The following is a 54,909-nucleotide window of genomic DNA, read 5'->3' as shown; positions in this document are numbered from 1 at the left end:
GATCGCAGCGTGGTGCCTGGAGACGGAGGCATGGCGAGCGGTCACCACCGGCGACTACCGCCGTGCTTTGACGCTGTCCCAGGGTGCGCAGACCGTCGCACCGCGCGGAAGCTCCGCCTACATCCAGGCGACCGCGCAGGAGGGCCGGGTATGGGCGCGTCTGGGCGCCGGACCGGAGACGAGGGACGCGCTTGCCCGAGTCGACCGGCTCGTCTCCCCCCTGCCGATGCCCGACAGCCCCGAGCACCACTACCGCTACGACCCCACCAAGCGGGACGCCTACGTCGCGACCACCCTGTCATGGCTCGGAGACCCGGCCGCCGAGTCATACGCCCGGCAGGTGCTCGGACACCTGGAGACGGTCGCCGGTGGGCCGCCCCGCCCGCGACGGGCGGTATCCGCGCGTCTGGATCTGGCGCTGGCCCTCATCGCAGCCGATAAGCCCGACGAAGCCGGACAGGTCACTCTCGCCGCCATGACGAGCGGCTCTCTCGTGCCATCCAACTATTGGAGGGCACGAGAGGTGATCAGCGCCGTCGAAGCTCACCGTGTGCCCGAGGCCGTAGAGCTACGCGAGGCGTATCGAGAACTCATCGGTCCTCAGTAGGGCTCTCCGGCTCGCGTTCACGGGCGATCCGGCGAGCGGTGGCGATGCGTTGCCGGGCGAGTTCGGCCCATAGGTGTTCCCCGTGTCTGTAGCCGCTTCCGGCGTAGCGCCACTCCCCGACCGTGACCGTCTGTTTCTCGCCGGGATCGGGCAGGCCCCTCCGTCGCCGGGACTCCCGCGCTTGATGGTCGGCCCGAGCCTGCCGCAGCGTGCCGAGCGTGGTCGAGTAGCGACGGCTCTTGGTCGAGAAGTGGCCCCGATAACCGAGCATGTGAGCCCACTGCCGGAGGCGAAGCTCTTGGCATTGGGGCAGATCGGCCAGCGCGAAACAGGTACAGATCATCTGCCGGGCGTGCTCGGTGACATCCAGCCGCCACACATCCCGTTCGTTGCGGATCGGACGGTCTACCGTTCCAGCCGACTCCGCCCCCTTGGTGGCGTACTTGGCCACGTAGGACGCCACCCGCTGATCACTGACCCCCACGTCCGCCGAGACGTACACCGGCCGTACATCTACTTGCGTCCCCCAGCCGAGCACCACGGGAGTCCCGCCGTCGAGGGACGGCACCGCAACGGCGACGTCGTGCGCCGCTTGCCGGATGGCTTCATCAAGGAGTGTCACGGTGGCCCAGTCCGGCGGAGGAGTATCCGGCCCGTCCGGACCATCCAGCCGGATCACCGCGTGGAAGTGGACCAGGCCGCGCGCCTGGTACTCGGCGACCTTGGCGAACGACACCCGTACCCGCCGCCGTAGTTCGGCGCGCGAGATGCCCCGCAGGCGAGCCAGCACCGCCGGGAGAGCCTGACTCAAGCGCCGCCACAGCTCACCCGCGTGAGCGTTCCACAGCACCGCGCCGGGATAGTCGTAACAGTCCACGCACAGCGGTTGACCCACCTGTGGATCATCGGACTCGTGTCGTCTGCCGCACCCTTCGGGATTGCCGTGCGGGCATTCGGGACGGCCACGCCGAGGACGACAGGGCAAGGTCTTGTCGCCGTTGCGGCGGTGAGCGTGCACCGCCCCGAACGAAGGGGCGGTGAAGGTGGCGAACACACGCGGACGTGTGCTCACCTCATCAGGCACGCCCTTACCGCCCCGCAGGCCGGACAGGATCAGATGGTAGGTGTCGTCTCGGTAGACCTCCGAGCAGGCCGGGCACCGGGAGGCACGGCGGTTGCCGCACGCGGTGAGCAGGTACCCGGTCGGCTCGTCAGCGGTCCGGTAGACGTCGAGGACCTCTAGAGATGAGTCGAAGGTGATCCGGCGGCCTTGCAACCGGATCGGCTGAGCGCATCCGCCCGTGGCGCGCACCATCTGTTGCCAGCGGGCGAAGTCGGGCATGGCCGCGCGGTGAGCAGCCGCGACCATGTCAGGGGGCAGGGACGGAAACTCGGTCATGCCGCTTCCGTCCCGCTGTCGTCTACGCCGGATCTCCCGCGGGAGGTATCTGCCTCCACGCCGAGCAGTACGGCGATCTCTCTCCATGTCTCGTCTGACCACTTGGGCGCTTGGGCGGCTTGGCGCTTACCCCACTCCTGGGCATGCGCTGTCGGTGGGCGCAGCGTGACTCCCTTCCTCGCACGAAGGCCGCCACCATGACCGGGAGATGACAAAGCACCGCCGCCCGGCAGGCCAAGAGGAAGCCTGAAGGGCGATGGCGCTTTCAGCGAGAGATGTTTTGGAGTGTATTTGCGACGAGAGCTTAGAATGCGGGCGGAGAGAGTTTATTAGCCGGAAGCCGTCCGGAGGTCATTTTTTTGCCGCCCAAGACTGGAATGCGTCGCGTTGTTTGTTTTTTGTTTTGCGCCTTTATGAGGGCGAGTTCCCGCTGTTCTTCTGCCGTCATGTTCGGTGGCCGGGACATCATCCGTTCTACCACCGACACAACGAATGAAGCGAGCTGAAAGTTCCTGGCCGCCGCCTGTTCATGGACGTCCGCTGGCGTCCGGTGACGTTCGCTGGCGTTCAATGGCGTCCGACCGCATACGGCTGCACACAGGTGAAAGAAAGGGAGCCGTCACCTCAAGGTAAGGGCACCAGCTCCCACCGGCCCGCAGGGTGCCTCAAACGTCCTCGCGCCAGACGAGATTGAGCAGGTCCGGATCGAACGGCGCACGCCCCGTCCTTCCGGATGGAAGAACGACGACTGCGTGCAGTACCCGCCGGATATATGCACGCTTCTGCGAGATGTCCAAGCGGTCCCGGTCAGTCTCGGAGTACCACCGTCGCCTGATGTCCGTCACGTCCGCCTGAGAACGCTCTACGGCCGCCGCGTGCAACTGGCGTTCCTTGACGAGCCGATCTATGTCCGCGTCCACACGCTTCATCTCTGCGAAGAAGTCACCGGGCTTGATATCGCGCGCCGCAAACGCCTGACGAAGTGCAATCTTTTGCTCCTGGAACTCTTTAAGCTCCTCTTCCTTTTCCCACGCCTTCGCTTTCGGGGCTTTCAGCGATCCTTCTTCGAGCTTGGAGATAACCGCTTCCGAAACGTACATGTCCACCACGTCACCCTTTCGAGCGAGGCCGCCGCACCCTCCCTCGCTTCTGGCCGGACATGAGTAGGCATAATCCCCGAGCTTCTTACGCACGCCTACGCGGAGTTTCGCCATGCACATGGCACCGTCCGCCAGAGACTTACCACAGCGCAGAATACCGGTCAGAAGGTAACGATGTTCCCGGTAGTCATCGGGCAGATCACCTACTATCCCGTTCCTGTTCACCCGCTTGCCCCGACGCTGCTCGAAAATGGCGCGGACGGCCCACCACTGCTCAGGGGTCACGATTGCTTCCCACTCCCCCACCACAGGGTCACCCTTGGCGTCCGCGACAAGCTCACCATGCAACATGCGCCATCCACATATACGAGGATTAAGAAGCAGTTGCTTAAGGGCAGCCGTTGACCACTTATTCCCGCGCGTCGTCAAGAAACCCCGATCCTGCCATTCCAGGACGATGGAGTTCAGAGAACGGCCTGCGATGACCTGTTCTACAGCCTTACGGACGGCCTCAGACGTGACAGGGTTGAGCGTCTTCCTGTCTTTGTTCCAGCCGAACGCCTGGTAGGTGAGTGCGATCTTTCCTGTCTCCGCGATGCCCCGATGCTTGTCGATTGCCCGTCTACGGATCTTCTTCGCTTCCGCTCGCGACAGCAACGCGCCCAGGAGGCCCATCGACTCGGCTTCTTCGCTGTACAGGTGTTTGGTGGCGCGAAGGTCGGCGAACACCCGGTTGGGGACGGAGGTGAAAGCGTCGATGAAACGTTCGTAGTCGCTCGTCTTCCGGGCAAGGCGGTCATCCGCCGTCACCACGACGCCCATCACAGCGGTTCCGTCCGGCAGCGAGCCCGCCCGAAGAGCCTTGAGCATCGCCTCGAAATCCTCGCGGACTACTCCCTCTTTGACCGCCGAGCGATCGTTGTCCGTGTAAGAATGCACGATCCGCCACCCATGCCGAGCGGCGGTTTGCTGGTTCATCCGGTGTTGTTCCTTGACGGTGTGCGCGTCCTTCGCCAGGTCAAGGCTCGCACGAGCGTAGGCGACTACGGGCACCAGCTCATCAGACACTCTTTGCCTCCTGCGGGAAAGAATAACCCCGGCAGAAGTTCTACACCCGGAAGTTCTTGATGTACATCGTGCCGGGGCCGTTGTGCTGGAAGACCTTGTCGGTGGCGGACCTGGCGCCGCCGCCGTCGATGGTCATCGTCTGGGAGGCGGAGGTGCCCTTGAAGGTGGCGGCGTCCTCGCCGACGTCCTCCCACCAGACGTTCCTGAGCGTGCAGGTGCCCGTGCAGTGGATGCCGTCGGCCGCGGGCGCGCCGAGGATCACGTTCTGCAGGGTGGCGCCGTCGGCCAGCTTGAAGATCGGGTCCTGGCTCTCACTCTGCCCGTCGGTGCCGAGGGCGCCGGTGCCGTAGTAGCGCTTCATGCCGCCGTCCATCGAACCGCTGACGTTGATGGTGGAGCCGACGGCCTGCTGGCCGTTCGGCGACGGCCAGGAGCCGGACGGCGGCGGGGTCGTCGGGCCGGTGGTGGGGGTCGCCGTGGGGGTGGGGCCGGGGCCGGAGCCGGCGGCCTTGAGGGTCCACTGCTTGCTCGCCGCCGAGTCGCAGGAGTTCTGCTTGACCGTGCTCCCCTCGGCGTTGAGGCACTTGGCGCTGCCGATGTTGACGACCCGGTAGTTCGAGCCGCCGGCGGTCAGGTCCCAGCTTTGGAAAGCGCTTCCCGAGCATCCCTGCTGAAGAACGAGTTTGCCCGCCGAGGTGCTGGCGTCCTGGATGCCGGCGCACCTGCCGCTGTGCGAGGCGACCAGCTTCTGGCCGCCGGAGGCGGAGGAGAGCTGCCAGGTCTGACTGGCGGCCCCGTTGCACGAGGACTGGGTCAGCGCCGCGCCGTCGGACGTCGAGGCGCCCGTCACGTCGAGGCAGAGGCCGCTTGCGGAGTTCACCAGCGTGTAGGACCCGGAGGCCGGCGCGGCGGAGGCGGGGAGTTGCAACCCCACCACCGCGCCGGCCGCGAGCAGCGCCGCGGCACCCGCCGTGACGCAGGCCCGCAGCCTGCTTTTCGTCGACACGATCGTCTCCCTTGTGAGCCTGGCTCTCGCGAGCCTGTCAGGTGGGCTGAAGGTAGTTTCACAAGATAGGACGACTTCCCGTGAAATGGAACAGTCGGAACCGGCCGATCTTTGGGACCAAAGGAAAGCGCATTCCGTCCTATGTATTGACATGATGTTTCATGTAGCAGAACATCCTCACCAACGAGGCGTTGGGAGGAGACTTCATGTCCGCACTCGACTGGTCCGTTCTGGGCGCGTACTTCCTGGTCATGGTGGGCATCGGCGTGTGGTCGAGGAGCCGGATCAGAAACGTGATCGACTTCTTCACCGCCGGAGGCCGGATCCCCTGGTGGCTGTCCGGCATCTCCCACCACATGTCGGGCTACAGCGCGGTCATGTTCGTGGCGTTCGCCGCGGTGGCCTACGCCTACGGCCTGGCCATGTACGTCTGGTGGGCGCTGACGATCGGCATCGGCGTCGGCATCGGCGCGTTCCTGTGGGCGGCCAGATGGAACCGGCTGCGCTCCAGACACGGCGTCGTCTCGCCGCTGGAGTACCTCGCCCGTCGTTACGACCTGCCCACCCAGCAGGTCCTCGCCTACAGCGGCGCGCTGCTGAAGGTCGTCGACATCGCGGCCAAGTGGGTGGCGATCGCCATCCTGCTCCGGGGCTTCACCGGGATGCCGATCTTCTGGGGCATCACGATCACCGGCGTCGTCACCCTCGTCTACATCACCGCCGGCGGCCTGTGGGCCGACGTGCTGACCGACTTCGGGCAGTTCGTCATCCAGGGCTTCGCGGGTGTCGCCATGTTCGTCGCGATCATGAGCCACCTGGACGGCGTGTCGACCCTGTGGACGATGTGGGACAAACTGCCCCCGGGACACGGCGACCCGTTCGCCGGGCCGTACACCACGACGTTCTTCCTCGCCCTGCTGTTCATCAAGACCTTCGAGTACAACGGCGGCATGTGGAACCTGGCCCAGCGCTACATGGCCTCGCCCTCGGGCTCGGCGGCCAGGCGGTCGGCGCTGCTGTCCAGCGCGCTGTGGCTCGTCTGGCCGCTGGTGCTGTTCGTCCCGATGTTCGCGGCGCCCCTCATCGTGCCGGGCCTGGCCAACCCCGAGGAGGCCTACGTACGGCTGGCCCAGACCCTGCTGCCGCAGGGCGTGATCGGCCTGGTGCTCGCCGGCTTCTTCTCCCACACCATGGCCATGGTCGCCTCCGACGCCAACGTGATCTCCTCCGTGATCACCAGGGACATCGCCCCGGCGATCGTCCGCAGGGTGCGCGACCTGTCGGCGCGGGCCGAGCTGACCTTCGCCCGGGTGACCACGTTCACCTTCGTGCTGATCAGCATGACGATCGCGATCGCGACCCAGGGCGAGGGCGTGGTGCTGAAGATCGTCGTGGACCTGGTCGCGGCCACGATGGGGCCGATCTCCATCCCGCTGATGCTGGGCATGCTCCCCTGGTTCAGGCGGAGCGGCCCCACCGCGGCGATCGTCTCCTGGGCGGCGGGCCTGGGCGTCTGGGCGTACGTCAAGTGGGTGGTCGAGTCCAAGGACACCGCGATGGTGGTCGGGGTGCCGCTGGTCACCTCGCTGGTCCTCTACGTGGCGGTCGGACTGCTGAAGCCGGAGAACCGGGCCGACCGCGACGCCCTGGTCGACTCCCTGGGCGACGACACCGAACCGGAGCGGACGGCCGCCGCGGGCGTCTGACCGCGACCCGGGAGGGGCCCTCCCCCGCCCCGGGAACCGGCCGGACCGGTCCGGCGCCGGAGGCCGGACGGGCCGCCACGCGGAAGGGAGGGGCCCGCCGCCGTCCGGCGCGTCCGGGCGGCGGCGGGCCCCCGTCCGTGCCTACCTGTCGGACTCCAGGACACCGCCGTTGGCGACGTCGGACTTCTCGATCTCCGTGAAGACGATGCGCACCGCCTCCGGGCGGACCTTGAGGATGTCCACGGCGGACCGGGTCACCGCACTGACGAATTCCCTGCGCTGGTCGAGGGTACGGCCGGAGAGCAGTTCGACGGTGATGTTCGGCATGCTGAACCTCCACTCCACAGTTATTTCGTTACATGAGAACATATCCCGCTACATGAAACAAGATGGAGTCGTGGGAGCACACCGCACCGCCGTACCGGCGGGACGGAGACCGGTGAGACGCACCCGCCGGGACGGGGTCCGGCCGCGCGGAGCAGGAAGCGGGGAAGCGGTCAGCCGGCCCGGAGAGGGTCGGGGGCGCCGAGCGCCTGCGAGACCTCCCGGGCGGCGCTCATCACCTCGGGGGCGAGCCGCTCGACCTCCTCGCGGCCGAGGTCCATCGCGAGGGCGGAGATGGAGATGCCGCCGAGCACCCGGCCCGTGTGGTCGAAGACCGGGGCGCCGACGCACAGCACGCCGGGGAGGTTCTCCTCGTCGTCCAGGGCGTACCCGCGGGCGCGAACCACCGCGAGGTGGGCCAGCAGGTCGTCCGCGGTCACCAGGGTGCGGGGCGTCCGCCCCGGCAGCCCCGCGCGGGCGCAGATCTCCCGGACCTCCTCCTCGGGGAGCTGCGCCAGGACGGCCTTGCCGATGGCGGTGCAGTGCAGGAACAGGCTCATGCCGATCCGCGAGGGCATCTGGTACGGCCGGCGGCCCTCCAGCTTGTCGACGTAGACCGCCTCGTCCCCGTTGCGGACGGCGAAGTGCGTGGTGTAGCCGGTGCGCTCGTGCAGCGCCCGCAGCGCCCCGGACGCCTGGCGGGCCGGGTCGAAGCGGTTCATGACCCGGCCGGCCAGGGTGAGGATCCGGGGGCCCGGCTCGTAGCCCCCGGAACCGTCGGACCGCGCGAAGCCCCATTCGACGAGCGACTGGAGGATCCGGTGGACCGTCGACTTCGACACACCCGTCACCGCGGCGATGTCGGTCACGCGGTGGTGCTCGGCGATCGCCTCCAGCACCGCCAGCGCCTTGTCAATAGAACTGCCTTCCCTGACCACGCTGCGAGCCTACTGGTCAGCGTGCCAACCAGCCCCCGTCCACCGCCAGCAGATGGCCGTTGACGTAGTCGGACGCGGAGGAGGCGAGGAAGACCGCGGCGCCCACGAGATCCTCCGGCGTACCCCAGCGGCCCGCCGGGATGCGCCCGGCGATCTCGGCCTCCCGCACCGGGTCCTCGCGCAGCCGCCGGGTGTTCTCCGTCGCGATGTAGCCGGGGGCGATCGCGTTGACCTGCACGCCGGAGGCGGCCCACTCGCAGGCCAGCGCCCGGGTCAGCCCGGCGACGGCGTGCTTGGACGCCGTGTAGCCGGGGACGTTGACGCCGCCCTGGAACGACAGCATCGAGGCGATCATGATGATCTTCCCCGAGCGCCGGGCCAGCATCCCCGCGCCGACCGCCCGGCTGAGCAGGAAGACCGCGTCGAGGTTGACGTCGAGCACGTCACGGAAGTCGGCGTAGGAGTGCCGGTCCGCCGGAGCCCGGCGGATGATCCCGGCGTTGTTGACCAGCACGTCGACCGGACCGAGACGTTCGGCCGCCGCCGGGATCCGCCCGGGGTCGGACAGGTCGAGGATCCAGCGCGTCGCCCGGCGACCGGTTTCGCGGACCTCGGCCTCGACCTCGTCCAGGTCGTCGTCGCGCCCGTGCAGCACCAGGTCGGCGCCGGCGGCGGCCAGGCCCACCGCGACCGCCCGGCCGATCCCGGTCCGGGCGCCGGTGACGAGCGCGGTCCTGCCCTCCAGCGAGAACATCAGCGCATCTCGCCGATCGCGACCTGCTCCACGTCGTCGTACGCCTGGTTCTCCCCGCCCATCGCCCAGACGAAGGAGTAGCTGTGCGTGCCGAATCCGCAGTGCACCGACCAGGGCGGCGAGATCACCGCCTGGCGGTCGGCGACCACGAGGCTGCGGGTCTCGTCGGGGCGTCCCATCAGGTGGATCACCCGCTGGTCGGCGGGCAGGTCGAAGTAGAGGTAGACCTCGGTCCTGCGCTCATGGGTGTGGCAGGGCATGGTGTTCCACATGCTGCCGGGCGCGAGCACGGTCACGCCGAGCACGAGCTGGCAGCTCCGGATGCCCTTGGCGTGGACGTACTTGTAGATCGTGCGCTCGTTGGAACCCTCGGGAGCGCCCAGCCGTACGGGCTCGGCGTCCTCCAGGGTGGCCTTCGCCGTGGGGAGGGAGGCGTGCGCGGGGGTGGAGACGAGATAGAACGGACCTCCCTCGAACGTCACCTCCCGCGTCCCCATCCCGGCGTACAGGCACTCCTTCGCGGCCAGCCCGTACGGCGTGCCGTCCACCGTCACCGTGCCCGCCTCGCCCACGTTGACCACGCCCAGTTCACGGCGCTCCAGGAAGTATCCGGCCCGCAGCCCGTCGGGGCAGGGCAGCTCCAGCGGCCCGTCACCGGGCAGCGCGCCGCCGACGACGATGCGGTCGTGGTGCGAGTGGACCAGGCGGACCTCTCCGGGCACGAAGAGCTGCTCGGCCAGGAAGCGGCGGCGCAGCCATTCGGTGGTCGCGCCGGGGATCTGGTCGGGCGCCGTGGCGTGCCGTACCTCCATCGACCCTCCATGTTCTCTGTTGATCAGATTTGTTCTATTACATGGAATTAAAGCCTGTTACATAGAACATGTCGAGCGTACGGCGCAGCCCCTGGCGGGCTTGCCCCTGACGCGCGGGTCAGGGGTTAACGTCGCGACGCCGCACACCCCCCGGCCTCCCGCATTCCCCCACTCCACAGAGGAACATCGCATGCCCACTCCGCCGCGCGTCTCCCGCGAAGTCCGGCTGACCACCCTGCCCGACGGCCTGCCGGGACCGGAGCACTTCGAGATCGCCGAGACCCCGCTGCCGACACCCGGGGACGGCCAGGTCCTGGTCAGGAACCGCTTCTTCCACGTGTTCGCCGCGCTGCGCACCCTCATCGGCGGGGGCGTGGACGGTGCGCCGTTCCCGCCGCTGCGCCCCGGCGACACCCTGTTCGGGGCGGCCGTCGGCGAGGTCGTCTCGGCCCCCGGGGGCAGCGGGCTGCGCCCCGGCGACCTGGTCTCGCACTGGCTCGGGTGGCGCGAGTACGCGGCCGTGGACGTCACAGACTGCACCCCGCTGGACGGTTCCCTGCCCGATCCGGCCGCCCACCTGGCGCATGGCCGGCTGGCCTACACCGCGCTGACCAGGGACGCCGAGATCCGGCCCGGCGACACGGTCTTCGTCTCGGGCGGCGGCGGGGCGGTCGGCTCGATGGCCGGGCAGATCGCCCGGCTGCTCGGCGCTGGCCGGGTGATCGGCAGCACCGGTTCACCGGAGAAGGCCGGGCGGCTGGTCTCCGAGCTCGGTTACGACGCGGCCGTGGTCCGCGGCGCGGGCCCGATCGGCGAGCAGCTCGCGCGGGTCGCGCCCGACGGCGTCGACGTGCTGCTGGACAACGTCGGCGGCGAGCAGCTGCGGGCCGCGGTGGCGGCGGCCCGGCCCGGGGCGCGGTTCGTCCTGGTCGGAGCGCTGTCCGGCCAGCTGTCGCCGCACGGTTCCGGCACCGAGGCGCCGGTCGGGCTGGACTCCTACCGGCTCATCCTCAGGCAGGTCACGATCCGCGGCTTCGGCGGCGCGGACGGCCCCGATGAACTCTCACGATGGAACGAGCGCTTCGGCGGCTGGCTGCGCTCCGGCGATCTCACCTTCCCGCACGTGCGGGTCCGCGGCATCGAGAACGCCCCGCGGGCGCTGCACGATGTGTTCCACGGCCGCCACCTCGGCACCGTTATCGTGGAGCTCTAGGCTCCGCCGGTCGGGGCCGCGGAACACGAGGACCCGGGTGCCGGAGGGCTGATGAGGATCGGCGACGCGGCGGCCGCGGCGGGGACCACCCCGCGCGCGCTGCGCTTCTACGAGCAGCGGGGGCTGCTGCCCCCGCCGCCGCGCACGGCGTCCGGGCAGCGGGAGTACGGCCCCCGCGAGGTGGCCCGGATACGGATCGTCCGCGAGCTGCTGTCCCTCGGGCTGACCGTCGAGGACGTGCGGAGCCGAGCCGATCGCCTCCACCTCCTGGAGGGCGACGACCCGCCGTACGACGCCCCCGGGTGCGCCGAGGGCAGGGGGGTCGTCGGGCGCCGGCTCGCGGCGCTCGACGAGGAGATCGCCCGCCTGACCCGGCTGCGCGAGCGGCTCGCCACCCGGACCGGCGTCCAGGACACCGTGGCCCCGTAGCCCCTTCGGCGGCATGCCCTCGTACCGCGTGCCCTCACAGCCTCACGATCCGGCGGAAAGGGGTTCCCGCCGTACGGCGAGAACCCCTCCGGAACGCGGGAACGGGCCCGTCAGACCTCGATGATCACGGGGACGATCATCGGGCGGCGGCGGTAGGTGTCGCTCACCCACCGGCCGACGGTCCTGCGGACCACCCGGCGGATCTGCTGGGCGTCGGCCACCCCGTCGGCCGCGTTGCTCTCCAGCGCCCGCTCGATCTGGGGCAGGATCTCGTCGAACGCGTCCGGGTCGATGCCGGATCCCCGGGCGTGGATCTCCGGGCCGCCGGCCAGCTTGCCGGTGGCGGAGTCGACGACGATGACGATGGAGACGAAGCCCTCCTCACCCAGGATCCGCCGGTCCTTCAGCGCGAAGTCGGTGACGTCGCCCACGGAAGTGCCGTCCACGTAGACGTACCCGGCGGAGACCGCACCGGCGAGCCGGGCGCGGCCGTCGACGAGGTCCACCACGACGCCGTCCTCGGCGATCACGATGTGGTCGCGCGGCACCCCGGTCAGCGCGGCCAGCTCGGCGTGCGCCCGCATGTGCCGCCACTCGCCGTGCACCGGCATGAAGTTGGACGGCCGGGTCACGTTGAGCAGGTACAGCAGCTCACCGGCGGCGGCGTGCCCGGAGACGTGCACCTTCGCGTTGCCCTTGTGCACCACGCGGGCGCCCCACCGGGTCAGGCCGTTGATCACCTTGTTGACGGCGGTCTCGTTGCCCGGCACCAGCGAGGACGCCATCAGCACGGTGTCGCCCTCGGCGATCCGGATCGGGTGGTCGCGGTTGGCCATGCGCGACAGCGCGGCCATCGGCTCACCCTGGGAGCCGGTGCAGATCAGCACCAGGTCCTCCGGCGGGAGGGCCTCGACGTCCCTGGAGTCGATGATCAGCTCCGGCGGCACCTTCAGATAGCCCAGGTCCCGGGCGATGCCCATGTTGCGGATCATCGAGCGGCCGACCAGCGCGACCTTGCGGCCGTGGTTGGCCGCAGCGTCCATCACCTGCTGGACCCGGTGCACGTGGGAGGCGAAGCTCGCCACGATCACCCGCTTCTGCGCGGTGCGGATCACCTCGTCGATGACCGGCGCGATCTCCCGCTCACTGGTGACGAACCCCGGCACCTCGGCGTTGGTCGAGTCGGACATCAGCAGGTCCACGCCCTCGGCCCCGAGCCTGGCGAAACCTCCCAGGTCGGTCAGGCGGCCGTCCATCGGCAGCTGGTCCATCCGGAAGTCACCGGTGTGCAGCACCAGTCCGGCCGGCGTCCTGATCGCGACGGCGAGCGCGTCCGGGATCGAGTGGTTGACCGCGAAGAACTCGGTCTCGAACGGCCCGAACCGGTGCCGCTCGCCCTCGACGACCTCGACCTTGGACGGCTGGATGCGGTGCTCGGTGAGCTTGGCCTCCACCAGTGCCAGCGTCAGCCTCGACCCCACGATCGGGATGTCACGCCGCTCGCGCAGCAGGTACGGCACCGCGCCGATGTGGTCCTCGTGACCGTGGGTCAGCACCAGCGCCTCGACGTCGCCCATCCGGTCACGGATGTACTCGAAGTCGGGAAGGATCAGGTCGATGCCGGGCTGCTCGGGCTCGGGGAACAGCACCCCGCAGTCGACGATCAGCAGGCGCCCGTCGTACTCGAAGACCGCCATGTTGCGGCCGATCTCCCCGAGGCCGCCCAGCGCGACGATGCGCAGCCCGCCCTCGGCGAGCGGCGGCGGTGTCCCGAGATCCGGGTGCGGATGGCTCATCCGGTCACCCCTTCCCCGCGCGCCGCGGACCTCGACCGGGCGCCGTGCTCCCGGCGCTCCTCGCGTTCCCTGTGTGCTCTGCGTTCTCTGAGGCTCAAACTTCCATTCCTCCCCACTGCGGCCACCTGCGGCCGCCACGTTTCCTTCTCATGCGATCCCGTCGGGCAGCTTCACGCCGCCCGCGATCAAGTCTTCTCGCAGCCGCGCGAGCTGCGGCTCCGTGGCCTCCGCCAGAGGCGGCCGCACGGCTCCGGCCGGGCGGCCCAGCAGGGCCAGCGCCGCCTTCGCCATGATCGCCCCACCGGCCTGCGTCATGATCCCGGAGACGACCGGGAGCAGCCTGCGGTGTACGGCGAGCGCGCCCGAGACGTCGCCCGCGCGGTACCGCTCCATCATGGCGGCGATGTCCGCGCCCACCACGTGCCCCACCACGCTGACGCAGCCCGCGGCGCCGACCGACAGCCACGGCAGGTTGAGCGCGTCGTCACCCGAGTAGAACACCAGGTCCGTCCCGGCCATCACCTGCGAGGCGGCGAACAGGTCGGCCTTGGCGTCCTTGACCGCGACGATCCGCTCGTGGGCGGCCAGCCGCAGGAGGGTCTCGGTCGCGATCGGCACGCCGGCGCGTCCCGGGATGTCGTACAGCATGACCGGCAGGCCGGTGGCGTCGGCGACGGCGGTGAAGTGGCGGTAGAGCCCCTCCTGCGGCGGCTTGCTGTAGTACGGGGTGACCACCAGCAGGCCGTGCGCCCCCGCCCGCTCGGCGGCCCTGGCCAGCTCGACGCTGTGACGGGTGTCGTTGCTGCCCGCTCCGGCGACGACCACGGCGCGGTCGCCGACCGTCTCGACGACGGCGCGCAGGAGACGCTCCTTCTCCTCGTCGGAGGTCGTGGGCGACTCACCCGTGGTGCCGCTCACGACGAGACCGTCGTTGCGCTGCTCGTCCACCAGATAGGCGGCCAGGCGCCGGACCCCTTCGTAGTCGACCGAGCCGTCCTCGGCGAACGGCGTGACCATCGCGGTCAGCATGCGCCCGAAGGGCGCGTCGGAGGTTGTCGTCGGCGCTGTCATAGACCGAACGGTACCCGGACTCCCTCAAAACGGTTGACCCCGCCACCCCGTCCGCGCTACTCGCGAGGACGGGCCGGTGAGGACGGATCTGCCCACGGCGCCCCGCCGCAGGCGACGGGCACGGGCGCGGCGACCGCCGGAGCGGGCCGTTCCCGTTCCCGGGCCGTCTTCCCCCTCGGCTCCCGGGGCACACCCCACACTACTCGACGCCTCTCCGGGGCGGCGGTCAGGAGAGGCCATACCCACCCGGTTTCTCAACTCTTGCTGCCAAAAACAAGCAAAAAATGCCATACGGGGCCGACGACCGGGCGCCGATGCTCACCGGGCAAGCGAGAGACCGCCGATATGTGCTCGGGGGTACACACATCGACGGTCTCTTCCGTTGAATCGGGGCCGCTTACCCGGGCGTTACACGGTCTCTGAGATATTTTCTGGCGCTTTCGGCGTGGGCAAAGTTGGGGCTCCAAACAGCGGCGATCACCCTCCGTGTCGTCGCGGATGCGACAGGATGAGGCGACGCCCGCCGACCCCTGGGATGGACATCGTGGCAACCTCCGATCCTGTCTACCTGCGCGTCGTCGCCGACATCCGCCGTCAGATCGTCGACGGCTCCCTGCTCCCCGGCGCGCCCGTCCCCTCCCGCGCCCAGCTCACCCGCAAGTACGGCGTGGGCGAGACCGCCGCCCGGCACGCGCTGCGCGTGCTCGCAGCCGAGGGCCTGATCGTCGGCCGCGTCGGCTCCGGCCACTACGTGCGGGCACAGCCGGTACTGCTGCCCCTGCACCGCTGGCGCCTCCACGACCATCACGTCCCCTTCGCCGCCGACGCCGGCCCCGACGACGTGCGCGTCACCTGCGACCGCCGGTCCGAGCCGGCCACGGCCACCCCCGACATCGCCCAGCGGCTGCGCCTGGGCGGCTACGCCCCGGTGACCCGCACCCACTACGTCTTCCGCGGCGACGGCAGGCCGATCCAGCTCTCCACCTCCTACGAGCCCGCCGGGCTCGGCGAACCCGTTCCGGGTCCCGGCCTCGGCTCCGGTCCCGGCTCCGGTCCCGGCTCCGGTCCCGTTCCCGGCCTCGGTCCCGGCTTCGGGCCCGGTCCCGACGAGCATCACCGCGGACCGGCCGCCCGCCTCGCCGCCCTCGGCATCAAGGTCACCGAGATAGTGGAGCAGGTCCGCACGCGCGTTCCCCAGCCCGCCGAGAGCGACACGCTCGCCCTGCCCGCGGGCGTCCACGTCCTGCACGTGGAGCGCACCCACTGGGCCGGCGACCGCCCGGTCGAGACCAGCGACATCGTCATCCCGGGCGACCGCTTCCGCCTGATCTACACCCACCCGGTCCAGTCCTAGGTTCGCTCCGCGGGCCGTACGGGCGTACGGGCCGTCGCGTGATCCCGTACGCCGAAACCGGGCTCCCGACGCGGTGGGGCCGCGGGATCCCGCGGCTTCCGTGATCCTCACCGCGACCGCGCCGGAATGTCGGCGGCCCCTGGTACAACCGACCTGGTTTCCCGAGCCGGAGGTGCCTCGCGTGCGCGTCAAGGACATGCCCCCCAGCGACCAGCCCCGCGAGCGGCTCCTGTCGAACGGCGCGACCGCGCTGGCCGACCGGGAGCTTCTCGCGCTGCTGATCGGCTCGGGGAGCCGGGGCACCAACGCGGTGGAGCTCGCCTCCCATCTGATCGCGCACTGCGGCGACCTGCGCGGTCTGGCCCGCTCCGACGCCCACCGCCTGATGTCCGTCCCCGGCATCGGCCCCGCCAAGGCCGCCCGGGTGATCGCCGCCTTCCACCTGGTGCGCCAGGCGCAGTCGGAGCCGGAACGGCGGCGGATCACCTGCTCGGGAGACCTCGCCTCGGTCGCCGCCCCGCTGCTGCGCGGCCTCGGCCGTGAGCGCGTGGTCGTCGTGGTCTGTGACGCCGGGGGCGCGGTGACCCGCCGGGCGGTCGTCAGCGAGGGCGGTGGAGACCACGTCCCGGTGTCCGTCCGCGAGATCGTCAGCACGGTCCTGACCTCCGGCGGCGTCTCCTTCGGCCTCGCCCACAACCACCCCGGCGGCTCCCTCGACGCCAGCCCCGACGACCTGGAGCTCACCGCGCGCCTGCACGAGGCGGCCGAGACCGTCGGCCTCCGCTTCCTGGACCACGTGATCGTCACCGACGCCGCCTGGCGCCGTGTCGGCCTCGACGGCGCGTTCTGACGGTCTCTCCGATGCGGTTCGGGGTGAGGGCGCCGTGCCACCCGGACGGCACGGCGCCCCGCCCCGGCCCCGTCCGCGGACCCCTCCCCCGCCGTGGCCGGCCAGGCGTCTCCTCACACCGTTGTGAGGAGACGCCCGACCGATCCTCACCACGGCGGGAACCCGCGGAACAGGACCGGCCCCGGCGAGCCGATGGAACGTGGGAAGCGGCTCGCCGGACGACCGGGGCCCGGCGGGCGGCATGGGGTCGCCCGCCGGGGATCCTTGTGGTCCCGCATCGGCCCTCCACCGATGCGGGACCGCCTCCCGTCTCAGGCGCCATGGCCCCCCAAGAGACGGGTGGTCGGTATGCCCGGCGGCGGGGCACCCCTGCACATCCCGCCGCCGGGCACGCTTTTCTGCCGTCACCGCGCGACTTTCCGCCGTCACCGCGCGGCGCCGGTCAGCAGGCGGCGCCAGAGCTCCTGCGTCCGGCTCGCGATCTCCCACGGTGACTCGTGGACGATCGTCACGCCGTTCCGCCGCTCCGTCCGCCGTACGAACATCAGCCCTCCCGCCTGACACAGCTCGTAGAACGTGGCCTGGCAGTCGCAGGTGTGCTCCTTCACCCGCACCCGCGAGGTCCTCGGCCGCTCCGGCCGCCAGCCGACCAGCCCGTGCTCAGGCCAGAGAGGGCCCATGTGAACGCTGTGGTGCCGCTCCTGACTCGCCATCACCCAAAGCTTCCGTCCGGCCACCCTGTGACTATAGGTCCTCTCGTCCATCCAGGTCTACTTGCACGTATCTTCCACGGCGAATAGACGTCTGATTTGTGGGTATACGTGCTTGTTGGTCTAGCATTTGATCGTGCTTGATCGAGACGGCCCCATACCGATCTACAAGCAGATCGCCGAGGCGATCCGCGATCGGATCACCATCGGGGACATCACCCCCGGCGAGGCCATGCCCAGCGAGGCGGAGCTGGAAAGCGAGTACGGCATCGCCCGCACGACCGCGCGCCGAGTCGCCCGGGAACTGCGTGAGCAGGGACTCGTCTACACGGTCCAGGGCGAGGGCACCTTCGTCGGCGAGCCCGACGTACCGCGTGCGCCCCGCAAGACGCCCCGTTACCAGCGAATAGCCGAAGAAGTCGCCGAACGCATCCGGCGGGGTGACTTCCCACCGAACCGCGCCATCCCCAGCGAGAAGACGCTCATGGCCCAGTACGACGTCGCCAAGGCCACCGTTCGGAACGCCGTGGCCTACCTCCGCGAGCAGGGATGGGTCTTCACCGTGTCACATCGAGGAACGTACGTCTCCTCCAAGGAGAAGTGGCCCGACACGACGCGAAACCCGTGAGACATACCGGGTTACGAGGGGCGACCCGCCGTAACCGGCGCATGCCCTCTCCAGTGCCCGCCAGGACAGACACCGGGACGACCTCCCGGGTCGTGATCGGGTCGACGTCCGCGCGATGAGACCCGCGGGAACGTTTCGCGGCCTGGCGATCATCTTCGGGCCGCATGGGTGGGCCGGAACCAAGCGTTTTCACCACATGACCAGCCGGACAGCGCGCCGCCATATATCTTCCGGATGTGCTCGACCATGACGGGGACACCCACCTCTACCTCCAGATCGCCGAAATCATCCGGAAGCGGATCTCCGCCGAAAGGTTGTCTCCCGGAGAGCATGTCGCCAGCGAGGCCGACATCAAGAGGGAGTTCGGCGTCGCCAGGACGACCGCCAGGCGAGCATTACGACTGCTGCGCGAGGAAGGGCTGGTCTACGCCCTCCAGGGGGAAGGCACATTCGTGGGGCCGCCCGGCATTGGAGTCAGGCAACCAAGTAAGACGCCGATGTACCGGCAGATCGCGGAAGACGTGATCGAACGCATCCGCAGCGGAGCCATCCGGCCACGTCGCCCCATCCCCAGTGAGATGACCCTGACCCAGGAGTACGACGTGGCTCGGGAAACTGCCCGCCGGGCCGTCGCCCTCCTCCGCGAACAGGGATGGATCTACACCGTGCCGCAGCGCGGAAGCTATGTCTCCCCGAGGAGAAGTGGCCCGGCGCGGCGGCCGGGCGCTGAGCCCCGGAGCCTCCGGGCCCCCGAGCGCCGCGCTCTCCGAGCTATCCCGGCGACTTGGCGGCGACGACGTCGAACGGGTTGATCGCCGGGGCCTTCTCGAAGAGGTCCGGGGCCTGCTCCGACAGTGCCCGGATCAGCTCGCCCGACATGTGGGCGGTGCGGGCCTCCTCGTCGGGGAACGCGCCGAAGATCGCGTACAGGGTGGAGCCCAGGCGCATGGCGAACCAGTCCGTGGTCCCCGGCTCCTTCTCGACGAGCTGGAGTGCCTCGGTCAGGAAGCTCTCCGCCGCCTCCTCCTTGCCCGGCTTGACTTCCAGCAGGGTGAGCAATCCCAGGGTGACCATCTCGCCTCCCGCTCGTTCCGGCGAAGGTCCTTCGCCTCTGAGCTTCTCCGAGATGGGGCCACGGCTACACCGCCCGACCTTCCGGGACCGTCACACATAAACCCGCGACCGTCTCCGCCGGGTCATGGCCGTGCCCGCAGTCATAAAACTCGCGGAACGACGCCGCTCTCACCGCTCCCACTTCCCGGGTTCCGCCCTGCCGTACTCGACCAGCAGTTCCAGGGCGCGTCGCTGACCGGCACCCAGGTCGGCCAGCATGAGCTGACCGAACCGCGCGTTGGCCGCCATCGCGGCGGTCGGCTCGGCGGGGGCGTCCGCGGGCAGCAGGCCGGGCAGCATCGCGTACAGCTCGCGGGCGATCTCCTCCACGCGCGGGTCGTCGGCGCCGACGCCGGCGAGGGCGCCCAGTCTCTCCCCCCAGGCGCGCTGCGGCGAGTCATCGCGCATGCCCGCGAGGTAGGACTCGGCGTCGAACTCGGGCAGCGCGGCGGCCGCCGCCCTGAGGGCGTCGATGTCCGGGCGCGCCAGGTCGAGCGTCTGGACGGCCGCGGCGAGCTCGGCGGGCAGGGTCGGGTCGTGCCCGTGTTCGAGGAGACGCGCGATCACGGCGCGGCGGTCCTTGATCACCGTCTCGCGGGCGGCCAGCTCGGCGTCCAGCTCGGTCAGCACCTCGCGCATGTCCGCCGCCCCGGCGTCGTCCAGCGCGTCGGCGACCTCGCTCAGGCTCAGGCCCAGGGAGGTGAGCCTGCGGATCTGCAGCAGGCGGCTCAACGCGCCGAGGCCGTACTCGCGGTAGCCGCCGGGGGTGCGCGAGGGCTCGGGCAGCAGGCCGATCCGGTGGTAGTGGCGGATGGTCCGCGTCGTGACGTCGGCGAGCCGGGCGAGTTCGCTTATCTGCATCATCATGACCGCCAGTGAAGCCGCTGACCTTACGACAAGGTCAAGCCGACGGCGGTCACGCGCCAGCGCGTGACCTCAGGGCCGCCAGGGCGCGGTCGGCGTGGGCGCGCATGTTCGTCTCGCTGTGCACGACCTCCAGCACGCGGCGGTCCGTGTCGATGACGAAGGTCATCCGGCGGGTCAGGAACGGCCCGGCCGCGAAGGCGCGGCGGGCGCCCAGCGCGCGGGCGACGACGCCGTCAGGATCGGACAGTAGGGGGAAGCCCAGCTCGTAGGTGTCGGTGAACCTCTTCTGCCGGGCAACGCCGTCGCGGCTGATCCCGACCGGATGGGCCCCCAGCGCGGCGAAGTCACCGGCCAGGTCGCGGAAGTGGCAGCTCTCGGCCGTGCAGCCGGAGGTCATGGCCGCCGGGTAGAAGAACAGCACCACCGGCCCCTTCTCCAGCAGGTCGCTGAGCCGCCGCGCCGTACCGGTCTCGTCGGGGAGTTCGAAGTCCTCGACCACGTCTCCGACCGCGGGCCCACCGCTCATGCCATGTCCTTCCCTCGCGCCGGCATCCCGTCCCGTCCCGGGTGGGGCGGCGGCCGGTGCTCCGGCCCCCATTGTGGAGGGGGCGACGGCTCGTGGGACAGGGCCCCCGCGGCCGGCCGTACGGATCTCCCCACCGTACGGCGGCCGCGGCCGCCCCGGCGGGGCGGCGTGCTAGCGTCGCCGCCCATGACGGAGAACGTGTACGTGGGCAATGCCGGCGTGGACGCCCCCGGTGACCGCGGCTGGCTGCTCGGGCACTTCAAGCCGGTCGGCGACGTACGGCACAGCGAGGACGTGGAGATCAAGTGGGGCGTGCACCCGCGCGGCGACGAGCGGGCGGAGTGGGTGCGGGGCGAGAAGCGCACCGCGCTGCTGGTGCTGATCAGCGGGCGGTTCCGGGTGGAGCTGCCGGGACGCAGCGTGGTGCTGTCCGAGCGGGGTGACTACGTGGTGTGGGGGCATGGCGTGGACCACTCCTGGTACGCAGAGGAGGAGTCGGTGGTGCTGACCGTGCGCTGGCCGTCCGTCCCCGGCTATGCCGTCGCCTGAGGACTTCCGATGGCCGCGGACGCCCTGCGGACCCGCCCGCGACTTCGTGCCGTTTCCGCACGTGGACGGACCTGTCCGCTCTATCCTGACCGCATGCCGTACGTCGAGGAACGCGTCTCCGCGGTGGAGACCGACATCAAAGAGATCAGATCCGACATCACCGAGATCAGGGGTGACATCACAGCGATCAGATCCGACATCGTCTCCATCAAGGACGAGCAGAAGAAGATGCGAAGCGACATCACGTCCATCAAGGACGAGCAGAAGAAGATGCGAAGCGACATCGTCTCCATCAAGGACGAGCAGAAGGAGATGCGGAGCGACATCACGTCCATCAAGAAGGGCCAGACCGCCATGGAGCTGAAGCTCAACCGCGCGGTCGGTGACATCGCCGAGCTGAAGGCCGGGCAGGTCGAGATCCGCGATCTCCTCGCCCGCGTCGTCGGCAGGCTCGAAGGCGTCAGCGGCTGACGTCCCCCGGTCCCGCTCGCCCGCCACCCTCCGGCGGGGAGCACGGCCCCGCTCTTCCGCGGAGAGCATGTATCACCCTCGATACCGGCATAACCGCAAATCCCGACGGAGGGGACCGTAACGCGCCGGGCGCCCGATGGCGGATGTCCGGTCAGAACACCGGGATGATGTCGTCCGGGTCGAGGAAGCCGACCTCGACGCCGTCGATGTCGAGCTCGGGGATCGCGGGGAACTCGATGCCCCAGCGCTGCACGATGGCCCGGATCTTGGCCATCGCCACCCGCCAGTTGTCGGCCTGCTCCTCGTAGGAGAGCACGCCCAGGCCCGCCTCGCGCGCGTGGTCCATCAGGACGCGGTGGTTGGCCAGGAAGTACGGCGGCAGCTCCCAGAAGCCGTCCGGCGGCTCCCACAGGATCATGGACAGGAACACGAACCCCGCCCGGAGCTGCCGGGTGATCAGCGTGCGGGTGTCGTCGGTGAGCCCGGGCCACTCGTTGTCGAGGATGGTCATGCAGATCTGCAGGTGGCGGGACTCGTCCCGGCCGATGCGGTGGAACATCTCGCTGAAGACCGGGTGGCGGGTGCCGCTCGCCATGCCGCGGAAGAGGGTGGAGGCCGCCATCTCCCCCATCATGAAGCTGGTGAACAGCACCGGCAGGGTGTACTTGCCGACGGCGCTGTTGTAGCCGGTCCAGTAGCGGCCGCCGTTGTGGTAGAGCCAGCCGATGTTGTTGTGGGCGGCCTTCTCCAGGTCGGTGACGGGGGTCCAGTCGAGCGGGCCGCCCGGCCAGAGCCTGGCGATGGTGCGCTGGCAGCACTCCTCGTGGTTCATCTCGTCACGGGTGATCGAGAAGAAGCACTTGCGGACCGGGTCCTCCTCGTGCTTCTCGAACGCCTGGATGGTGGCGCGGGCGAAGACCGCCGGGCCGGAGGCGTCGAAGTTGGCCAGCACGGAGAACCAGTACATGATCCCGAGACGCTGCTCGGTCGTGAAGGCGGCCGGGTCGAGGTCGTCCCAGGGCAGGTCGGCGGGGTTCCAGACCATGCGCTTGGACTTCTCGTAGATGGCCGCCAGCTTTTCGGTCTCCACCCGCCATTCCATCGGGTAGATGTTCGGTTGGGGAACCGCGGGGGCGGGCCAGAACCCACCCTCGGGAACCGTCAGGTCCGCCATGATGCCACCCCTTCGGCCGCCCGGTTGTGACAGGCACAGCTCACATCCTGCGCCCGGATGTCACAATCTTTCAAGAGCGTGCCCGTTGGGAGGCGGCGACACACGCGAGCACCGCGACGGCGGCCACGACCGTGACCGGCCCGAACCGCTCGCCCATCAGGAGCCAGGCCCACACCAGCGTCAGCAGCGGCTGGGCGAGCTGGGTCTGGCCGGCGCGGGCGATCCCGCCCGCGGCCAGGCCGGCGTACCAGGGGATGAAGCCGAGGAACATGGAGAACAGTCCGACGTAGGCGAACCCCGCGAGCGACACCGCGTCCGGCCGCGATTCCGTCGTCAGTGCCAGTGCGACGGTCACCGGGACGGTGAGGGGCACGGCGACGACGAGGGCATGGGAGATGACGTGCGAACCGGGGATCTCCCGGGCGAGCCGGCCGCCCTCGGTGTAGCCGACGGCGGCCGACACGAGCGCGCCGACGAGCAGCAGGTCGGCTCCGGTGACGTGGCCGCCGCCCCGGCTGAGGGTGAAGGCGGTGATCGCCGCGGCGCCCAGGGCGCACGTCGCCCAGAAGAGCGGCCGGGGCCGCTCCCCGCCGCGTACGGCGGCGCAGGCGGCGGTGGCCGCGGGGAGCAGCCCGATGACCACCGCGGCGTGGGAGGTGCTCGCCCCGGCGGCGAGCGCCAGCCCGCTGAAGAGGGGGAAGCCGACCACGACGCCGGCCGCGATGAGCAGGTAGGGGCCGAGCAGGCGTCGGGGCGGCAGCAGGGGCGCCCGGGTGGCGAGGAGGAAGACCAGCGCCGCGGCGGCGGCGAGGGCGGCCCGGCCGGCGGCCACGAGGTAGGGGTCGAAGCCCCTCATCGCGAACGCCGTGGCCGGGAACGACATGGAGAACGTCAGGACGCCGAGTCCGGCGAGGACGGTGCCGCGCCACGCCGTGTCCGACGGGCCCTCACGGTGGGGCACCGCTACTCGATTCCGGACAATAGCGCTACTCTTATCCATCATGAATGACGATAGCAGTATCGTCCGGCTGGCAGCCAGCATCAGGGAGACCGCCGCCCGGATGCGCCCCGGCGACCGGCTGCCGTCGAGCCGCGAGCTGGTGCGGACCCACGGTGTGAGCCCGGTGACCGTGTCGCGGGCCCTGGGGCGGCTCGCCGCGGAGGGCAGGGTGATCATCAGGCCCGGCAGCGGCACCTACGTCGCCCCCGCCGTTCCCCGCCCGGACGACGCGGCGGACCTGTCCTGGCAGACGGTGGCCCTCGGCGACCGCGTGGTGGACGACGCCGCGGTGAGCGGCCTGCTCACCCCGCCGCCGGAGGGCGTCGTCCCCCTCACCGGCGGCTATCTCCCGGCGGCGCTGCTGCCGGAGCGGGCCCTGTCTGCGGCGGCCTCCCGCGCGGCGCGCCGTCCCGGCGTCTGGGAGACGCCGCCACTGAACGGCCTGGCCGAGCTGCGCGGATGGTTCGCCCGGGAGGCCGGCGGCGGCGTCACCGCGGCCGACGTCCTGGTGGCCGCCGGGGGCCAGGCCGCCCTGACCCACGCCTTCCGCGCGCTGGCCGCGCCGGGCACGGCCGTACTCGTCGAGACGCCCACCTACCCCGGCGCGCTCGCCGCCGCGCGGGCGGCCGGGCTGCGGGCCACGGCCGTGCCGGTGGACCGCGACGGGGTGCGGCCGGAGCTGCTGGCGGAGGCGTTCGCGGTGACGGGCGCGCGGATCTTCTACTGTCAGCCCACCCTGCACAACCCCACCGGCGCGACGCTGCCCCCGGACCGGCGGCACCAGGTGCTCGCGATCGCCCGGGCCGCCGGGGCGTTCGTCGTCGAGGACGACTACGCCAGATATCTGACGACCTCCCCGGCCCCGCCCCCGCTGGTCGCGCTGGACCCCCACGGCACCGTCGTGCACGTCAACTCGCTGACCAAGCCGCTGTCGGCGGGCATGCGGGTCGCGGGGGTCGTCGCCCGCGGACCGGCCGCCCTGCGGCTGCGTGCGAGCCAGGTCGTGGAGTCGTTCTTCGTGCCCAGGCTGCTCCAGGAGACGGCGCTGGAGCTCGTCGGCTCCCCCGCCTGGCCCCGCCACCTGGCGGCGCTGGGCGCCGAGCTGGCGGCCCGCAGGACCGCGCTGGTCACGGAGCTCACCGTCCACCTGCCGGCCGTCGACGTCCACCTCGTGCCCCGGGGCGGCCTCCACCTGTGGTTACGGCTGCCGCCCGGCACCGGCGAGGACGCGGTGGTGGAGGCGGCCCGGCGGGCGGGCGTCACGGTCAGTCCCGGCCAGGTCTATCACCCGGCCGAGCCTCCCGGGCCCCGCATCCGGGTGACCCACTCGGCCGCCGCCCACGTGGCGGAGCTGTCGGAGGGGGTGCGGCGGCTGGCGGCCGCCCTGGGAGTGCCACCGGAATACGGCAGGAACGGGCCGCGGGGTGAGATAGCTGCTGGTCAACCGCCGGTGAGCGCCCCGTAGGTGGTGGAACGGCCGACCTTGAGGGTGCGGGCGGCTTCGGCGACGGAGACGCCGTCGTCGACCAGCCCGCGCGGGGCGGCGAGTTCGGCGGTCCCGATGACGGTGGAGCGGCCCGATCTTCTTGCCGGGCAGCGTGTCGCCGTCGGCTTCGCGGCGTTTGACCGCTTCGATGCCCTCGGCCCGGCGTTCGGCGCGGAGCCCGGACTCGGCCGTGGCGGCCAGGGCGGTGAACGTGAACCGGCCTTCCCGGGTACCGAGGTCGAGGTTCTCGGGGTGGCCCCTGACCCACCGAACCCGGTTCGCCGTTCCACTCCTACCGGCGGGCCGAGTAGGCGCGGTACCAGTCAAGGGTGGCGGTGACGGCGGTGGCGTGCGGAGTCGCGGTGAACGGCCCGAACGTGGCGGTGAACTTCGAAGTGTCGCTCACGAACGGCCGGTCGCGCTGATACCACGTCTCGCCGAGGGCACGCACGGTCGGGTTGAACAGGCCGATCAGACGTTGCGCCGGACGGCCGAGCGCCGCCGTCCTGCAGGGCTTCCCCAGCGCGGCGATCACCAGATCGAGGAACTCCCGGCCCGTCACGGCCGGTGCCGCCGGCAGGTGCCAGACCTGGCCGTCGGCGCGCGTGTCGCGGCCGAGCCTCACCAGACCTCTGGCGATGTCGGGCAAGTAGCCGAGCGTATGGGGCTGGTCGAGCGCCCCGACCCAACGGATGGGCTTGCCGGCCAGCGCCGCCGCGAACACCGTCGCACCGGCGACGGTGTTGACGCCGCCGGGACCGTAGTAGTCGGAAGCCCTGCCCAGCGCGACACGCAGCTCGCCGGATCGGTGGGCGGCAAGCAGGGACTCGGCCATCTGCGCGCGAACCCGGCCCTTGGGATTGCGGGCGGCGCAGGGCAGCGTCTCGGTCATGGGGGCGCCGACGGGTCCGTACATGTACAGGTTGTCGGCGAGCACGAGCTTGGCACCGGAGGCGGCGGCGCCCTGGCGCACCGCGTCGGTCATACGGGGGAACTCCTCCACCCATCGGTCATAGGCGGGCGCGGCGCAGTGGTAGACGACCTCGGCTCCGGCGCAAGCCGCCTCGGCCCCCTCCACGGTCGTGATGTCGGCGCGGTGGGCCTCCACCCCGGGCAGCGCCGGCACCCGTCCGCTGCGGTTGACGGCGCGGACGCGGCATCCCTGGGAGGCGAGCTCACGGACCACGGAAGCGCCAACGGCCCCTCCGGCGCCGAGGACGACATGCAGATCGGATAGAGCGGGCACGGTGACCTCCCTGTCGACAATTTGGAAACGCTGTTATGAAACATCGTTGCTATATACTTGTCAAATGGCACGCCCACGTACCCGCGACTACGACGAGTTGCGCCGAGACCTCCTGGACGCCGCCGGACGGTTGCTCGCCCAGGAGGGCCCACAGATGCTCAGCACCCGACGCCTGGCCCAGGAGGTCGGCACCTCCACCAAAGCCGTCTATAACCTCTTCGGCGACAAGGCCGGCCTGCTGCGCGCGATGTTCCTGGAAGGATTCGAGCGGCTCGCCGACGAGTTCACCCGGGTGCCCGCCGACGGCGACCCGGAGGCCGGCCTGATGGCGCTCGGACTCGCCTACCGGGCCTCAGCCCTGGACAACCCGCATCTGTACCAGCTGATGTTCGGCCGCCCCATCGCCGACTTCCAGCCGGACCAAGCGACCCTGGACCAGATCCAAGGCACGTTCGACACGCTGGTACGGGCCGTCACGAGATGCGTCGACGCGGGCCGGTTCGCCCCCGCCGACCCCCGCGATATCGCCGTTCACCTCAACGCCTTGGTCCACGGCCTGGCCAGTCTTGAACTCCTCGGCTCGCTCGGCCCTCGCCCCCAGGCCGACCACCACTGGCATCTCGCCCTGGAGGCGGCTTTCCGCGGCCATCGCACCCCGGCCCCGTAGCCGGTCAGAGTCCAGCCGTGTGTCCCCATTCCTTCTGATCGGGGACGCACGGCTGGACTCTCCCATATGGGGAGACCCCACGCTGGGGGCATGGACGAGGAGCCGTTGCCGATCGGCCGGTTCGCCGGCGCCACTCACGTCGGCCCGTACGGCCAGATCGGGCCGACCGCGCATGCGCTGTTGTCCCGGTGCGCCGAGCGGCGCTGTCCCGTCCGCGGTCCGATCCGCGAGGCGTACGTGCCGGACCCGGCAACCACCCCACCCGATCGGCTGATCACCCACCTGATGATTCCTTTGGAGGAGCCATGACACCGCGATTGGTCCACTGCGGCCCCGTCGCCTGCCTCAACGTCACCGGCCTGGGCGAGCCCGGCGGCGCCGAGCACGTCTCGGCCATCGGCGCCCTGTACGCTGTGGCCTCCGCCATGGGCGGTCCGGCCGGCCCCCTGGAAGGCCGCTGGTGGGTGGAGGACACCACCCTGCCGCCACTGGAGGTGCCGCGCGACCGATGGCGCTGGCACCTGCTGCTGCCGCTGCCCGACACACCCGAACCCGGGACGGTCGAGACGGCATGTGAGCAGGCCCGCACGTCCGGCGCCGCCGCCGACCGCGTCCAACTGGTCATCTTCACCGAGGGCGAATGCGTGGAACTGCTCCACGAGGGGCCCTACAGCGAAGAGAAAGCGTCACTCGACGTGATGGAGGCGTTCATGGCCGAGCACGGCCTGGTACGCAACGGCCTGCACCACGAGATCTACCTGACCGACTTCACCGATCCCGAACCCAGGACCCTTCTCAGGCAGCCGGTGGCACGCATCGCCGGGTGATCGGCCCGCCGCCGGCGCCGAGAGCGGGTGAAGCCGCCAGAGCCCGGGCGTCGCCCCTTCACAGACCACCCGGCAGGCATCGAAGATGACGCGGCCAAAGGCCGTGCGGGTGTCTACGGCGGACCGGACCGCGGACCGTCCCGGGCCCCGGATGGCGGCGGGACCGCCTCCGGGCCCGGCCCGGGTCGCCGTAGGACCGCCCCGGGCGGATCCGGGCCCGGCCGCGAGGCCGACCGCGGACCCGGTCGCGAGACCGCCGCGGGGAAGCCCGCACCCCTGAACACCGCCGAACCGTCCATGGTGGAGTCGCACGGAATACAACCCTCTAATGCCATACAGTGGTTGCGAAGAGGTGATCGCCCCGATGAACGATCCTGCCGCCCTGGTCTGCGACTTCGTGAACACCTACGACGTCGAGAGCGGCGCCGACACGATCCCGTCCCCCGCGGCGCTGGCGGCCTGGCTCGCCGGGCGCGGGCTGGCCGCGCCGTCCGACACGGCCACCGCCGACGACCTCGCGCTGGCCGTCGCCCTGCGGGAGACCCTGCGCGAGGCGCTCCGCCGTAACCACGCCCCCCGCAACCGCGACGCCCACGGCCATGACGCCGGAGACCGTGACGACGCCCACGGCCGCGGCGACGCCCGCGACCGCGATGACCTCCACGGCGTCCGCGACGCCGATGCCCCCGGCGGCCCCGGCGGCCCCGGCGGGCCGGCGGACGATGACGTGCCCGGCGACGGATGGTCCGGCCCTCCGTCGCGGGTGCTCGCCGGGCTCCCGCTGCGGGTGGTCCTGACGGCCGGCGAACCGGCCCTGGAGCCGGTCGCGGAGGGGACGCCCGCAGGGCTGGCGCGGATCGCGGCGGCGGTGATGGCCGCGCACGCGGCCGGGATGTGGTCCAGACTGAAGGTGTGCACCGAGAGCACCTGCCAGTGGGCGTTCGTCGACTCCTCGAAGAACCGCTCGCGGTCCTGGTGCTCCATGAGGGTGTGCGGCAACCGTACAAAGACTCGGGCATATCGGGCACGACGTCAGGCGGAGACCGGATCGCGTCATCTACGAGCCGGATTCCCCGATACGGTGTAGGTGCCTGTCTCACGGATCACCGCGCCTGATGCCCGCTCGCGCGGCCGGAGAACCGCGAGGCAGCGCGTCCTGAGGCGACGGCACGGCAGCAAAGGAGCGGGCCGAGATGGCAGACGTAGGCGTGCGGGTGGCTCGGCACGATGATGTCGCCGCGGTGACGAGCACCCAGATTCGCGCCTGGAAATACGGCTACCGGGACTTCCTTCCCGAGGGGCCGCTCGAGCAGATGACCAACGCGGCGGCCGAGGCGATGTGGCGGCGCCAGTGGGACGAGGCGATCGTCAGCCCGCCGTCCTCCCGCCACCGGGTCCTGGTGGCGGTCGAGCAGGTCGTCCTCGACACCGACGCGTTCCCCGCGCTCGGCCCCGGCGGGATCGAGGCCGCCGCGGCGATGCGGGGCGCCGAGCGTGTGGTGGGCCTGGCCTCCCACGCCCCCGCCGAGGACCCCGACCTGAACCCGGACACCACGGCGGAGATGCTCAGCTTCCTGGTGGACCCCGACTACGTCCGGCGCGGGCACGGCAGCCGCCTGCTCAACGCGACGGTCGACTACCTCCGCGACGACGGCTACCACACCATCGTGACGTGGGTCTTCGCCGACAACCACCGGGTCCTCGGGTTCCTGGAATCGGCGGGGTGGGGTGAGGACGGGGCCGAGCGGGTCCTTAACATGGGGCGGCCGGTGCGGATGGTCCGCCTGGCCACCGACATCAGCTGAACGCCGGCGCGCGCCGGCCCGGGGCCGCGATGCGCCCGGGACCGGCCGCGGGCCGGTGACAACGCTCGAGAGGAACCCCGCAGCCCATGGCCACCCCGAGCCAGTGGATCGCCGGAGCACGTCCGCGCACCCTTCCCGCCGCCGTCGTCCCCGTCGCCGTCGGCACCGGCGTCGCGATCGGGGACGGCGGGGCGGTGTGGTGGCGCGCCCTGCTCGCCCTGTTCGTGGCGCTCGCCCTGCAGATCGGGGTGAACTACTCCAACGACTACAGCGACGGCGTGCGCGGCACCGACGACCAGCGGGTCGGGCCGATGCGCCTGGTCGGCTCGGGGGCGGCGGCGCCCCGCCAGGTCCTCGCCGCGGCCCTGGGCTGCTTCGCCGCCGCCGCGGTGGCGGGCCTGGCGCTGGTCGTGGTCACCCGGGCGTGGTGGCTGCTGGCGGTGGGCGCGCTGGCGATCGCTGCGGCCTGGTTCTACACCGGCGGCTCGCGGCCCTACGGCTACCGCGCGCTCGGCGAGCTGTCGGTGTTCGTGTTCTTCGGCCTGGTGGCGACGGCGGGCACGACGTTCGTCCAGCTCGAACGGCTCTCCTGGACCGCCCTGGCGGCCTCCGTGCCGGTCGGCCTGCTGGCCTGCGCGATGCTGGTGGTCAACAACCTGCGTGACATCACCACCGACGGTCCGGCGGGCAAGCGCACCATGGCCGTGCTGCTGGGCGACCACCGTACCCGCGTCCTCTACACCCTCTGCCTCGTCCTGCCGCTGGCCGTCGCGCTCGTCATGGCGGTGTGGCGGCCGTTCACGGCGCTGGCCATCCTGTCCGCGCCGCTGGCGATCGCCCCGGTGCTGTTCGTCGGGCGCGGCGCAACCGGCCCGGCCCTGATCGCCACACTCCAGCAGACGGGCCGTTTCCAGCTCGCCTTCGGCCTGCTGTTCACCGTCGGCCTCGCCCTCTGACAAGGGCCGCCGAGCCGGTCCGGCCCTCCGTACGGGCCCGGCCCGGCGGCCCCGGCGGCCACCGGTGATCCTCACGGTCCGGCCGGTGCGCCGGGGTTCAGGCGGCCAGCGGGCGGCGCATCACCACGCGGGGCGCGAGCTCGATGCCCAGCTCGCGCTCATGCGCCACCAGCGCGGCCATCTCCGGCCCCCACTCCGCGGGATCCAGTACGGCGAAGCCGCGCCGGGCGTACCAGGGCGCGTTCCACGGCACGTCCCGGAACGTCGTCAGCGTCACCGCCGACGCGCCGACCGAGGCCGCGTGGTCGCAGACCGCCTCCAGCAGCCGCCCCCCGATGCCGCGCCGCCCGTGATCCGGGTGGACGGCGAGCTGGTCGAGGTGGACGCCGCCGTCCACCCAGCCGATCATGGCGAAGCCGACCGGCGGTGTGCCGGCCACCAGGACCCGCGACGGGTCGCCGGTCTCCGCGATCGTCGTGGGGTCGGGCGGGAAGATGATGCCCACCGCGGCGAACATCCCGTCGGCGGCGGTCTCCACCGCGGCCAGCCCGGGCAGCTCCCCCGCCTCGGCCCAGCGCACCCCGCCCGGATCCGGGCGTCGATCTCCTGTCACGGGATCGGAGGATACCGGAGCATGCGCTTCCTCCCCAGGTGACCGGCATGCCGGGAAAGCCGCCGGAGGCCGATGACCCGGAGCATGGAAGGCCCGCCGGACAGCCGGGACGGGAGGACCGGTGGAGGTCCGCGGCGCGGTGTCCGGAGCCCCCGTCCGGTGGGCTCCGCCGGACGAACCTCCTCAGGGCCCGCCGGATACCGCCGGACGGGCCCAGGACGGTCTCTCAGAGGTCGAGCAGGTGCTCCAGGCCCACGGTGAGCCCCGGCGTCTCCCCCACCCGGCGCACGCCCAGCAGGACGCCGGGGGTGAACGACGAGCGGTTCATGGTGTCGTGGCGGATGGTGAGGGTCTCGCCGTCCCCGCCCAGCAGCACCTCCTGGTGGGCGATCAGCCCGGCCAGCCGTACGGCGTGGACGCGGACCCCGTCCACCTCGGCGCCGCGCGCGCCCTCCAGCTCGGCGCTGGTGGCGTCGGGCATCGGCCCGGCCCCGGCCTTGCGCCGCGCCTCGGCGACCAGCTCCGCCGTACGGCGGGCGGTGCCGGAGGGCGCGTCGGCCTTGTTCGGGTGATGCAGCTCGACGATCTCGACGGAGTCGAAGTAGCGGGCGGCCTGCTGGGCGAAGTGCATCATCAGCACGGCCGCGATGCCGAAGTTGGGGGCGATCAGCGCGTTGACGCCGGGGCTGGCATCGAGCCAGCCGCGCACGGTGGACAGCCGCCCGGCGTCGAAGCCGGTGGTGCCGACCACCGGGTGGACGCCGTGGGCGATGCACCATTCGAGGTTGCCCATGACGACGTCGGGGTGGGTGAAGTCCACCACCACGTCGCAGCCGGTGAGCCCCTCGATCGGGTCGCCCTTGTCGAGGGGGGCGACCAGCTCCAGGTCACCGGCGGCCTCGACGGCCTTGCACACTTCCCTGCCGACGCGTCCGCGCGCGCCCAGAACTCCAACCCTGATCACGGCCACAGGCTATACCGTCGGCCGTCCCGCCCCCTCGCGAGCACCGCCCGGCGCGGCGGAGGAGCGGCTCGGGCGCCGGACGGCCAGGACACGGGACGGCCAGGACACGGGACGGCCCCGGCGCTCGGGAGCGCCGGGGCCGTCCGTGATGCCGTGAGACCGTGACCTCGAAGCCGGTCAGCCGGTCAGAGCCGCGCTGAAGTCCTTGCCCTCGTAGGGCCCGATCACCGCGAGGGTCATCGGGCGGCTGAGGACGTCACGGGCGACGGCGGTGATCTCCTCGGGGGTGACCGCGTCGATCCGGGCGAGGATCTCGTCCACCGACAGGTGCTCGTCGAAGACCAGCTCGCCCTTGCCGATCCTGGACATCCGGGAGCCGGTGTCCTCCAGGCCCAGCACCAGGCCGCCGCGCATCTGCCCCTTGCCCCGGCCGATCTCCTCTGAGGAGATGCCCTCGGCGGTGACCCGCAGGAGCTCCTCGCGGCAGATCTTCAGCACCTCGTCGATCTTCGACGGCAGGCAGCCGACGTAGACGCCGAACTGGCCGGTGTCGGCGTAGGAGGAGGTGTAGGAGTACGCCGAGTAGGCGAGCCCCCGCTTCTCCCGGATCTCCTGGAACAGCCGCGACGACATGCCGCCGCCGAGCGCCGCGTTCAGCACGCCGAGCGCGAAGCGGCGGTCGTCGGTGCGGACCAGGCCGGTCGTGCCGAGGACCAGGTTGGCCTGCTCGGTCGGCCGGTGCAGCACCCGGACGCCGGAGTGCGACTCGACGCCGGGGCCCGAGACGCGCGGGGGGACCGGCGCGGCGTCGCCGCCGAGGGCTCCGGCCCGCTCGTAGGCGGCGGCGACCAGTTCGACGACCCGCTCGTGGGTGACGTTGCCCGCCACCGCCACGACGGTGTGCGTGGGCAGGTAGTGCCGTCGGTAGTACTCGGCGATCCGGTCGCGGTCGATGGCGTTGATCGACTCGACCGTGCCGAGGATCGGCCGCCCGACGGGCGTGTCACCGTACAGCTCCGCGGAGAACTGCTCGTGCACCACGTCCGACGGGTCGTCGTCGTGCATGGCGATCTCCTCGAGGATCACGCCACGCTCGGCCTCGACGTCCTCGGGGGTGATGACCGAGGAGGTGACCACGTCGGAGAGGACGTCGATCGCCACCCGCAGGTCCTCGTCGAGGACCCGCGCGTAGTAGCAGGTGTACTCCTTGGAGGTGAAGGCGTTGATCTCACCGCCGATGCCCTCGATCGCCGCGGAGATCTCCAGCGCGTCCCGCGTGGGGGTGCCCTTGAACAGCAGGTGCTCAAGGAAGTGGGAGGCCCCCATGTGCTCGGGGGTCTCGTCCCTCGATCCGATGCCGACCCACATGCCGACCGCGACGGAACGCACGGTCGGCATGGACTCGGTCACCACCCGGAGCCCACCGGGGAGGACGGTGCGCCGCACCACCCCGGCGCCGTCCTTGCCGGGGTGCAGAGTGGTCGTGATCACGAGTTGCGGTCTTCCCCCCCGCGGCCGCCGCCGCCGTTGCCGCTGCGGGTACGGGTACGGGTGCGGCGCGGCCGCTCCTCACCGGACTCGGCCGGGGCGGCGGACGCGACGGGAGCGGCGTCACCCGACTCCGGCGTGCCGGCCTCGCCCCTGGCCTCCGCCTCCCGCTCCACGACCTCGACCGGGACCAGGGACAGCTTGCCGCGCGAGTCGATCTCGGCGATCTCCACCTGGACCTTCTCGCCGACGTTCATGACGTCCTCGACGTTCTCGATGCGCTTGCCGCCGTGCAGCTTGCGGATCTGGGAGACGTGCAGCAGACCGTCCTTGCCCGGCATGAGGGAGATGAAGGCGCCGAAGGCGGCGATCTTGACGACCGTGCCCAGGTAGCGCTCCCCGACCTCCGGCATGTGCGGGTTGGCGATGGCGTTGATCGCCGACCGGGCCGCCTCGGCGGACGGGCCGTCGGTGGCGCCGATGTAGATCGTTCCGTCGTCCTCGATCGTGATCTCGGCGCCGGTGTCGTCCTGGATCTGGTTGATCATCTTGCCCTTCGGGCCGATGACCTCGCCGATCTTGTCGACCGGGACCTTGATCGTGATGATGCGCGGCGCGGTGGCGTTCATCTCCGCCGGGGAGTCGATCGCCTCCTGCATCACGTCGATGATGGCCAGACGCGCACCCTTGGCCTGCTTCAGCGCGGCGCCCAGGATCGAGGCGGGGATGCCGTCGAGCTTGGTGTCGAGCTGCAGCGCGGTGATGACGTCCTTGGTGCCGGCGACCTTGAAGTCCATGTCGCCCATGGCGTCCTCGGCCCCGAGGATGTCGGTCAGCGTGACGTACTGGTCGCCCTCGTTGATCAGGCCCATCGCGATGCCGGCGACGATGCCCTTGAGCGGGACGCCCGCGTCGAGCAGCGCCATCGTCGAGGCGCAGACCGAGCCCATGGAGGTCGAGCCGTTGGAGCCGAGCGCCTCGGAGACCTGGCGGATCGCGTAGGGGAACTCCTCGCGGGCCGGCAGGACCGGGATGAGCGCCCGCTCGGCGAGCGCGCCGTGGCCGATCTCGCGGCGCTTGGGCGAGCCCACCCGGCCGGTCTCGCCGGTGGAGTAGGGCGGGAAGTTGTAGTTGTGCATGTAGCGCTTGGTGCGCTCGGGGTTGAGCGTGTCGATCATCTGCTCCATGCGGAGCATGTTCAGCGTCGTGATGCCCATGATCTGGGTCTCGCCGCGCTCGAACAGGGCCGAGCCGTGCACCCGGGGCACGACGTGGACCTCGGCGTTGAGCTGGCGGATGTCCTTGACCCCACGGCCGTCGATGCGGACGCCCTCGTTGATGACCCGCTCGCGCATGAGCTTCTTGGTCACCGTGCGGAAGGCCGCGGAGATCTCCTTCTCGCGACCCTCGAAGTCGGCGCCCAGCTTCTCCAGCGCCAGGGCCTTGACGCGGTCGAGCTCGGCCTCGCGCTCCTGCTTGCCGGCGATGGTCAGCGCCGCGGCGAGCTCGCTGCGGATCGCGGTGGTCACCGCCTCCAGGACGTCGTCCTGGTAGTCGAGGAACAGCGGGTACTCGGCGGTCTCCTTCGCGGCGACCTTGGCGATCCTGGCCTGCGCGTCGCACAGCACCTTGATGAACGGCTTGGCCGCCTCGAGGCCCTGCGCCACGGTCTCCTCGGTCGGCGCGACGGCGCCGTCGGCGACGAGCTTGAGCGTGTCACGGGTGGACTCGGCCTCGACCATCATGATCGCGACGTCGCCGTCGTCCAGGACGCGGCCGGCGACCACCATGTCGAAGGTGGCGCGCTCCAGCTCCGGGTGGGTCGGGAACCCGACCCACTGGCCGTCGATCAGCGCGACGCGGACGCCGCCGATCGGGCCGGAGAAGGGCAGCCCGGCGAGCTGGGTGGACAGGGACGCGGCGTTGATCGCGACCACGTCGTACAGGTGGTCGGGGTGCAGCGCCAGGATGGTCGCCACGACCTGGATCTCGTTGCGCAGGCCCTTGACGAACGACGGGCGCAGCGGCCGGTCGATCAGGCGGCAGGTGAGGATGGCGTCCTCGGAGGGACGGCCCTCACGGCGGAAGAAGGAGCCGGGGATGCGGCCCGCGGCGTACATCCGCTCCTCGACGTCGACCGTCAGCGGGAAGAAGTCGAGGTTCTCCTTGGGATGCTTCGAGGCGGTGGTGGCCGAAAGGACCATCGTCTCGTCGTCGAGATAGACGACGGCGGAACCCGCCGCCTGGCGCGCCAGGCGCCCGGTCTCGAACCGGACGGTACGCGTGCCGAATGAGCCGTTGTCGATGACGGCTTCGCTGTTGTGGACACCCTCCACGGGGGACCTCCTTGTGGGATCGGTCGCCCGCGCCCGGTCAGGCACGCGTGTCGCGCCTGACCTCCTTTTGCCGGCCTCCCCGTGGTGCAGCGCCGGTCTTCGATCGAAGCGCCCGGTTCCGTACGGCTCTCGCCGTGATGACCGGGGGCCACTACCGAGGACCGGCCCTCCCACGCCGTGGGGCGCGCTTGCTGGCGGACGCGGGGCAGTTGTCTCGGCTGTTCAGTTTTGCGCATCGGACCGGTGCTCCTGTGGCGCGACGCGCCGGGCACCTTCCGATGTGGCCGGGGAGCGGCGCGTCGCGCCGCTCCCCGATCATTCTATCGCCGCAGGCCGAGCCGCTCGATGAGCGAACGGTAACGCTCGATGTCCTTGCTGGCGAGGTACTTGAGCAGACGGCGACGACGACCGACGAGCAGCAGCAGGCCGCGGCGGCTGTGGTGGTCGTGCTTGTGCACCTTCAGGTGCTCGGTGAGCTCGCTGATGCGCTTGCTGAGCAGCGCGATCTGCACCTCGGGGGAACCTGTGTCGGTCTCGCCCTTGGCGTACTCACCGATGATCTGCTTCTTTGCTGCGGTGTCGAGCGACACGTGTCTCCTTGAACCTCTACGGGCACGCGGGATCTCAGATGCCCGAGCGACCGTGCGTGCCTACAGTCGCCGTGGCGGCGTCAGCACCGGCGTGGCGGCGTCGCCGACCTCGCCAATTACAGAACTGACATGCCAGATTACCACCCGGCTCCAAGGTCTCGCACATCCGGTGCCGCGTACCCCGCGCGTCCGCCGTACTCCCGCGGACCGCTTTCACGCGGGCGGGAGCCCGGGAGACGGCTCAGAAGGAGCCGGGAGGGGTCCAGGTGCCGGTGAGGAGACGCGCCCGGTCGACGTCGGCGCGCATCTGCCCGATGAGCGCCTCGACCGAGTCGAACCTGAGGTTGTCGCGGAGCCGCGGCCCGAAGTCGACGGCCACGTGGGCGCCGTACAGCTCCAGGTCGTCGCGGTCGAGCGCGTACGCCTCGACGGTGCGGGGCACGCCCTCGAAGGTCGGGTTGGTGCCCACGGAGATCGCGGCGGGCCAGCGCTCGCCGTCGTAGGCGACGGGGAGGTTGCCGTTGGGGACGCACTGCAGCCAGCCGGCGTAGACGCCGTCCGCGGGGATCGCGGTGAAGGCGGGCGACTCGACGTTGGCCGTGGGGAAGCCGAGCTGCCGGCCCCGCTGGTAACCGCGGACCACCACGCCCTCGACCCGGTGCGGGCGGCCGAGCGCCACCGCGACGGCCTCGGTGTCGCCGGCGGCCAGCCCGTCCCGGATGAGGGTGGAGGAGATGATCTCCCCGTCGCTCACCAGCGGGACGGCCTCGGCCACGAAGTCGTACTTCTCGCCGAGCGTCTGCAGCGTCTCGATGTCACCGGCGGCCTTGTGGCCGAACCGGAAGTTCTCCCCGACCACGACGCCGCCGGCGTGCAGCCGGTCGACCAGGATGGTCTGCACGAACTCGTCCGGGCTCATCCGGGAGAACTCCAGGGTGAACGGCAGCACGCAGACCGCGTCCACGCCGAGCGCGGCCAGCAGCTCGGTGCGGTGCCGGGGCGTCGTCAGCCTCAACGGGTGCGTGCCCGGCCGCACCACCTCCTCCGGGTGGGGGTCGAAGGTGACCACGACCGAGGACATGCCGAGCTCGTGGGCCATCTCCACGGCGCGGGCCACCATCTTCTGGTGACCGCGGTGAACCCCGTCGAAGACGCCGATCGTGATGACGGACCTGCCCCAGTCCCCGGGCACGTCTTCCAATCCGTGCCAGCCTCGCACCGCAGCCTCTTCCCTCGTACCGGATCGACTTCCTAAAGCCTGCCACGTCCCGGGGGCTTTCCCGCAATCGGGGAGGCCGACGGAGATGACAGGTCACCTTACCCCGGACGCGGGAGCCGCCCTTCCGGGCACCGCCCCCGGAACCGGGACGCGCCGCCCTCAGGGCACGAAGACCGCCAGCGACCTGGTGAACCCGCCGCGCTCCTCGACCAGCGCCAGGAGCGTGCCGTCCGGGCCGAACACCCCGATCGGCCCCTCGCCGGCCCCCAGGGCGGGAAGCCGCCCGCCGTGCCCGACGACGGCCGCCTCCTCGGCGGTCACGTCCCGCCTCGGGAAGGCCGCCGCCACCGCCTCGGCCATCGGGGTGATCACGCAGTCCGCGGCGAGCTGCTCGATGGTCCGGGCCGTCGCCAGGCCGTAGGGGCCGACCCGGGTGCGGCGCAGGAACGTCAGGTGTCCCCCGGTGCCCAGCGCGGCGCCCAGGTCGCGGGCCAGGGCCCGGATGTAGGTGCCGCTGGAGCAGGTCACCGAGGCGTCGACGTCGACGACGTCGCCCTCGCGGCGGACGGCGGTGACCTCGAAGGCCGAAACGGTGACCGGCCGTCCGCTCAGTTCCACCTCCTCCCCCGCCCGGGCCCGCTTGTAGGCCCGCTCGCCGTTCACCTTGATGGCGCTGACCTGCGGCGGGACCTGCGTGATCCGGCCGGTCAGCGCGGCGACGCCCTTGGCGATCTCCTCGTCGGAGATGTGCGCGGCGGACGCCGTGGCGGTGACCTCGCCCTCCGCGTCGTCGGTGTTGGTGGACGCCCCGAGCCTGATCGTGGCGTCGTAGCCCTTCTCGGTGAGCGCGAGGTGCCCCAGCAGCCGGGTGGCCTTCTCCACGCCGACCACCAGCACCCCGGTGGCCATCGGGTCCAGCGTGCCGGCGTGTCCCACCCGGCGGGTGCCGGCGATGCCGCGGAGCTTGCCGACGACGTCGTGGGAGGTCCATCCGGCAGGCTTGTCCACCACGATCAGCCCGCTCGGCGGCGGGGTGCGCTTGGCGCGAGCCGTACTCATGTCGGGGTCGTCCTTCTGCGAGAGCCTCTGCGGGAGCTTCGGCGGGGTCCTTCCGGGCGCGGGTTCCTCCGGGCCGGGATTCTTACCGGCGGGGATTCCTCCGGGTCCGGTCTCTCCGGGTACGGGTTCCGGTGCGAGTTCTCGGTGCGGGTTCCGATGCGGTCCCTCCGGGCACGGGTTCCTCAGGCGGTGCGGGGTTCCTCAGGCGGCGCGGCGCAGCAGCGCGCGGAAGGCGGCCATCGTCTGCTCGACGGGCTGGTGGGAGGTGAAGCCCGCCGCCTTGGCGTGCCCTCCGCCGCCCAGAGTGGCGCAGACGCGGGAGAGGTCGATCCCGCCCTTGGAGCGGGTGGAGACCTGCCAGGCTCCCTCGTCGTCCTCCTTGAGGATCACCGCCACGTCCGCGTCGTCGGTGCGGCGGACCACGTCGATGATGCCCTCCACCTCGTGGTACGGCAGGCCGTATGCCTCCCGGTCGTCGTGGGTGACGTACGTCCAGACCAGACCCAGGCCGTCGCCCGCCTCCGGTTCCAGGACCACCCGCTCCAGGGCGAGGCCGAGCACCCGGAGGTAGCCGAACGGGGAGCGGTCCCACAGCTCCCGGGCGATCTCCTCGGGGTTCAGGCCGGTGGCGATGAGCCGCCCGGCCATGGCGTGCACCTCGGAGGTGGTCGAGGAGTGCCGGAACGACCCGGTGTCGGTGACCAGCCCGGCGTAGAGGCAGGTCGCGATGTCCCGGTCGACCGGCAGGCCGAGCCGCCGGATCAGCTCCTCGGCGAGCACAGCGGTGGCCGCCGCGCCGGGGTCGACCAGGTTGAGCGTGCCGAAGTCGGTGTTGGACGGGTGGTGGTCGACCACCACCAGTTCGCGCGCCTTGCCCGCGACGCGGGCCAGCTCACCCAGCCGGTCGGGGATGGGCGCGTCGAAGGAGATCATCAGCTCGGGGGCGGCGGGGTAGTCGTCGGGGTCGACGAGGAGATCCTGGCCCGGCAGGAAACGCAGCAGCCGGGGCACCGTGAAGCCGCGCTCCCCGAAGGAGGCCACGACCCGCTTGCCCACCGCCCGCAGCGCCAGCCCGACCGCCAGGGTCGAGCCGAGCGCGTCGCCGTCCGGGGAGATGTGGCAGGCCAGCGCGACCTCCTCCGCGGAGGAGATCAGCTCGACGGCCCGGTCCCAGTCACGACCGGGAACCGGGCCCTCGTCACGCGGCTGCGGCGTCACGTCGCCGAGCGTCCCGCGCGCTCGGACGGCTCGTCCTCGGCCTCGCCGGCCTCGTCCACGCCGTCCCTGTCCTCGGGCTTGCGGTAGGGGTCGGCCTCACCGGCGTGCCTCGCGCTCTCCGCCCGCCTGGCGATCTCGGCGTCCCTGGCCTTCGCCTCGGCGAACAGGCCGTCGAGGTGCCGGGCGTTGTCGGGGAGGGGGTCGTGGGTGAACAGCAGCGTCGGCGTGTGCCGCAGCCCGGTCTGGCGGCCCACCTCCGAGCGGATGAGCCCCTTGGCGCTCTCCAGAGCCGCCGCCGAGTCGGCCCGCTCGGCCTCGGAGCCGAACACGGTGTAGAACACCGTCGCCTCACTCAGGTCGTTGGTGACCCGCGTGTCGGTCACCGTCACGAAACCCAGCCGAGGGTCCTTGATCCGGCGCTCCAGCATCTCGGCGACGATCTGCTGGATCCGGTCGGCGATCTTACGTGCGCGCCCTGCGTCCATGTTCGCTCTCCCCCCTTCTCACAGTACGGCCGGGCGCAAGCGGGGGGCGGCCGGCCGTCTGCGGCTAGTCCTCGTTGTCGTTGTAGAGCCGCTGCCTGGCCGACAGCAACTCGATCTCCGGATGGAACGCGACCAGGCGCTCGCAGTCGTCCATGACCGCGCCGCAGTTCGCGGCGGTCGCCGAGACGACCGCGATCCCGATCTCCGTACGGCGGTGCAGGTCCAGATGGCCGGTCTCGGCGACGGCCACACCCGGGAACCGTCGCTGCACCTCGGCGATGATGGGTCGCACCACGGAGCGCTTCTGCTTCAGCGAGCGGACGTCGCCGAGCAGGATGTCCAGTGTGAGGGCACCTACATACATGTCGGATCACGCCACGAACGTCGTCGTGCCGCCGGCGGGAGCGGGACCGCCCGCCGGCCGGTGGCCCTCGCCCACGAGGGGCGGGGCCTTCCGGCCGACGGGCGGCCCGTCACCGGACCGGGACATCAGACGCGCGGCTTCTCCCGCATCTCGAACGTCTCGATGACGTCGTCGATCTTGATGTCGTTGTAGCCGACTCCGATACCGCACTCGAAGCCCTCGCGGACCTCGGTCGCGTCGTCCTTGAACCGGCGCAGCGAGGAGACCGTGAGGTTGTCGGAGATGACGACCCCGTTGCGGATGAGCCTCGCCTTGCTGTTCCGGACGATCGTGCCCGAGCGGACCAGCGTACCGGCGATGTTGCCGATCTTCGGCACCTTGAAGACCTCGCGGACTTCGGCGGTGCCCATCTGGACCTCTTCGAACTCGGGCTTGAGCATGCCCTTGAGGGCCGCCTCGATCTCCTCGATCGCCTGGTAGATGACCGAGTAGTAGCGGATGTCGACGCCCTCGCGCTCGGCCAGGTCGCGCGCCCGGACCTCCGGACGCACGTTGAAGCCGATGATGACGGCGTTGTCGTCGGCGACGGCCAGGTTGACGTCGTACTCCGTGATGGCGCCGACGGCGCGGTGGAGCACCCGCAGGCGCACCTCGTCACCGACGTCGATCTTGAGCAGGGCGTCCTCGAGAGCCTCGACCGAACCGGAGACGTCACCCTTGATGATGAGCTTGAGCTCGTCGACCTGGCCCTTCTCCATCTCGCTGAAGAGCTCTTCGAGGGTGCGGCGACGGCCGGACCTGGCCATGTCCGCGGTGCGCTTGCGCGCCGCCCGCTGCTGGGCGATCTGACGCGCCATGCGGTCGTCGGTGACGACGATGAAGTTGTCACCGGCGCCCGGCACCGCGGTCAGGCCGAGGACCTGGACCGGACGCGACGGACCGGCCTCGTCGATCGACATGCCGTTGTCGTCGAGCATCGCCCGGACGCGGCCGAAGGCCTCGCCACAGACGATCGAGTCGCCGACGTGGAGCGTGCCGCGCTGGACCAGCACGGTCGCGACCGGGCCGCGGCCCCTGTCGAGGTGCGCCTCGATGGCGACGCCCTGGGCGTCCATCGCGTCGTTGGCCCGCAGGTCGAGCTCGGCGTCCGCGGTGAGCAGGATGGCCTCGAGCAGGTTGTCGATGCCGGTCCCGTTCTTGGCGGAGATGTCGACGAACAGCGTGCTGCCGCCGTACTCCTCGGCCACCAGGCCGTACTCGGTGAGCTGGGCACGGACCTTGTTGGGGTCGGCGCCCTCCTTGTCGACCTTGTTGACCGCGACCACGACCGGAACCTCGGCCGCCTGGGCGTGGTTCAGCGCCTCGATGGTCTGCGGCTTCACACCGTCGTCGGCCGCGACCACCAGGACGGCGATGTCGGTGACCTTGGCACCGCGGGCACGCATGGCGGTGAACGCCTCGTGACCCGGGGTGTCGATGAAGGTGATCCTCCGGTCTTCGCCCTCGTGCTCGGCGGAGATCTGGTAGGCGCCGATGTGCTGGGTGATGCCACCGGCCTCCCGCGCCACCTCGTTGGTGTGCCGGATCGCGTCGAGCAGCTTGGTCTTACCGTGGTCGACGTGACCCATGACGGTCACCACCGGCGGACGCGCGACCAGGTCGCCCTCGTCGCCCTCGTCCTCGCCGAACTCGATGTCGAAGGACTCGAGGAGCTCGCGGTCCTCCTCCTCCGGGCTGACCACGAGCAGGTTGTAGTCCAGCTCGGCGGCCAGGAGCTGCAGCGTCTCCTCGTTGACCGACTGCGTGGCGGTCACCATCTCGCCCAGGTGCAGCATGATCTGCACCAGGGACGCCGGGTTCGCGCCGATCTTGTCGGCGAAGTCCGCCAGGGAGGCGCCGCGCGACAGCCGGATCGTCTGGCCGTTGCCGCGCTGGACCTGCACGCCGCCGATCGCCGGGGCCTGCATGTTGTCGAACTCCTGGCGCCTCTGGCGCTTGGACTTGCGACCGCGGGTCGGGCGTCCGCCCGGACGGCCGAAGGCGCCCGCCGTGCCGCCACCGCGGCCACGGCCACCGCCGCCACCGGGACGGCCGGCGAAACCGCCGCCACCGCCACCGGGACCGCCGGTGCCGACGCCGGGACGGCCACCGCCGCCACCGGGACGACCGGCGAAACCGCCGCCGCCCGGACGGCCACCGCCGCCACCGGGACGGCCCGCACCGCCACCGGGACGGCCACCGCCGCCACCGGGACGACCGGCACCGCCGCCGCCGGGACCGGCGGGCCGGCCCTGGGGCATCATCATCGGGCTGGGACGCGGACCGCCGGGACGCGGGCCGGCGACACCGCCGCCGCCACCCGGGCGCGGACCACCCGCGCCGGGGCCCGGACGGGGACCGGCGGCGCCGGCCGGGCCGGGGCGGGGCCCCGGACGCGGTCCGGCGCCGTCACGCTGCCCCTGCTCGCGGGGACCGCCGTCACGCGGGCCCGGACGCGGGCCGCGGTCGCCCGGACCGCCGTCACGGCCACCGGGACGCGGCGGACGGGCCTGGCCCATGCCGCTGGCGTTCGAGGAGAACGGGTTGTTGCCGGGACGCGGGCCACGCGGGCCCGGACGCGGGCCGGGCTTGGGACCGCCGGCGCCGGCGCCGGCGCCGGAACGCGGAGCCGAGGGTGCGCCGCCGGGACCGCCGGTGGGGCGGCCCTCCGGACGCGCGGCCTCGGGACGCGGGCCCTGGCTGGGACGCGGACCCGGACGCGGACCCGGCCGGGGGCCGGACGCCGGACGCGTGGCCTCGGGCCGGGGCGCCTCGAACCGCGGCGGCTGGACCGCCGAGGGCGGAGGCTGCTGCTGCTGAGGCTGGGAGACCTGCGGGGCCTCCGGAGCCTGCGGCGCCTCAGCCGCGGGGGCCGCGGGACGGGCCACGGGGCCGGGCCGCGGACCCGGCTTGGGAACGGGTCCCGGCCTGGGACCCGAGGATCGCGGCGCCGCGGGGGCGCCGGTTCCGGCCTGGCCATCGGCCGGCCGGGGTGCCGCCTGCGGCGGCCTGGACGGCCTGTTGCCGCCCCTGTCGGACGACCCCTTGACGGGACCGCCCAAAGCTTCGGTGAGCCGACGGACCACCGGCGCCTCGATGGTCGAGGACGCCGAACGCACGAACTCGCCCATCTCCTGGAGCTTGGCCATGACGACCTTGCTCTCAACGCCGAACTCCTTGGCGAGCTCGTATACCCGGACCTTCGCCACTGCACTCCCTTACTCGGCCCGGGAGGCACAGCCGCCGGACCGTCGTTACGTAGACGTACTCATCGCCGCATGCTCATCAGGCGCTCATAGCTATCTGACCAGCCCATCAACTCGGCGTCCTACATGACAGTTGGCAACCATTTCACCCGTTCCTTTCGGAGTGGAGCCCTTCCAGGTGAGCCCGTACCGGCGACGGGTCGAGCGGTCCCGCGGCGCGAAACGCCCGCGGAAACGCCCGCCGCCGCTCGGCGAGCTCCAGGCAGCTCAGGGAGGGGTGCAGTGAAGCACCACGCCCGTGCAGCCGTCTTCGCAGGTCGGGGACGATGACGCCCTCGACCGCCACCAGGCGGAGCAGCTCGGAGGAAACCGTGCGAACCCGGCACCCCACACACGTTCGCAGTGGGGTGGCCTGGTCACCATATTCCAGCTTACCGCGTGGGCGCATCTGCGGAACCGGCCGCCTCCCCCGTCTGGGTATCGGGCCGGATGTCGATGCGCCACCCGGTGAGGCGATTGGCCAACCGGGCGTTCTGCCCTTCCTTGCCGATCGCCAGGGAGAGCTGGTAGTCCGGCACGGTCACGCGAGCGGCACGCCCCTCGCTGTCGATCACCTCGACATGCGAAACACGCGAGGGCGACAGGGCATTCCCGACGAACTCGGCCGGATCCTCCGACCAGTCGATGATGTCGATCTTCTCGCCGTGGAGCTCGGCCATCACGTTGCGCACCCGCGAGCCCATCGGGCCGATGCAGGCGCCCTTGGCGTTGATCCCGGGCCGCCGGGAGCGGACCGCGATCTTCGTACGGTGGCCCGCCTCGCGGGCGATGGCCGCGATCTCGACGGTGCCGTCGGCGATCTCCGGCACCTCCAGGGCGAACAGCTTCTTCACCAGACCCGGGTGGGTGCGCGACAGGGTCACCGAGGGGCCCTTGGGGCCCTTCTTGACCTGCACGACGTAGCAGCGGAGGCGCTCGCCGTGGACGTACTCCTCGCCGGGCACCTGCTCGTTGTGCGGCAGGACGGCCTCGATCTTGCCGAGGTCGACCAGGACGACCCGCGGGTCCTTGCCCTGCTGGATCACCCCGGCCACCAGCTCGCCCTCGCGGCTGGCGAACTCGCCGAAGTTGATCTCGTCCTCGGCGTCCCGGAGCTGCTGCAGGATGACCTGCTTGGCGGTGGTCGCGGCGATGCGGCTGAAGTTGCCCGGGGTGTCGTCGTACTCCCGGACCACCTGGCCGCCGTCGTCCAGCTCGGCGGCGTAGATGGTCACGTGCCCGGTCTTGCGGTCGAGCTCGGCGCGGGCCTTGGCCGCCGCCCCCTCGCTCCGGAAGTAGGCGATCAGCAGCGCGTCCTCGATGGCCTTGACGACCAGGTCGAAGGAGATGTCCTTCTCCCGCTCCAGGCTGCGCAGGACGCTCATGTCGATGTCCACGAGGCTCCCCCTTAGCCCTCGTCGCCGTCTTCGCCGTCGTCTTCGGCGTCGTCGAACCGGCGGAACTCCACCTGCACCCGTCCTCGGGCCAGGTCCTCGTACCCGACGCGGCGCGGTGTCCCCGCCACGTCGAGCTCCACGCCGGTCTCGTCGGTGGCGACGATCCGGCCCTCCATGCTCGTGCCGTCCCGCAGGTCGGCCTTGACCAGCCGGCGCACCGCCCGGCGCCAGTGGCGCGGCTCGGTGAGCGGGCGGTCGACCCCGGGAGAGGAGACCTCCAGCACGTAAGGGGTGCTTCCCATCACGTCCCCGGCGTCCAGGGCCTCGGAGACGGCCTGGCTGACCTCGGCGACGTCGTCCAGGCTGACGCCGCCGTCGCGATCGACGACGACACGCAGCAGGCGCCGCTTGCCCGCCGGAGTGACCGTGACGTCCTCCAGGTCGAGCCCGGAGGCGAGGGCGACGGGTTCCAGAAGCTTCATCAGGCGGTCGCGGGATGTGGCGCTGCCCATGCCGACCTCCCATTTTCACGATCTACAGCCGGGCGGACCTCGCCCTTGCGGTTCACAAGCCTATCCACATCAGGGCGCGGAAGAAGCGCCACTCGGCGCGGCGAGCCAGCCCGAGAGGCGCGGTGAATGGTTTCCCAGCCCTTACGATGCTAGATGCGTCAGCAGCTCATCCGTACCCGGAGGTCGTCCGTGCGTTCCCTGTCCCGGCGTGACCTGCTGCGGGACACCGCCGCCGGGGCCGCCGCCGCGGCGGTCGCCGTGACGGCCGCCGGATGCGCCGAGGAGCCCGAGCACCAGCGCGCCGAGCCTCCCGACCCGGAGACCGTGCTGCTCAGGCAGCTGATCGCCGACAAGGAGCGGATCATCGGGCTGTACGCCTCGGCCTCCTCCGCCAAGCTCCTGCCCTTCAGGCGGCGGCACGAGGCCCACCTCGCCGAGCTGCGCCGGAGGCTTCCCCCCGCCGCCCGCGGCGCCGGGGCCTCCGCGACCCCGGCGCCCTCCGGAGACGCCGCCGCGCCGCCTGGGCCGTCTGAGCCCTCCGCTTCCGGGACGCCCGCGCCGGAGCCCCGCGCCTCCCTGCGGAGCCTGCGGACCGCCGAGCGGAAGGCCGCCGGCTCGCGCCCCCGGCAGGCCGAGGGCGCCTCACCCGCGCTGGCCCAGCTGGTCGCCTCCATCGGCGCCTGCGAGGCCGCCCACGCCGTGGCCCTGGGGAGGCCGCTGTGAGGGCCCGGGACACCGCGCGGAACGCGGGACCGGCCGGGGCCCCGGCGCTCACGGGACTCACGGGGGCCGCGGGGTTCACGGGAGCCGCGGGCGCGGTCGCGCCGGCCACCCCGGCCCCCGGAGCCGGCGGGGGGCTCGGCACGGCGCTGGCGGCCGAGCACGCCGCCGTCTACGCCTACGGGGTCCTCGCCGCGCGGGCCGAGGGCTCGCTGCGCTCCGTCATGACCGCCGCCTTCAACGCCCACCGCGCCCGCCGGGACCGGCTCCGCGCCATGATCATCGAGCGCGGCGGCACCCCGGCCGAGCCCGACGCGAGCTACCGGTTGCCCGCCGTCCCCTCCACCTCCGCCCAGTTGACGGACCTGGCCGTGTCGGTGGAGCGGGGGGTGACCGCCGCCTACATCGAGACCGTCGCGTCCGGTGACCCGGCCGTCCGGCGGATGGCCGCCCTGGCCGTGCAGGAGTGCGTGGTGCGGGCGTACGGCCTGCGCCCGGAGATCGAGACGTTCCCCGGCATGCCCGCCCCCGCGCCCTCCTCCCCCGCCGCCACCCCGACGCCGCCCCCGCCGTCCTGAATTCGTGCCCCCGTGCACGTGGCCCGGGGCCTCCGGGCGGCTCGGCATGGACGTCCGGCGCGGCCCGGGACCGCGAGACCCGTCCGGCGCGGACGTCCGGCGCGGTCCGGGATCGAGAGATCCGTTTGCCGTTCTCCAGACGGGTAGCTGAAAGGAGCAGACGGTCAAGGAGGAAGCAATGGGCTGGCAATACCGGAAGTCACTGAAGTTCGGTCCGTTCCATCTCAACCTGTCGCGCGGCGGCGTCGGGCACAGCTGGGGCAACCGGGCCTTCCGCGTCACGAAGACCGCCGACGGCAGGAAGACTGTGACCGTGCACCTCCCCGGCGGGTTCCACTGGCGCAAGACCCTCAGCGGCTCCCGCTGAACCGTGCCCGTCCGGGCGGTGCGCGACGTCCCGCGCACCGCCCGGACGCACGAGACGTCTCACATGTCGCCCGGACGGGCACACGGCGTCCTCCGCCACGCCCGGACGGGCACGACGTCCCGCGCGTCGCCCGGACGGCCACGCGGAACCTCCCGCCGCCGGACGGGTCGCGGCGTTTCCCCCCTCTTTCCGGGGGCACAGTCGCCACGTGATGGATAAAACGGACATAGGGGATGACCGTGTCACGGTGACCCCGTGCGAGGACGGGCCGCTGCTGCTGCGGGGCCCGTTCGTCATCACCACCCAGGACGGAGCCGTCATCGACCCCGGCCGGTCCACGGTGGCGCTGTGCCGCTGCGGGCGCTCGGCGGCCAAGCCCTTCTGCGACGGCTCACACCGGCCCGCCCGCTTCCGCGCCCCGAGCGAGCCCGACCCGCCCGCCTGACGGCGCCCCGGCCGGCCCGGCGGCCCTGATCCGCCGGACCGAGTGCGCCGCCGTCCGCATCCGGCGGCCCGCGTACGGCACGCCGCCGAAGAACAGCCGCGCCGCGAGCGCCAGCCAGGCGCAGACCGCCCGCTCCAGCAGCCACACCGGCGCGAACAGCGCCGCGGAGAAGGGGAAGATCCGCCGCCCTCCGGCCCGGCGGCGGCCGGTCTCGGCGACCCCCACCGCCAGCCCGGCGCAGATGAGGACCGTCCCGTACCGGCGGCGCGACAGCGCGGCGGCCAGCGCGGGCAGCACGGACAGGAACGCCGCCAGCCGGACGGGCTGCGCGAGGTCGTCGTAGGCCTGCCGGACGCGCTGGGACCAGAACCGCGCCGGGTCGGGCGGCAGCCGGCGGACGTACAGACCCCGCGGACTGCACTCCCGCCCGCCGTGGACGCGGACCGTGCGGATGAGTTCGAGGTTCTCGAACAGCACGTCCCCGTCGTAGCCGCCCATCTCGTGGAAGACCGACCGGCGCACGCCGAAGGTGCCGGGGTAGTCGGCGCCGAAGGCACGGTTGAGGAGGGTCCGGGCGGTGTCCCAGCGGGCGTGCCAGGGCAGCGGGTCGAAGTGGTTCTGCGGCCTGACCAGATCGGCCCGCCCGAGCAGGACGCCGATCGCGGCCAGCTCGGCCTCGCCGTAGCGCACGTCGTCGTCGGCGATGACCACGCGCTCGGCACGGGCCCGGCGCATCCCGGTGATCACCCCGTTGACCTTGCCGTTGACGAAGGCGAGGTCGTCGTCGGGCCGGAGGTGCTCGGCGATCCCGGCCCAGACGGCGGCGTGCCGCTCGAAGACCGGAGACGGGGAGCCGTCGACGACGATGACCCGCGCGTGGCGGGCGAGCAGGCGTAGGTAGTCCGTCAGCTCCGCCAGGCCCGCCTCGTCACCGTCGTCCCAGCGCAGCGGCAGGACGTAGTCGAGGCCGGGGGCCTTCGCCGGGCCCGCGTCCGTCATCGGCCGCTCACCGCCAGCCCGGTCCCGTCACACGCGGTCCCGTCACGCGCGGTCCCGTCACGCGCGGTTCTGCGCGGTCCGGCCTCGCGCAGTGAGGTGACCCCGCGCTCCCAGCTTCCCAGGAGGTGCTCGGCGAAGAGCCGGTCCAGGGCGAGGGCGCACGCCGCGCCGTACAGGACGTCGGCGGCCAGGCCGGGATGTTCTGCGGCGAACGCGCCGCACATGTCGTGCGCGGCGATCTGCTCGTGGACCGCGTCGGCCTGCACGTGCTCGTCGTAGAAACGGCAGGCCGCGTCGTCGCCCCCGAGGCGGCGGAGTCCCCGGGCGTACCTGCGGTTGGGGACCGAGGAGGTCATCTCGAAGGCGGCGAGGTGGCCCAGCAGCGCGCCCCGGTGCCGCCGGTGCAGCCCGAACAGCGAGATGACGTTGCCGGTCGCCAGCGTGACCGCCGGCACCCGGTCGAGGTGGGCGCCGTAGGAGTCGTCCAGGCCGAGCCCGCGCATCGTGGCCCCGAACAGCTCCGAGTGCATGCGCCCGGGGCGGCCCGCGCCGTACTCGTCGGCCTGGATCTCCACGAGGGCGGCCTTGGCCGCACCGCGCAGCCGCGGGATCGCCCAGGTATGCGGGTCGGCCTCCTTGAGGTGGTAGACGGAGCGGTGGACGACGAACTCGCGGAACCGCTCCAGGTCGGCCCGCCGTTCCAGGAACGCCGCCAGTGACGGGCCGCCGTCGGCGGCGGCCACCAGCCCGGCCAGCGCCCGGCGCATGCGCGCGGGCGTCCCCGCCGGTACGGCGGGCGGCCGCGGCACGGCCTCCGCGAGGCCCGCCTCGAACCGCCGTTCCAGCGTCCGCCGGACCGCCAGCAGCGACGGCTCCCACTCCCAGTCCTCGGCCACCTCGTCGAATCCCTGGTAGTGCAGCTCGTAGCAGGCGAAGAGGGCGAGCTGGAGGTCCTCGTCCCCGAGGGGCGGTCCTCCCGCGGGCTCCGGCGCCGGGCCGAGGTCGTGCGGCGGCCGGGCCAGCCGGTCGAAGAGGAAGCCGGTGAGGGGCCCCCGAGGGGCGGGTAGCTGCATTTCTCGGAACTCCAGGGCGGTGCGGGTACGGCGGTGACGGGGCTCGGGGACGCGGCGGGTCCGGCTCAGCGCCGGTAGACCGACACGTGCCCCCGGCTGTCGCCGGTGAACGGAGTGGCCCGCCAGTCGGACCAGCGGTGTTCGAGCCGCATGCCCGCCAGGCGTGCCATGAGGTCGAGTTCGGCGGGCCAGGCGTAGCGGTGGTTGGCGGGCAGCAGCCGGATCCCGCCGGAGGTCAGGACGATCTTGGTGGTGTGCATCATCTGGTCGGCGGGCGACAGCCGGGCCGCCTCGGCCACCACCCCGTCCTCACGCAGCGACACCAGCCGCAGCGCCGTGCCGTGGTGGAACGCCCCCACGTCGGGCACCCACGCCTCGACCACGAACCGGCCGCCGGGCACGAGGTGGGCGGCGGCGTTGCGGAAGCAGTCGACCTGGGCGTCCTGCGAGGGCAGCGCGTAGATCGTGTTGTAGGCGAGGACGACGAGGCCGAACTCGCCGTCGACCCGGGTGGTGGAGAAGTCGCCCAGCGTCACCGGGACGCGGTCGCCGCCGGGCTTGGCCCGCAGTACCGCCGTCATCTCGGCCGAGCCGTCGATCCCCGCGACGGTGAGCCCCCGGGCGGCCAGCGGCAGGGCCAGCCGGCCGGTGCCGACACCGAACTCCAGGACGGCCCGGCCCTCCGCCAGTTCCTGCAGCCGGTCCACCGCCGGCTCGGTGGGCAGGTGCGTCGCGACCTCGTCGTAGACGTCGGCGGCGGCGCGGCCGTAGGCGGAAGGGTCGAACTCCTGCACCATGCGTCCCCCACCCCCCTGAATGACAAAAAGGGCTTTCCCCCCATAAGCCCACAAAAACCCCTGCGGCCGGTCCGGATGACGGACCGGGCGCGGGGGCTTCCGGATGTACGGGGACCCGGACGCGGAGACTCGGAACGCGCGGGGAACCAGATGCGGAGACGCCTGACGTTCCGGATGCGGAGGCTCCACATCCGGAACCCGGCCCCCTGGACCTACGCGCGGGGACTCAGGCGCGGGGACTCAGGCGCGGCAGGCGGCCTCGACGCGGTCGGCGGCCTCGGCGAGGGGGATCTCCTCCTTCGCGCCGGTGGCGCGGTCGCGCAGCTCGACGACGCCCTGGGCCAGGCCGCGGCCGACGATCAGGATCGTCGGCATGCCGAGCAGCTCGGCGTCCTTGAACTTCACGCCCGGGGAGACCCCCGCGCGGTCGTCCAGCAGGACCCGCAGGCCGCGCGCCTCCAGCTCGGCGGCGATCCGGCCGGCGACCTCGATCTGGTCGTCCTTGCCGGTGCCGACGACGTGGACGTCGGCCGGAGCGATCTCGCGGGTCCAGCGCAGCCCCAGCTCGTCGTGGCGCTGCTCGGTCAGCACGGCCAGTGCGCGGGAGACGCCGATGCCGTAGGAGCCCATGGTGATGCGGATCGGCTTGCCGTCGGGGCCGAGGGCGTCGAGCTTGGCGGCGTCGGCGTACTTGCGGCCGAGCTGGAAGATGTGGCCGATCTCGATGCCGCGGTCGATGGACAGGCCGGAGCCGCAGACCGGGCAGACGTCGCCCGCCCGGACCTCGGCGGCCTCGATCGTGCCGTCGGCGACGAAGTCGCGCCCGGCGACGACGTTCACGGCGTGCCGCCCCGGCTCGTTGGCACCGGTCACCCACGCGCTGCCGTCGACCACGCGGGGGTCGACGAGGTAGCGGATGCCGAGGTCCTTGAGCACCTGGGGGCCGATGTAGCCGCGGACCAGGCCGGGGTGCTTCGCGAAGTCCTCGGCCTCGAAGATGGCGGGCTCGCCGGGGGCGAGCGCCGCCTCCAGGCGCTTGAAGTCGACCTCGCGGTCGCCGGGCACCCCGATCACCAGGGTCTCGGTCTTGTCGGAGCCGGGCGTCGTGACCTTGACCACGACGTTCTTGAGCGTCCGGTCCGCGGTGACGTCCAGGCCGTGGTGGGTGTTGAGATGCGCGACCAGCGTCTCGATGGTCGGGGTGTCAGGAGTGTCGAGGACCTCCATGGCGGGCCGCTCACCGGTGACCGCGGCCGGGGCCGGGGTGGTGACCGCCTCGGCGTTGGCGGCGTAGCCGCAGCTGTGGCAGGACACGAAGGTGTCCTCGCCGGTCACGGCGGGGGCGAGGAACTCCTCGGAGGCCGAGCCGCCCATCGCGCCGGAGGTGGCGAAGCAGATGCGGTAGTCGATGCCGAGCCGGTCGAAGATGCGGATGTAGGTCTCGCGGTGCCGCTCGTAGGAGCGCTTGAGACCGTCGTCGTCGAGGTCGAAGGAGTAGGAGTCCTTCATGACGAACTCGCGGCCGCGCAGGATCCCGGCCCGGGGGCGGGCCTCGTCGCGGTACTTCGTCTGGATCTGGTACAGCGTCACCGGATAGTCCTTGTAGGAGGAGTACTCCCCCTTGACCATGTCGGTGAACATCTCCTCGTGGGTGGGCCCGAGGAGGTAGTCGGCGCCCTTGCGGTCCTTGAGGCGGAAGAGCAGGTCGCCGTACTCGGTCCAGCGGCCGGTGTTCTCGTAGTACTCGCGCGGCAGCAGCGCGGGGAAGAGGACCTCCTGGCCGCCCATGCGGTCCATCTCCTCGCGCACGACGCGCGCGACGTTCTCCAGGACCATCTTGCCGAGCGGCAGCCAGGAGTAGATGCCGGGCGCGACGCGGCGGACGTATCCGGCGCGGACGAGCAGCTTGTGGCTCGGGACCTCCGCGTCTGCCGGGTCGTCCCTCAGAGTTCGAAGAAACAGCGACGACATGCGCAGCAGCACGGCTACTCCTACCTAGCGGGGATCGAATGGCTACAGGCTATCGAGTCGCGCAACCGGGTTGCCGGTCATCCGGCGTTCTCCGGCGCCTCTCTGGGGCCGCGGGCGGGGCCGCGGCCCGGAGGCACGTGACGCGGAGGAACGCGGCGCGGGCTCAGGCCCGAGTCGCACAGCGCGGCTCAGAGGAACGCGGCGCAGACGGCCACCATGGCGACCGCCACCGCGGCCGAGCGGGCGCGGCCCCACCCGCGACGGGTCGTGACGAGCAGGCCCAGCGCCAGCACCCCGACGACCGCCGCCTTCCACGGCCAGAAACCCGCGATGTACTCCGGCCCGCCGGGCAGCGCCTTGTCCAGGCCGTCGAGCGCGACGAGCCCGGCCAGCACGCCGCCCGCCAGGTCGCCCCACCGGGTTCCGCGCCGGGCGAGGTGGGCCAGGACTCCCATCACGACCAGGACGGCCACCGTGATGTTCAGGCCCTCCGCGCCGCCCGCGCCCAGGAACATGGCGCCGGGGTCGAAGACCGTGGCGGCCAGCAACGACAGCAGCGGGCCGAAGGTGGCCAGCGCGCAGCTCAGCACCGCCCAGCCGAGACCGGCTGCGGTGTACCCCGCCACGACGACGAGCAGCACGTAGGCGTAGGGCTCGTAGAACGCGTCCAGCGGGCTGTGCGCGTACGACAACACCGCGCCCAGGGTGCCGAGCAGCATCCCCACGAGGAGCGACAGCACCATGTGCAGCACGATGCCGCGCTGCCGGCGGTCGATCTCCGCGCAGTCCACCTCCGCGCAGTCGTACTCGAAGGTCGGTTCAAGACGTGCCACAGATCCCCCGATCATCACGCGCTCGTGGCCTTGGAAAGCATATGTGACCTGCAAGAATGCACAAAATTCCACCAAGCGCCGTTAAACCGGGAAAGCTCCCTGCGGCGCCGCTCCCCGCCGGCTCCGCCGGAACGCCTTCCGCCTCCCCGGCGGGCCGCTCTGGCGGCGACGGCTCCGGTGGTACAGAGTCGGGGGTGAGAGCCGTCGATACGGTCGTCGCCGACGAGGGGCCGCCGCCCCGGGCCGCCCCGGGCCTCCCGGTCCGCCGGGGGCGGGCCCCGCGCCCGCGACGTCCGACGCCGAGGAGGCCGCGTGTCACTGCGAGTGGCGATTGTCGGGTCGGGCCCCGCCGGGATCTACACCGCCGAGGCGCTGACGAAACAGGCCGGAGCCGGGGTCGAGGTGGACGTCCTGGAACGGCTGCCCACGCCGTACGGCCTGGTCCGGTACGGCGTGGCCCCCGACCACACCTCCATCAAGTCGATCGCCGGGTACCTGCGCCGGGTGCTGGAGCTGCCCAACGTCCGGTTCCTGGGCGGCGTCGAGTTCGGCCGGGACGTGGGCGCCGCCGACCTGCTCGGCTGCTACGACGCCGTGGTCTACTGCACCGGCGCGATGGTGGACCGCCGGATGGGGATCCCCGGCGAGGACCTTCCGGGCAGCGTGGCGGCCACCGACTTCGTGAACTGGTACTGCGGCCACCCCGACATGCCGGCCGACCGGTTCGTCCTCGACTGTCCCGAGGTCGCGGTGGTCGGCGTGGGCAACGTGGCGGTGGACGTGGTGCGGATCCTGGCCAAGACCGCCGAGGAGCTGCGTGCCACGGACGTGCCGGAGGAGGTGCTGTCCCGCCTGGCGGGCAGCCGGGTCAGGACCGTCCACATGATCGGCCGCCGCGGCCCCGAGCACGCCAAGTTCACCCTCAAGGAGCTGCGGGAGCTGGGCGGGCTGGCCAACGCCGACGTGTGCGTGCGGCCGGAGGAGGCGGTGGCCGACGTCACGGGCCTGCCGCGGCAGGTTCGGGGCAACGTCGAGGTGCTGCGGGACTGGGCCGCCCGCGGGCCGGCGGGCCGTCCCCGGCGGCTGGAGGTGCGGTTCTGGATGCGCCCGGTGGAGATCGTCGGGGAGGACCGGGTGACGGGCCT

General features: G+C 71.7%; 57 protein-coding genes (2 of these 57 running past the window's edge). 22 read left to right on the top strand and 35 right to left on the bottom strand.

All coding sequences use genetic code 11. The features are described 5' to 3' along the window. A protein-coding gene (locus tag ACZ6W9_RS12440) for a helix-turn-helix transcriptional regulator (protein ID WP_470117711.1) crosses the window boundary here: on the top strand, positions 1–607 show its final stretch. 629 nt of this gene lie to the left of the window's left edge; 607 of the gene's 1,236 nt are visible here — the last part of the coding sequence; its start codon lies off the left edge, out of view; it ends in the stop codon at positions 605–607. On the opposite strand, the gene ACZ6W9_RS12435 is transcribed toward ACZ6W9_RS12440, so the two are convergent. From ACZ6W9_RS12435 to ACZ6W9_RS12425, 3 genes are all read right to left on the bottom strand, one after another. Beyond that, a complete protein-coding gene (locus ACZ6W9_RS12435; protein WP_470117709.1) occupies positions 591–2,006 on the bottom strand; it encodes a replication initiator in 1,416 nt (471 codons plus the stop codon). The two genes, ACZ6W9_RS12440 and ACZ6W9_RS12435, sit on opposite strands and share 17 nt — an antisense overlap. A gap of 665 nt (positions 2,007–2,671) precedes the next feature. Beyond that, a complete protein-coding gene (locus ACZ6W9_RS12430; protein ID WP_470117708.1) occupies positions 2,672–4,174 on the bottom strand; it encodes a recombinase family protein in 1,503 nt (500 codons plus the stop codon). Positions 4,175–4,214: 40 nt separating this feature from the next. Then, entirely contained in the window at positions 4,215–5,180 is a 966-nt protein-coding gene (locus ACZ6W9_RS12425; protein ID WP_470117706.1) for a pectate lyase, read from the bottom strand. A gap of 206 nt (positions 5,181–5,386) precedes the next feature. Here ACZ6W9_RS12425 and ACZ6W9_RS12420 point away from each other — a divergent pair, with 206 nt between their 5' ends. Beyond that, positions 5,387–6,886 (top strand): sodium:solute symporter family protein, encoded by a 1,500-nt coding sequence (locus tag ACZ6W9_RS12420; RefSeq protein WP_389955896.1) that lies wholly within the window; start codon positions 5,387–5,389, stop codon positions 6,884–6,886. 141 nt (positions 6,887–7,027) lie between these two features. Here ACZ6W9_RS12420 and ACZ6W9_RS12415 read toward each other — a convergent pair whose 3' ends face one another. The 4 genes from ACZ6W9_RS12415 to kduI form a co-directional block, all read right to left on the bottom strand. Then, complete coding sequence (locus tag ACZ6W9_RS12415; RefSeq protein ID WP_362928215.1) at positions 7,028–7,213, bottom strand: tautomerase family protein; 186 nt, start codon at positions 7,211–7,213, stop codon at positions 7,028–7,030. A 170-nt stretch (positions 7,214–7,383) separates the two neighbouring features. Then, on the bottom strand, positions 7,384–8,148 hold the full coding sequence (locus ACZ6W9_RS12410) for an IclR family transcriptional regulator (RefSeq protein ID WP_470117703.1): 765 nt from the start codon (positions 8,146–8,148) through the stop codon (positions 7,384–7,386). Positions 8,149–8,164: 16 nt separating this feature from the next. Next, the gene (locus tag ACZ6W9_RS12405) at positions 8,165–8,902 is read right to left on the bottom strand and encodes an SDR family oxidoreductase (RefSeq protein ID WP_389955903.1); all 738 of its coding nucleotides are present in this window, start codon (positions 8,900–8,902) and stop codon (positions 8,165–8,167) included. Beyond that, positions 8,902–9,714 carry a 5-dehydro-4-deoxy-D-glucuronate isomerase gene (kduI, locus tag ACZ6W9_RS12400; protein WP_470117700.1) on the bottom strand — a complete coding sequence of 271 codons (813 nt, stop codon included), beginning with the start codon at positions 9,712–9,714 and terminating at the stop codon, positions 8,902–8,904. Before kduI ends, ACZ6W9_RS12405 begins: the two co-directional genes overlap by 1 nt. 190 nt (positions 9,715–9,904) lie before the next feature. Here kduI and ACZ6W9_RS12395 point away from each other — a divergent pair, with 190 nt between their 5' ends. Together ACZ6W9_RS12395 and ACZ6W9_RS12390 are read left to right on the top strand one after the other, a co-directional pair. Continuing rightward, entirely contained in the window at positions 9,905–10,927 is a 1,023-nt protein-coding gene (locus ACZ6W9_RS12395; protein WP_389955909.1) for an MDR family NADP-dependent oxidoreductase, read from the top strand. Between the two features lie 51 nt (positions 10,928–10,978). Continuing rightward, positions 10,979–11,356 (top strand): MerR family transcriptional regulator, encoded by a 378-nt coding sequence (locus ACZ6W9_RS12390; protein WP_189244885.1) that lies wholly within the window; start codon positions 10,979–10,981, stop codon positions 11,354–11,356. A 110-nt stretch (positions 11,357–11,466) separates the two neighbouring features. Here ACZ6W9_RS12390 and ACZ6W9_RS12385 read toward each other — a convergent pair whose 3' ends face one another. Both ACZ6W9_RS12385 and dapA read right to left on the bottom strand, forming a co-directional pair. Further along, positions 11,467–13,152: a ribonuclease J gene (locus ACZ6W9_RS12385; protein WP_389955912.1), complete on the bottom strand. Its 1,686-nt coding sequence runs from the start codon at positions 13,150–13,152 to the stop codon at positions 11,467–11,469. A gap of 147 nt (positions 13,153–13,299) precedes the next feature. Continuing rightward, the gene (gene dapA, locus ACZ6W9_RS12380) at positions 13,300–14,223 is read right to left on the bottom strand and encodes a 4-hydroxy-tetrahydrodipicolinate synthase (RefSeq protein WP_470117697.1); all 924 of its coding nucleotides are present in this window, start codon (positions 14,221–14,223) and stop codon (positions 13,300–13,302) included. Between the two features lie 544 nt (positions 14,224–14,767). Here dapA and ACZ6W9_RS12375 point away from each other — a divergent pair. Further along, entirely contained in the window at positions 14,768–15,577 is an 810-nt protein-coding gene (locus ACZ6W9_RS12375; RefSeq protein WP_470117695.1) for a GntR family transcriptional regulator, read from the top strand. 181 nt (positions 15,578–15,758) lie between these two features. Next, complete coding sequence (locus tag ACZ6W9_RS12370; RefSeq protein WP_362928197.1) at positions 15,759–16,427, top strand: JAB domain-containing protein; 669 nt, start codon at positions 15,759–15,761, stop codon at positions 16,425–16,427. Between the two features lie 425 nt (positions 16,428–16,852). On the opposite strand, the gene ACZ6W9_RS12365 is transcribed toward ACZ6W9_RS12370, so the two are convergent. Further along, positions 16,853–17,140, bottom strand: coding sequence for a hypothetical protein (locus ACZ6W9_RS12365; RefSeq protein ID WP_389955919.1), 288 nt, complete (start codon positions 17,138–17,140; stop codon positions 16,853–16,855). Between the two features lie 133 nt (positions 17,141–17,273). On the opposite strand from ACZ6W9_RS12365, the gene ACZ6W9_RS12360 reads away from it, so the two are divergent. Further along, entirely contained in the window at positions 17,274–17,765 is a 492-nt protein-coding gene (locus ACZ6W9_RS12360; protein WP_389955921.1) for a GntR family transcriptional regulator, read from the top strand. A 236-nt stretch (positions 17,766–18,001) separates the two neighbouring features. Next, on the top strand, positions 18,002–18,577 hold the full coding sequence (locus ACZ6W9_RS12355) for a GntR family transcriptional regulator (RefSeq protein ID WP_470117693.1): 576 nt from the start codon (positions 18,002–18,004) through the stop codon (positions 18,575–18,577). Here ACZ6W9_RS12355 and ACZ6W9_RS12350 read toward each other — a convergent pair. From ACZ6W9_RS12350 to ACZ6W9_RS12340, 3 genes are all read right to left on the bottom strand, one after another. Next, the gene (locus ACZ6W9_RS12350; RefSeq protein WP_389955927.1) at positions 18,537–18,839 is read right to left on the bottom strand and encodes a putative quinol monooxygenase; all 303 of its coding nucleotides are present in this window, start codon (positions 18,837–18,839) and stop codon (positions 18,537–18,539) included. The genes ACZ6W9_RS12355 and ACZ6W9_RS12350 overlap by 41 nt on opposite strands. 168 nt (positions 18,840–19,007) lie before the next feature. Next, positions 19,008–19,745: a MerR family DNA-binding transcriptional regulator gene (locus ACZ6W9_RS12345; protein ID WP_389955929.1), complete on the bottom strand. Its 738-nt coding sequence runs from the start codon at positions 19,743–19,745 to the stop codon at positions 19,008–19,010. 49 nt (positions 19,746–19,794) lie between these two features. Beyond that, positions 19,795–20,271: a peroxiredoxin gene (locus ACZ6W9_RS12340; RefSeq protein ID WP_389955932.1), complete on the bottom strand. Its 477-nt coding sequence runs from the start codon at positions 20,269–20,271 to the stop codon at positions 19,795–19,797. 186 nt (positions 20,272–20,457) lie between these two features. Here ACZ6W9_RS12340 and ACZ6W9_RS12335 point away from each other — a divergent pair, with 186 nt between their 5' ends. Beyond that, complete coding sequence (locus ACZ6W9_RS12335; RefSeq protein ID WP_389955935.1) at positions 20,458–20,820, top strand: cupin domain-containing protein; 363 nt, start codon at positions 20,458–20,460, stop codon at positions 20,818–20,820. Positions 20,821–20,913: 93 nt separating this feature from the next. Next, positions 20,914–21,291 (top strand): hypothetical protein, encoded by a 378-nt coding sequence (locus ACZ6W9_RS12330; protein ID WP_389955937.1) that lies wholly within the window; start codon positions 20,914–20,916, stop codon positions 21,289–21,291. Between the two features lie 151 nt (positions 21,292–21,442). On the opposite strand, the gene ACZ6W9_RS12325 is transcribed toward ACZ6W9_RS12330, so the two are convergent. Then, positions 21,443–22,465, bottom strand: coding sequence for a hypothetical protein (locus ACZ6W9_RS12325; protein WP_389955940.1), 1,023 nt, complete (start codon positions 22,463–22,465; stop codon positions 21,443–21,445). Positions 22,466–22,535: 70 nt separating this feature from the next. After that, on the bottom strand, positions 22,536–23,426 hold the full coding sequence (locus ACZ6W9_RS12320; RefSeq protein ID WP_470117689.1) for a DMT family transporter: 891 nt from the start codon (positions 23,424–23,426) through the stop codon (positions 22,536–22,538). Between the two features lie 40 nt (positions 23,427–23,466). On the opposite strand from ACZ6W9_RS12320, the gene ACZ6W9_RS12315 reads away from it, so the two are divergent. Beyond that, positions 23,467–24,930: an aminotransferase-like domain-containing protein gene (locus tag ACZ6W9_RS12315; protein ID WP_470117687.1), complete on the top strand. Its 1,464-nt coding sequence runs from the start codon at positions 23,467–23,469 to the stop codon at positions 24,928–24,930. Positions 24,931–25,243: 313 nt separating this feature from the next. Here ACZ6W9_RS12315 and ACZ6W9_RS12310 read toward each other — a convergent pair whose 3' ends face one another. After that, complete coding sequence (locus ACZ6W9_RS12310; RefSeq protein WP_389955948.1) at positions 25,244–26,197, bottom strand: NAD-dependent epimerase/dehydratase family protein; 954 nt, start codon at positions 26,195–26,197, stop codon at positions 25,244–25,246. A 64-nt stretch (positions 26,198–26,261) separates the two neighbouring features. On the opposite strand from ACZ6W9_RS12310, the gene ACZ6W9_RS12305 reads away from it, so the two are divergent. The 6 genes from ACZ6W9_RS12305 (at position 26,262) to ACZ6W9_RS12280 (ending at position 30,452) form a co-directional block, all read left to right on the top strand. Beyond that, positions 26,262–26,864, top strand: a complete 603-nt coding sequence (locus ACZ6W9_RS12305; RefSeq protein ID WP_470117685.1) for a TetR/AcrR family transcriptional regulator — start codon at positions 26,262–26,264, stop codon at positions 26,862–26,864. 66 nt (positions 26,865–26,930) lie between these two features. Then, positions 26,931–27,173 (top strand): GyrI-like domain-containing protein, encoded by a 243-nt coding sequence (locus ACZ6W9_RS12300; protein WP_389955954.1) that lies wholly within the window; start codon positions 26,931–26,933, stop codon positions 27,171–27,173. Next, on the top strand, positions 27,170–27,691 hold the full coding sequence (locus tag ACZ6W9_RS12295) for a GyrI-like domain-containing protein (protein ID WP_389955958.1): 522 nt from the start codon (positions 27,170–27,172) through the stop codon (positions 27,689–27,691). Before ACZ6W9_RS12300 ends, ACZ6W9_RS12295 begins: the two co-directional genes overlap by 4 nt. A 364-nt stretch (positions 27,692–28,055) precedes the next feature. Continuing rightward, positions 28,056–28,778, top strand: a complete 723-nt coding sequence (locus ACZ6W9_RS12290) for a CGNR zinc finger domain-containing protein (RefSeq protein WP_470117683.1) — start codon at positions 28,056–28,058, stop codon at positions 28,776–28,778. 106 nt (positions 28,779–28,884) lie between these two features. After that, on the top strand, positions 28,885–29,496 hold the full coding sequence (locus ACZ6W9_RS12285) for a GNAT family N-acetyltransferase (protein ID WP_362928171.1): 612 nt from the start codon (positions 28,885–28,887) through the stop codon (positions 29,494–29,496). Between the two features lie 86 nt (positions 29,497–29,582). Then, positions 29,583–30,452, top strand: a complete 870-nt coding sequence (locus ACZ6W9_RS12280) for a 1,4-dihydroxy-2-naphthoate polyprenyltransferase (protein ID WP_389955964.1) — start codon at positions 29,583–29,585, stop codon at positions 30,450–30,452. A 97-nt stretch (positions 30,453–30,549) separates the two neighbouring features. Here the strand turns inward: ACZ6W9_RS12280 and ACZ6W9_RS12275 are convergent, their stop codons facing one another. From ACZ6W9_RS12275 to rimP, 14 genes are all read right to left on the bottom strand, one after another. Continuing rightward, the gene (locus ACZ6W9_RS12275) at positions 30,550–31,065 is read right to left on the bottom strand and encodes a GNAT family N-acetyltransferase (protein WP_470117681.1); all 516 of its coding nucleotides are present in this window, start codon (positions 31,063–31,065) and stop codon (positions 30,550–30,552) included. Positions 31,066–31,291: 226 nt separating this feature from the next. Continuing rightward, positions 31,292–32,029, bottom strand: a complete 738-nt coding sequence (gene dapB / locus ACZ6W9_RS12270) for a 4-hydroxy-tetrahydrodipicolinate reductase (protein ID WP_362928165.1) — start codon at positions 32,027–32,029, stop codon at positions 31,292–31,294. Between the two features lie 177 nt (positions 32,030–32,206). After that, the gene (locus ACZ6W9_RS12265; protein WP_389956344.1) at positions 32,207–33,517 is read right to left on the bottom strand and encodes a M16 family metallopeptidase; all 1,311 of its coding nucleotides are present in this window, start codon (positions 33,515–33,517) and stop codon (positions 32,207–32,209) included. Beyond that, a complete protein-coding gene (locus ACZ6W9_RS12260; protein WP_389955969.1) occupies positions 33,517–35,853 on the bottom strand; it encodes a polyribonucleotide nucleotidyltransferase in 2,337 nt (778 codons plus the stop codon). The genes ACZ6W9_RS12265 and ACZ6W9_RS12260 overlap by 1 nt, the downstream gene beginning before the upstream one ends. 320 nt (positions 35,854–36,173) lie before the next feature. After that, positions 36,174–36,443 carry a 30S ribosomal protein S15 gene (gene rpsO, locus ACZ6W9_RS12255; protein WP_179818888.1) on the bottom strand — a complete coding sequence of 90 codons (270 nt, stop codon included), beginning with the start codon at positions 36,441–36,443 and terminating at the stop codon, positions 36,174–36,176. A 241-nt stretch (positions 36,444–36,684) separates the two neighbouring features. Next, positions 36,685–37,662 carry a bifunctional riboflavin kinase/FAD synthetase gene (locus tag ACZ6W9_RS12250; protein WP_470117678.1) on the bottom strand — a complete coding sequence of 326 codons (978 nt, stop codon included), beginning with the start codon at positions 37,660–37,662 and terminating at the stop codon, positions 36,685–36,687. Positions 37,663–37,821: 159 nt separating this feature from the next. Beyond that, a complete protein-coding gene (gene truB, locus ACZ6W9_RS12245; RefSeq protein ID WP_362928159.1) occupies positions 37,822–38,721 on the bottom strand; it encodes a tRNA pseudouridine(55) synthase TruB in 900 nt (299 codons plus the stop codon). A 201-nt stretch (positions 38,722–38,922) separates the two neighbouring features. After that, complete coding sequence (locus ACZ6W9_RS12240; RefSeq protein WP_470117676.1) at positions 38,923–39,939, bottom strand: DHH family phosphoesterase; 1,017 nt, start codon at positions 39,937–39,939, stop codon at positions 38,923–38,925. Beyond that, positions 39,936–40,424, bottom strand: a complete 489-nt coding sequence (gene rbfA / locus ACZ6W9_RS12235; RefSeq protein ID WP_389955981.1) for a 30S ribosome-binding factor RbfA — start codon at positions 40,422–40,424, stop codon at positions 39,936–39,938. Before rbfA ends, ACZ6W9_RS12240 begins: the two co-directional genes overlap by 4 nt. A gap of 64 nt (positions 40,425–40,488) precedes the next feature. Next, complete coding sequence (locus tag ACZ6W9_RS12230; RefSeq protein WP_179818894.1) at positions 40,489–40,788, bottom strand: DUF503 domain-containing protein; 300 nt, start codon at positions 40,786–40,788, stop codon at positions 40,489–40,491. A gap of 125 nt (positions 40,789–40,913) precedes the next feature. Then, complete coding sequence (infB, locus tag ACZ6W9_RS12225; RefSeq protein WP_389955984.1) at positions 40,914–44,036, bottom strand: translation initiation factor IF-2; 3,123 nt, start codon at positions 44,034–44,036, stop codon at positions 40,914–40,916. A gap of 142 nt (positions 44,037–44,178) precedes the next feature. Next, positions 44,179–44,481, bottom strand: a complete 303-nt coding sequence (locus tag ACZ6W9_RS12220) for a YlxR family protein (protein WP_389955988.1) — start codon at positions 44,479–44,481, stop codon at positions 44,179–44,181. Beyond that, a complete protein-coding gene (nusA, locus tag ACZ6W9_RS12215; protein ID WP_362928147.1) occupies positions 44,465–45,469 on the bottom strand; it encodes a transcription termination factor NusA in 1,005 nt (334 codons plus the stop codon). Before nusA ends, ACZ6W9_RS12220 begins: the two co-directional genes overlap by 17 nt. Before the next feature lie 11 nt (positions 45,470–45,480). Then, a complete protein-coding gene (gene rimP, locus ACZ6W9_RS12210) occupies positions 45,481–45,981 on the bottom strand; it encodes a ribosome maturation factor RimP (RefSeq protein ID WP_362928145.1) in 501 nt (166 codons plus the stop codon). Between the two features lie 153 nt (positions 45,982–46,134). Here rimP and ACZ6W9_RS12205 point away from each other — a divergent pair, with 153 nt between their 5' ends. The 4 genes from ACZ6W9_RS12205 (at position 46,135) to ACZ6W9_RS12190 (ending at position 48,091) form a co-directional block, all read left to right on the top strand. Beyond that, positions 46,135–46,704 (top strand): hypothetical protein, encoded by a 570-nt coding sequence (locus tag ACZ6W9_RS12205; protein WP_389955990.1) that lies wholly within the window; start codon positions 46,135–46,137, stop codon positions 46,702–46,704. Beyond that, complete coding sequence (locus ACZ6W9_RS12200) at positions 46,701–47,279, top strand: ferritin-like domain-containing protein (protein WP_389955992.1); 579 nt, start codon at positions 46,701–46,703, stop codon at positions 47,277–47,279. Before ACZ6W9_RS12205 ends, ACZ6W9_RS12200 begins: the two co-directional genes overlap by 4 nt. A gap of 178 nt (positions 47,280–47,457) precedes the next feature. Next, complete coding sequence (locus ACZ6W9_RS12195; protein ID WP_362928139.1) at positions 47,458–47,646, top strand: DUF4236 domain-containing protein; 189 nt, start codon at positions 47,458–47,460, stop codon at positions 47,644–47,646. Positions 47,647–47,893: 247 nt separating this feature from the next. Further along, positions 47,894–48,091: a CDGSH iron-sulfur domain-containing protein gene (locus ACZ6W9_RS12190; RefSeq protein WP_389955996.1), complete on the top strand. Its 198-nt coding sequence runs from the start codon at positions 47,894–47,896 to the stop codon at positions 48,089–48,091. On the opposite strand, the gene ACZ6W9_RS12185 is transcribed toward ACZ6W9_RS12190, so the two are convergent. The 5 genes from ACZ6W9_RS12185 to ACZ6W9_RS12165 all read right to left on the bottom strand — a co-directional run bounded on the left by ACZ6W9_RS12185 (position 48,038) and on the right by ACZ6W9_RS12165 (position 53,764). Beyond that, a complete protein-coding gene (locus ACZ6W9_RS12185; RefSeq protein ID WP_389955999.1) occupies positions 48,038–49,090 on the bottom strand; it encodes a glycosyltransferase family 2 protein in 1,053 nt (350 codons plus the stop codon). The two genes, ACZ6W9_RS12190 and ACZ6W9_RS12185, sit on opposite strands and share 54 nt — an antisense overlap. Beyond that, positions 49,087–50,163, bottom strand: a complete 1,077-nt coding sequence (locus ACZ6W9_RS12180; protein ID WP_470117669.1) for an iron-containing redox enzyme family protein — start codon at positions 50,161–50,163, stop codon at positions 49,087–49,089. Before ACZ6W9_RS12180 ends, ACZ6W9_RS12185 begins: the two co-directional genes overlap by 4 nt. A 65-nt stretch (positions 50,164–50,228) precedes the next feature. After that, positions 50,229–50,960 carry a class I SAM-dependent DNA methyltransferase gene (locus ACZ6W9_RS12175; protein ID WP_389956003.1) on the bottom strand — a complete coding sequence of 244 codons (732 nt, stop codon included), beginning with the start codon at positions 50,958–50,960 and terminating at the stop codon, positions 50,229–50,231. Positions 50,961–51,200: 240 nt separating this feature from the next. Continuing rightward, positions 51,201–52,943: a proline--tRNA ligase gene (locus ACZ6W9_RS12170; protein ID WP_389956006.1), complete on the bottom strand. Its 1,743-nt coding sequence runs from the start codon at positions 52,941–52,943 to the stop codon at positions 51,201–51,203. A gap of 176 nt (positions 52,944–53,119) precedes the next feature. Further along, complete coding sequence (locus tag ACZ6W9_RS12165) at positions 53,120–53,764, bottom strand: hypothetical protein (RefSeq protein WP_389956008.1); 645 nt, start codon at positions 53,762–53,764, stop codon at positions 53,120–53,122. A gap of 312 nt (positions 53,765–54,076) precedes the next feature. Here ACZ6W9_RS12165 and ACZ6W9_RS12160 point away from each other — a divergent pair, with 312 nt between their 5' ends. Then, a protein-coding gene (locus tag ACZ6W9_RS12160; RefSeq protein ID WP_389956010.1) for an FAD-dependent oxidoreductase crosses the window boundary here: on the top strand, positions 54,077–54,909 show its 5' portion. It continues 472 nt past the right edge of the window; only the first 833 of its 1,305 coding nucleotides appear in the window; its start codon is at positions 54,077–54,079; its stop codon lies beyond the right edge, outside the window.

The sequence above is a fragment of the Streptosporangium sp. NPDC053982 genome, from assembly GCF_055585205.1.
This window is presented reverse-complemented; position numbering and strand designations above follow the sequence as displayed.

What these genes read in the sequence shown, in the direction of transcription:
- ACZ6W9_RS12180 (WP_470117669.1), bottom strand. Translation starts at nt 50,163, where the DNA reads ATGCAGCTACCCGCCCCTCGGGGGCCCCTCACCGGCTTCCTCTTCGAC.
- ACZ6W9_RS12335 (WP_389955935.1), top strand. Translation starts at nt 20,458, where the DNA reads ATGACGGAGAACGTGTACGTGGGCAATGCCGGCGTGGACGCCCCCGGT.
- ACZ6W9_RS12315 (WP_470117687.1), top strand. Translation starts at nt 23,467, where the DNA reads ATGAATGACGATAGCAGTATCGTCCGGCTGGCAGCCAGCATCAGGGAG.
- ACZ6W9_RS12395 (WP_389955909.1), top strand. Translation starts at nt 9,905, where the DNA reads ATGCCCACTCCGCCGCGCGTCTCCCGCGAAGTCCGGCTGACCACCCTG.
- ACZ6W9_RS12280 (WP_389955964.1), top strand. Translation starts at nt 29,583, where the DNA reads ATGGCCACCCCGAGCCAGTGGATCGCCGGAGCACGTCCGCGCACCCTT.
- ACZ6W9_RS12390 (WP_189244885.1), top strand. Translation starts at nt 10,979, where the DNA reads ATGAGGATCGGCGACGCGGCGGCCGCGGCGGGGACCACCCCGCGCGCG.
- ACZ6W9_RS12345 (WP_389955929.1), bottom strand. Translation starts at nt 19,745, where the DNA reads ATGATGATGCAGATAAGCGAACTCGCCCGGCTCGCCGACGTCACGACG.
- ACZ6W9_RS12295 (WP_389955958.1), top strand. Translation starts at nt 27,170, where the DNA reads ATGACACCGCGATTGGTCCACTGCGGCCCCGTCGCCTGCCTCAACGTC.
- ACZ6W9_RS12350 (WP_389955927.1), bottom strand. Translation starts at nt 18,839, where the DNA reads ATGGTCACCCTGGGATTGCTCACCCTGCTGGAAGTCAAGCCGGGCAAG.
- dapA (WP_470117697.1), bottom strand. Translation starts at nt 14,223, where the DNA reads ATGACAGCGCCGACGACAACCTCCGACGCGCCCTTCGGGCGCATGCTG.
- rbfA (WP_389955981.1), bottom strand. Translation starts at nt 40,424, where the DNA reads ATGGACGCAGGGCGCGCACGTAAGATCGCCGACCGGATCCAGCAGATC.
- ACZ6W9_RS12435 (WP_470117709.1), bottom strand. Translation starts at nt 2,006, where the DNA reads ATGACCGAGTTTCCGTCCCTGCCCCCTGACATGGTCGCGGCTGCTCAC.
- ACZ6W9_RS12385 (WP_389955912.1), bottom strand. Translation starts at nt 13,152, where the DNA reads ATGAGCCATCCGCACCCGGATCTCGGGACACCGCCGCCGCTCGCCGAG.
- ACZ6W9_RS12415 (WP_362928215.1), bottom strand. Translation starts at nt 7,213, where the DNA reads ATGCCGAACATCACCGTCGAACTGCTCTCCGGCCGTACCCTCGACCAG.
- ACZ6W9_RS12340 (WP_389955932.1), bottom strand. Translation starts at nt 20,271, where the DNA reads ATGAGCGGTGGGCCCGCGGTCGGAGACGTGGTCGAGGACTTCGAACTC.
- ACZ6W9_RS12300 (WP_389955954.1), top strand. Translation starts at nt 26,931, where the DNA reads ATGGGGAGACCCCACGCTGGGGGCATGGACGAGGAGCCGTTGCCGATC.
- ACZ6W9_RS12330 (WP_389955937.1), top strand. Translation starts at nt 20,914, where the DNA reads ATGCCGTACGTCGAGGAACGCGTCTCCGCGGTGGAGACCGACATCAAA.
- ACZ6W9_RS12420 (WP_389955896.1), top strand. Translation starts at nt 5,387, where the DNA reads ATGTCCGCACTCGACTGGTCCGTTCTGGGCGCGTACTTCCTGGTCATG.
- kduI (WP_470117700.1), bottom strand. Translation starts at nt 9,714, where the DNA reads ATGGAGGTACGGCACGCCACGGCGCCCGACCAGATCCCCGGCGCGACC.
- ACZ6W9_RS12220 (WP_389955988.1), bottom strand. Translation starts at nt 44,481, where the DNA reads ATGCGCCCACGCGGTAAGCTGGAATATGGTGACCAGGCCACCCCACTG.
- ACZ6W9_RS12285 (WP_362928171.1), top strand. Translation starts at nt 28,885, where the DNA reads ATGGCAGACGTAGGCGTGCGGGTGGCTCGGCACGATGATGTCGCCGCG.
- ACZ6W9_RS12365 (WP_389955919.1), bottom strand. Translation starts at nt 17,140, where the DNA reads ATGGCGAGTCAGGAGCGGCACCACAGCGTTCACATGGGCCCTCTCTGG.
- ACZ6W9_RS12405 (WP_389955903.1), bottom strand. Translation starts at nt 8,902, where the DNA reads ATGTTCTCGCTGGAGGGCAGGACCGCGCTCGTCACCGGCGCCCGGACC.
- ACZ6W9_RS12305 (WP_470117685.1), top strand. Translation starts at nt 26,262, where the DNA reads ATGGCACGCCCACGTACCCGCGACTACGACGAGTTGCGCCGAGACCTC.
- ACZ6W9_RS12175 (WP_389956003.1), bottom strand. Translation starts at nt 50,960, where the DNA reads ATGGTGCAGGAGTTCGACCCTTCCGCCTACGGCCGCGCCGCCGCCGAC.
- rimP (WP_362928145.1), bottom strand. Translation starts at nt 45,981, where the DNA reads ATGGGCAGCGCCACATCCCGCGACCGCCTGATGAAGCTTCTGGAACCC.
- ACZ6W9_RS12205 (WP_389955990.1), top strand. Translation starts at nt 46,135, where the DNA reads ATGCGTCAGCAGCTCATCCGTACCCGGAGGTCGTCCGTGCGTTCCCTG.
- ACZ6W9_RS12290 (WP_470117683.1), top strand. Translation starts at nt 28,056, where the DNA reads ATGAACGATCCTGCCGCCCTGGTCTGCGACTTCGTGAACACCTACGAC.
- ACZ6W9_RS12230 (WP_179818894.1), bottom strand. Translation starts at nt 40,788, where the DNA reads ATGTATGTAGGTGCCCTCACACTGGACATCCTGCTCGGCGACGTCCGC.
- ACZ6W9_RS12195 (WP_362928139.1), top strand. Translation starts at nt 47,458, where the DNA reads ATGGGCTGGCAATACCGGAAGTCACTGAAGTTCGGTCCGTTCCATCTC.
- ACZ6W9_RS12185 (WP_389955999.1), bottom strand. Translation starts at nt 49,090, where the DNA reads ATGACGGACGCGGGCCCGGCGAAGGCCCCCGGCCTCGACTACGTCCTG.
- truB (WP_362928159.1), bottom strand. Translation starts at nt 38,721, where the DNA reads ATGAGTACGGCTCGCGCCAAGCGCACCCCGCCGCCGAGCGGGCTGATC.
- ACZ6W9_RS12325 (WP_389955940.1), bottom strand. Translation starts at nt 22,465, where the DNA reads ATGGCGGACCTGACGGTTCCCGAGGGTGGGTTCTGGCCCGCCCCCGCG.